This is a genomic window from Vreelandella lutescens, from assembly GCF_014640815.1.
GTDB lineage: Bacteria > Pseudomonadota > Gammaproteobacteria > Pseudomonadales > Halomonadaceae > Vreelandella > Vreelandella lutescens.
The window spans coordinates 403330-459499 of record NZ_BMHM01000002.1 but is presented as its reverse complement, the minus strand read 5'-3'; the positions used below and the strand labels follow the sequence as shown (position 1 = coordinate 459499).

61 protein-coding genes, 1 tRNA gene and 1 pseudogene (2 of these 63 running past the window's edge) are annotated in these 56170 nt (G+C 53.4%); 32 read left to right on the top strand and 31 right to left on the bottom strand.

Features of this window, described 5'->3' with window-relative positions; translation table 11 throughout:
* Positions 1-2131: the 3' portion of an aminomethyl-transferring glycine dehydrogenase gene (gene gcvP, locus IEW65_RS06445; protein WP_188638660.1), read on the top strand. Its footprint begins 764 nt before the window's first position; 2131 of the gene's 2895 nt are visible here — the last part of the coding sequence; the start codon falls outside the window, past its left edge; the stop codon is at positions 2129-2131.
* Between the two features lie 55 nt (positions 2132-2186).
* On the opposite strand, the gene IEW65_RS06440 is transcribed toward gcvP, so the two are convergent.
* Positions 2187-3089 carry a LysR family transcriptional regulator gene (locus IEW65_RS06440; protein ID WP_188638659.1) on the bottom strand — a complete coding sequence of 301 codons (903 nt, stop codon included), beginning with the start codon at positions 3087-3089 and terminating at the stop codon, positions 2187-2189.
* A gap of 189 nt (positions 3090-3278) precedes the next feature.
* Between IEW65_RS06440 and ppnN the strand changes: the two genes are divergently transcribed.
* From ppnN to IEW65_RS06425, 3 genes are all read left to right on the top strand, one after another.
* Complete coding sequence (ppnN, locus tag IEW65_RS06435) at positions 3279-4661, top strand: nucleotide 5'-monophosphate nucleosidase PpnN (protein WP_308421449.1); 1383 nt, start codon at positions 3279-3281, stop codon at positions 4659-4661.
* 60 nt (positions 4662-4721) lie between these two features.
* Positions 4722-5456: a sulfite exporter TauE/SafE family protein gene (locus IEW65_RS06430; protein ID WP_188638658.1), complete on the top strand. Its 735-nt coding sequence runs from the start codon at positions 4722-4724 to the stop codon at positions 5454-5456.
* A 108-nt stretch (positions 5457-5564) separates the two neighbouring features.
* Positions 5565-5765: a hypothetical protein gene (locus IEW65_RS06425; protein WP_188638657.1), complete on the top strand. Its 201-nt coding sequence runs from the start codon at positions 5565-5567 to the stop codon at positions 5763-5765.
* A gap of 72 nt (positions 5766-5837) precedes the next feature.
* Here the strand turns inward: IEW65_RS06425 and IEW65_RS06420 are convergent, their stop codons facing one another.
* Entirely contained in the window at positions 5838-8573 is a 2736-nt protein-coding gene (locus tag IEW65_RS06420; protein WP_188638656.1) for a cation-translocating P-type ATPase, read from the bottom strand.
* A gap of 218 nt (positions 8574-8791) precedes the next feature.
* Positions 8792-9511 carry a DUF6694 family lipoprotein gene (locus IEW65_RS06415; protein ID WP_188638655.1) on the bottom strand — a complete coding sequence of 240 codons (720 nt, stop codon included), beginning with the start codon at positions 9509-9511 and terminating at the stop codon, positions 8792-8794.
* A 470-nt stretch (positions 9512-9981) separates the two neighbouring features.
* Between IEW65_RS06415 and IEW65_RS06410 the strand changes: the two genes are divergently transcribed.
* A complete protein-coding gene (locus IEW65_RS06410) occupies positions 9982-10323 on the top strand; it encodes a hypothetical protein (RefSeq protein ID WP_188638654.1) in 342 nt (113 codons plus the stop codon).
* Between the two features lie 54 nt (positions 10324-10377).
* Here the strand turns inward: IEW65_RS06410 and IEW65_RS06405 are convergent, their stop codons facing one another.
* From IEW65_RS06405 to IEW65_RS06390, 4 genes are all read right to left on the bottom strand, one after another.
* Positions 10378-10770, bottom strand: coding sequence for a hypothetical protein (locus IEW65_RS06405; RefSeq protein WP_188638653.1), 393 nt, complete (start codon positions 10768-10770; stop codon positions 10378-10380).
* Between the two features lie 202 nt (positions 10771-10972).
* Entirely contained in the window at positions 10973-11377 is a 405-nt protein-coding gene (locus IEW65_RS06400; RefSeq protein ID WP_188638652.1) for a hypothetical protein, read from the bottom strand.
* Complete coding sequence (locus IEW65_RS06395) at positions 11374-11736, bottom strand: phage holin family protein (protein ID WP_083024915.1); 363 nt, start codon at positions 11734-11736, stop codon at positions 11374-11376. The genes IEW65_RS06400 and IEW65_RS06395 overlap by 4 nt, the downstream gene beginning before the upstream one ends.
* A gap of 28 nt (positions 11737-11764) precedes the next feature.
* Positions 11765-12295 carry a glycoside hydrolase family 24 protein gene (locus tag IEW65_RS06390; protein ID WP_188638651.1) on the bottom strand — a complete coding sequence of 177 codons (531 nt, stop codon included), beginning with the start codon at positions 12293-12295 and terminating at the stop codon, positions 11765-11767.
* A 409-nt stretch (positions 12296-12704) separates the two neighbouring features.
* Between IEW65_RS06390 and IEW65_RS06385 the strand changes: the two genes are divergently transcribed.
* Both IEW65_RS06385 and IEW65_RS06380 read left to right on the top strand, forming a co-directional pair.
* Complete coding sequence (locus IEW65_RS06385; RefSeq protein ID WP_188638650.1) at positions 12705-14159, top strand: hypothetical protein; 1455 nt, start codon at positions 12705-12707, stop codon at positions 14157-14159.
* 51 nt (positions 14160-14210) lie between these two features.
* Entirely contained in the window at positions 14211-15107 is an 897-nt protein-coding gene (locus IEW65_RS06380; RefSeq protein WP_188638649.1) for a HEPN domain-containing protein, read from the top strand.
* Between the two features lie 233 nt (positions 15108-15340).
* Here IEW65_RS06380 and IEW65_RS06375 read toward each other — a convergent pair whose 3' ends face one another.
* From IEW65_RS06375 to IEW65_RS06345, 8 genes are all read right to left on the bottom strand, one after another.
* Entirely contained in the window at positions 15341-15901 is a 561-nt protein-coding gene (locus IEW65_RS06375; protein WP_188638648.1) for a hypothetical protein, read from the bottom strand.
* Complete coding sequence (locus tag IEW65_RS06370) at positions 15901-16410, bottom strand: VRR-NUC domain-containing protein (protein WP_229755489.1); 510 nt, start codon at positions 16408-16410, stop codon at positions 15901-15903. Before IEW65_RS06370 ends, IEW65_RS06375 begins: the two co-directional genes overlap by 1 nt.
* Positions 16407-16718 carry a hypothetical protein gene (locus IEW65_RS06365; protein ID WP_188638647.1) on the bottom strand — a complete coding sequence of 104 codons (312 nt, stop codon included), beginning with the start codon at positions 16716-16718 and terminating at the stop codon, positions 16407-16409. The genes IEW65_RS06370 and IEW65_RS06365 overlap by 4 nt, the downstream gene beginning before the upstream one ends.
* Positions 16711-16842, bottom strand: coding sequence for a hypothetical protein (locus IEW65_RS17160; protein WP_268234708.1), 132 nt, complete (start codon positions 16840-16842; stop codon positions 16711-16713). Before IEW65_RS17160 ends, IEW65_RS06365 begins: the two co-directional genes overlap by 8 nt.
* Positions 16839-16985, bottom strand: a complete 147-nt coding sequence (locus tag IEW65_RS06360; protein WP_188638646.1) for a hypothetical protein — start codon at positions 16983-16985, stop codon at positions 16839-16841. The genes IEW65_RS17160 and IEW65_RS06360 overlap by 4 nt, the downstream gene beginning before the upstream one ends.
* A 2-nt stretch (positions 16986-16987) precedes the next feature.
* Positions 16988-17716 carry a hypothetical protein gene (locus tag IEW65_RS06355; protein WP_188638645.1) on the bottom strand — a complete coding sequence of 243 codons (729 nt, stop codon included), beginning with the start codon at positions 17714-17716 and terminating at the stop codon, positions 16988-16990.
* On the bottom strand, positions 17710-18186 hold the full coding sequence (locus IEW65_RS06350; RefSeq protein WP_188638644.1) for a hypothetical protein: 477 nt from the start codon (positions 18184-18186) through the stop codon (positions 17710-17712). Before IEW65_RS06350 ends, IEW65_RS06355 begins: the two co-directional genes overlap by 7 nt.
* Positions 18187-18257: 71 nt before the next feature.
* Complete coding sequence (locus IEW65_RS06345) at positions 18258-18725, bottom strand: helix-turn-helix domain-containing protein (protein ID WP_188638643.1); 468 nt, start codon at positions 18723-18725, stop codon at positions 18258-18260.
* Between the two features lie 227 nt (positions 18726-18952).
* Here IEW65_RS06345 and IEW65_RS06340 point away from each other — a divergent pair, with 227 nt between their 5' ends.
* Both IEW65_RS06340 and IEW65_RS06335 read left to right on the top strand, forming a co-directional pair.
* A complete protein-coding gene (locus IEW65_RS06340; RefSeq protein ID WP_188638642.1) occupies positions 18953-19450 on the top strand; it encodes a hypothetical protein in 498 nt (165 codons plus the stop codon).
* Positions 19451-19566: 116 nt separating this feature from the next.
* Positions 19567-19845, top strand: a complete 279-nt coding sequence (locus IEW65_RS06335; protein WP_188638641.1) for a hypothetical protein — start codon at positions 19567-19569, stop codon at positions 19843-19845.
* Here IEW65_RS06335 and IEW65_RS06330 read toward each other — a convergent pair.
* Entirely contained in the window at positions 19829-20509 is a 681-nt protein-coding gene (locus tag IEW65_RS06330) for a hypothetical protein (protein ID WP_188638640.1), read from the bottom strand. The genes IEW65_RS06335 and IEW65_RS06330 overlap by 17 nt on opposite strands.
* Before the next feature lie 82 nt (positions 20510-20591).
* Here IEW65_RS06330 and IEW65_RS06325 point away from each other — a divergent pair, with 82 nt between their 5' ends.
* Positions 20592-21029, top strand: coding sequence for a hypothetical protein (locus tag IEW65_RS06325; protein WP_188638639.1), 438 nt, complete (start codon positions 20592-20594; stop codon positions 21027-21029).
* On the opposite strand, the gene IEW65_RS06320 is transcribed toward IEW65_RS06325, so the two are convergent.
* Entirely contained in the window at positions 20993-21229 is a 237-nt protein-coding gene (locus IEW65_RS06320; RefSeq protein WP_188638638.1) for a hypothetical protein, read from the bottom strand. The genes IEW65_RS06325 and IEW65_RS06320 overlap by 37 nt on opposite strands.
* A gap of 449 nt (positions 21230-21678) precedes the next feature.
* Here IEW65_RS06320 and IEW65_RS06315 point away from each other — a divergent pair, with 449 nt between their 5' ends.
* Together IEW65_RS06315 and IEW65_RS17215 are read left to right on the top strand one after the other, a co-directional pair.
* The gene (locus IEW65_RS06315; RefSeq protein WP_188638637.1) at positions 21679-21975 is read left to right on the top strand and encodes a hypothetical protein; all 297 of its coding nucleotides are present in this window, start codon (positions 21679-21681) and stop codon (positions 21973-21975) included.
* Positions 21956-22162, top strand: coding sequence for a S24 family peptidase (locus IEW65_RS17215; RefSeq protein ID WP_422822607.1), 207 nt, complete (start codon positions 21956-21958; stop codon positions 22160-22162). Before IEW65_RS06315 ends, IEW65_RS17215 begins: the two co-directional genes overlap by 20 nt.
* Before the next feature lie 1058 nt (positions 22163-23220).
* On the opposite strand, the gene IEW65_RS06305 is transcribed toward IEW65_RS17215, so the two are convergent.
* The 5 genes from IEW65_RS06305 to IEW65_RS06285 form a co-directional block, all read right to left on the bottom strand.
* A tRNA-Pro gene (locus IEW65_RS06305) sits at positions 23221-23297 on the bottom strand.
* A 114-nt stretch (positions 23298-23411) separates the two neighbouring features.
* Positions 23412-24224 carry an inositol monophosphatase family protein gene (locus IEW65_RS06300; protein ID WP_188638635.1) on the bottom strand — a complete coding sequence of 271 codons (813 nt, stop codon included), beginning with the start codon at positions 24222-24224 and terminating at the stop codon, positions 23412-23414.
* A 65-nt stretch (positions 24225-24289) separates the two neighbouring features.
* Entirely contained in the window at positions 24290-24745 is a 456-nt protein-coding gene (locus IEW65_RS06295; RefSeq protein ID WP_188638634.1) for an anti-virulence regulator CigR family protein, read from the bottom strand.
* A 123-nt stretch (positions 24746-24868) separates the two neighbouring features.
* Entirely contained in the window at positions 24869-25261 is a 393-nt protein-coding gene (locus IEW65_RS06290) for a pilin (protein WP_188638633.1), read from the bottom strand.
* 71 nt (positions 25262-25332) lie between these two features.
* On the bottom strand, positions 25333-25773 hold the full coding sequence (locus IEW65_RS06285) for a pilin (protein WP_188638632.1): 441 nt from the start codon (positions 25771-25773) through the stop codon (positions 25333-25335).
* 231 nt (positions 25774-26004) lie between these two features.
* Between IEW65_RS06285 and pilB the strand changes: the two genes are divergently transcribed.
* The 6 genes from pilB to IEW65_RS06255 are packed head-to-tail and all read left to right on the top strand — an operon-like array spanning position 26005 to position 31644.
* Entirely contained in the window at positions 26005-27762 is a 1758-nt protein-coding gene (gene pilB / locus IEW65_RS06280) for a type IV-A pilus assembly ATPase PilB (protein ID WP_188638631.1), read from the top strand.
* A gap of 8 nt (positions 27763-27770) precedes the next feature.
* Complete coding sequence (locus IEW65_RS06275) at positions 27771-29000, top strand: type II secretion system F family protein (protein ID WP_188638630.1); 1230 nt, start codon at positions 27771-27773, stop codon at positions 28998-29000.
* A gap of 27 nt (positions 29001-29027) precedes the next feature.
* Positions 29028-29873, top strand: coding sequence for a prepilin peptidase (locus tag IEW65_RS06270; protein ID WP_188638629.1), 846 nt, complete (start codon positions 29028-29030; stop codon positions 29871-29873).
* 37 nt (positions 29874-29910) lie between these two features.
* Positions 29911-30513 carry a dephospho-CoA kinase gene (gene coaE, locus IEW65_RS06265; protein ID WP_188638628.1) on the top strand — a complete coding sequence of 201 codons (603 nt, stop codon included), beginning with the start codon at positions 29911-29913 and terminating at the stop codon, positions 30511-30513.
* Between the two features lie 12 nt (positions 30514-30525).
* Positions 30526-30759, top strand: a complete 234-nt coding sequence (gene yacG / locus IEW65_RS06260; RefSeq protein ID WP_188638627.1) for a DNA gyrase inhibitor YacG — start codon at positions 30526-30528, stop codon at positions 30757-30759.
* 15 nt (positions 30760-30774) lie between these two features.
* Positions 30775-31644, top strand: coding sequence for a DNA replication terminus site-binding protein (locus IEW65_RS06255; protein WP_188638626.1), 870 nt, complete (start codon positions 30775-30777; stop codon positions 31642-31644).
* Here IEW65_RS06255 and IEW65_RS06250 read toward each other — a convergent pair.
* Positions 31621-31983, bottom strand: coding sequence for a hypothetical protein (locus IEW65_RS06250; protein ID WP_188638625.1), 363 nt, complete (start codon positions 31981-31983; stop codon positions 31621-31623). The genes IEW65_RS06255 and IEW65_RS06250 overlap by 24 nt on opposite strands.
* Positions 31984-32332: 349 nt before the next feature.
* Between IEW65_RS06250 and IEW65_RS17105 the strand changes: the two are divergent.
* Together IEW65_RS17105 and IEW65_RS17100 are read left to right on the top strand one after the other, a co-directional pair.
* Positions 32333-32629, top strand: a pseudogene (locus tag IEW65_RS17105) (helix-turn-helix transcriptional regulator); the annotation flags it as partial.
* 24 nt (positions 32630-32653) lie between these two features.
* A complete protein-coding gene (locus tag IEW65_RS17100; protein WP_229755502.1) occupies positions 32654-33202 on the top strand; it encodes a hypothetical protein in 549 nt (182 codons plus the stop codon).
* Between the two features lie 114 nt (positions 33203-33316).
* Here the strand turns inward: IEW65_RS17100 and IEW65_RS06240 are convergent, their stop codons facing one another.
* The 8 genes from IEW65_RS06240 to IEW65_RS06205 form a co-directional block, all read right to left on the bottom strand.
* Positions 33317-33691 carry a histone-like nucleoid-structuring protein, MvaT/MvaU family gene (locus tag IEW65_RS06240; RefSeq protein WP_188638623.1) on the bottom strand — a complete coding sequence of 125 codons (375 nt, stop codon included), beginning with the start codon at positions 33689-33691 and terminating at the stop codon, positions 33317-33319.
* Between the two features lie 300 nt (positions 33692-33991).
* A complete protein-coding gene (gene rpsA, locus IEW65_RS06235) occupies positions 33992-35671 on the bottom strand; it encodes a 30S ribosomal protein S1 (RefSeq protein WP_188638622.1) in 1680 nt (559 codons plus the stop codon).
* 184 nt (positions 35672-35855) lie between these two features.
* The gene (gene cmk, locus IEW65_RS06230; protein ID WP_188638621.1) at positions 35856-36545 is read right to left on the bottom strand and encodes a (d)CMP kinase; all 690 of its coding nucleotides are present in this window, start codon (positions 36543-36545) and stop codon (positions 35856-35858) included.
* The gene (locus IEW65_RS06225; RefSeq protein ID WP_229755488.1) at positions 36535-38793 is read right to left on the bottom strand and encodes a bifunctional prephenate dehydrogenase/3-phosphoshikimate 1-carboxyvinyltransferase; all 2259 of its coding nucleotides are present in this window, start codon (positions 38791-38793) and stop codon (positions 36535-36537) included. The genes cmk and IEW65_RS06225 overlap by 11 nt, the downstream gene beginning before the upstream one ends.
* A 26-nt stretch (positions 38794-38819) precedes the next feature.
* Positions 38820-39911, bottom strand: a complete 1092-nt coding sequence (pheA, locus tag IEW65_RS06220; RefSeq protein ID WP_188638619.1) for a prephenate dehydratase — start codon at positions 39909-39911, stop codon at positions 38820-38822.
* A 5-nt stretch (positions 39912-39916) separates the two neighbouring features.
* On the bottom strand, positions 39917-41020 hold the full coding sequence (serC, locus tag IEW65_RS06215) for a 3-phosphoserine/phosphohydroxythreonine transaminase (RefSeq protein ID WP_188638618.1): 1104 nt from the start codon (positions 41018-41020) through the stop codon (positions 39917-39919).
* Positions 41004-43703, bottom strand: a complete 2700-nt coding sequence (gyrA, locus tag IEW65_RS06210) for a DNA gyrase subunit A (protein ID WP_188638617.1) — start codon at positions 43701-43703, stop codon at positions 41004-41006. Before gyrA ends, serC begins: the two co-directional genes overlap by 17 nt.
* 153 nt (positions 43704-43856) lie before the next feature.
* On the bottom strand, positions 43857-44291 hold the full coding sequence (locus IEW65_RS06205) for an acyl-CoA thioesterase (protein ID WP_188638616.1): 435 nt from the start codon (positions 44289-44291) through the stop codon (positions 43857-43859).
* 167 nt (positions 44292-44458) lie between these two features.
* Here IEW65_RS06205 and IEW65_RS06200 point away from each other — a divergent pair, with 167 nt between their 5' ends.
* From IEW65_RS06200 to nth, 12 genes are all read left to right on the top strand, one after another.
* On the top strand, positions 44459-45397 hold the full coding sequence (locus IEW65_RS06200) for a recombination-associated protein RdgC (protein WP_188638615.1): 939 nt from the start codon (positions 44459-44461) through the stop codon (positions 45395-45397).
* Between the two features lie 57 nt (positions 45398-45454).
* The gene (locus IEW65_RS06195; RefSeq protein ID WP_188638614.1) at positions 45455-46636 is read left to right on the top strand and encodes a 1-acyl-sn-glycerol-3-phosphate acyltransferase; all 1182 of its coding nucleotides are present in this window, start codon (positions 45455-45457) and stop codon (positions 46634-46636) included.
* Positions 46637-46772: 136 nt separating this feature from the next.
* Complete coding sequence (locus IEW65_RS06190) at positions 46773-47054, top strand: hypothetical protein (protein WP_188638613.1); 282 nt, start codon at positions 46773-46775, stop codon at positions 47052-47054.
* A gap of 119 nt (positions 47055-47173) precedes the next feature.
* Positions 47174-49210 carry a methionine--tRNA ligase gene (gene metG, locus IEW65_RS06185; protein WP_188638612.1) on the top strand — a complete coding sequence of 679 codons (2037 nt, stop codon included), beginning with the start codon at positions 47174-47176 and terminating at the stop codon, positions 49208-49210.
* A 115-nt stretch (positions 49211-49325) separates the two neighbouring features.
* On the top strand, positions 49326-50915 hold the full coding sequence (locus IEW65_RS06180; RefSeq protein WP_188638611.1) for a sensor domain-containing diguanylate cyclase: 1590 nt from the start codon (positions 49326-49328) through the stop codon (positions 50913-50915).
* The gene (gene rsxA, locus IEW65_RS06175; protein WP_188638610.1) at positions 50912-51493 is read left to right on the top strand and encodes an electron transport complex subunit RsxA; all 582 of its coding nucleotides are present in this window, start codon (positions 50912-50914) and stop codon (positions 51491-51493) included. Before IEW65_RS06180 ends, rsxA begins: the two co-directional genes overlap by 4 nt.
* 5 nt (positions 51494-51498) lie before the next feature.
* Positions 51499-52080 carry an electron transport complex subunit RsxB gene (gene rsxB / locus IEW65_RS06170; protein ID WP_188638609.1) on the top strand — a complete coding sequence of 194 codons (582 nt, stop codon included), beginning with the start codon at positions 51499-51501 and terminating at the stop codon, positions 52078-52080.
* The gene (rsxC, locus tag IEW65_RS06165; RefSeq protein WP_188638608.1) at positions 52067-53737 is read left to right on the top strand and encodes an electron transport complex subunit RsxC; all 1671 of its coding nucleotides are present in this window, start codon (positions 52067-52069) and stop codon (positions 53735-53737) included. Before rsxB ends, rsxC begins: the two co-directional genes overlap by 14 nt.
* Positions 53734-54765 carry an RnfABCDGE type electron transport complex subunit D gene (locus IEW65_RS06160; protein ID WP_188638607.1) on the top strand — a complete coding sequence of 344 codons (1032 nt, stop codon included), beginning with the start codon at positions 53734-53736 and terminating at the stop codon, positions 54763-54765. Before rsxC ends, IEW65_RS06160 begins: the two co-directional genes overlap by 4 nt.
* Positions 54762-55388: an electron transport complex subunit RsxG gene (gene rsxG / locus IEW65_RS06155; RefSeq protein WP_188638606.1), complete on the top strand. Its 627-nt coding sequence runs from the start codon at positions 54762-54764 to the stop codon at positions 55386-55388. The genes IEW65_RS06160 and rsxG overlap by 4 nt, the downstream gene beginning before the upstream one ends.
* On the top strand, positions 55385-56086 hold the full coding sequence (locus tag IEW65_RS06150) for an electron transport complex subunit E (protein WP_188638605.1): 702 nt from the start codon (positions 55385-55387) through the stop codon (positions 56084-56086). The genes rsxG and IEW65_RS06150 overlap by 4 nt, the downstream gene beginning before the upstream one ends.
* Before the next feature lie 29 nt (positions 56087-56115).
* Positions 56116-56170, top strand: partial view of an endonuclease III gene (nth, locus tag IEW65_RS06145; protein ID WP_083023859.1) — the start only. Its footprint extends 584 nt past the window's final position; 55 of the gene's 639 nt are visible here — the first part of the coding sequence; it begins with the start codon at positions 56116-56118; its stop codon lies beyond the right edge, outside the window.

The following is a 56170-nucleotide window of genomic DNA, read 5'->3' as shown; positions in this document are numbered from 1 at the left end:
GCTGCTGAAAGAGCCTGGCACGATGGGGGCGGATATTGTCGTGGGTAACTCCCAGCGCTTCGGCGTCCCCATGGGCTTTGGCGGCCCACATGCGGCGTTTTTTGCCACTTCCGATAAGCTTAAGCGCTCCATCCCAGGTCGCATTATTGGTGTTTCCAAAGACAGCCGTGGCAAAACCGCGCTGCGCATGGCCATGCAGACCCGCGAGCAGCATATTCGCCGTGAGAAAGCGACATCGAATATTTGTACCGCCCAGGCGCTGCTGGCCAACATTGCCGGTTTTTACGCGACCTATCATGGTGCCGAAGGCTTGCGCAAAATTGCTGGTCGCGTACATCGTCTGGCTACCGTGCTGGCCACTGGCCTTCAACAAGCAGGCATCCAGCTAGCGAACAACACATGGTTCGACACCTTACGCCTTACTCAGGTAGACGCGGGCAAGATTCATGGCCGCGCCATGACCCACGATATCAACCTGCACTACTTCGCCAACGGTGATGTGGGCATTAGCGTGGATGAAACGACTACCGCCCACGACGTAGCCGCCTTGTTTGACGTGCTGCTGGGCGATGAGCACGGCCTAGCAGTGGCCGTACTGGATGAGCAGGTCGTTAGCGATAAGCTGAGCGGTATTCCAGCGGCCTATCAGCGCGAAAGCGATTTCCTGACTCACCCGACGTTCAAGCGCTATCGCAGCGAAACTGAAATGCTGCGCTACTTAAAGCGTCTGGAAAATAAAGACCTTTCGCTGGCGCATGCCATGATCCCATTGGGCTCGTGCACGATGAAGCTCAACGCCACTAGCGAGATGATTCCTGTCTCATGGCCGGCTTTCTCCAACCTGCACCCGTTCGCACCGCGTGATCAGGTGGCGGGTTACCATCAAATGATTGATGAGCTGGCCGCGTTCTTAGTCGAAGTCACCGGCTATGACCATATCTCCATGCAGCCTAACTCAGGCGCGCAGGGTGAATACGCAGGCCTGTTAGCGATTCGCCGCTATCAGGCAGCGCAAGGCGAAGCCCACCGCGATGTGTGCTTGATTCCAAGCTCTGCCCACGGTACTAACCCGGCTTCCGCCGCCATGCTGAGCATGGAAGTGGTGGTGGTCGAGTGTGATGCCAACGGCAACATCGATCTGGAAGATTTAACACACAAAGCCGAGCAGCACAGCGAGCGCCTGTCCGCCGTGATGATTACCTACCCGTCGACCCACGGCGTGTTTGAATCACACGTGCGTAAGGTGTGTGAAGTGGTTCATCAATACGGTGGCCAAGTATACGTGGACGGTGCCAACATGAACGCCCAGGTAGGCCTAACACGCCCAGGCGACTTCGGCGGCGATGTCTCCCACCTAAACTTGCACAAAACGTTCTGTATCCCCCACGGCGGCGGCGGCCCGGGCATGGGCCCGATTGGTGTTAAAGCGCACCTTGCACCGTTTGTGTCTAACCACGTGGTAACACCTATCAACGGTGTGAACCCAGAGAGCGGCGCGGTATCGGCGGCCGCCTTCGGCAGCGCTTCTATTCTTCCGATCTCGTGGGCGTACATTAAGATGATGGGCGCGCGTGGGCTTCGTGAAGCCACCGAGCTTGCGATTCTCAACGCCAACTACATTGCCAAACGTTTAGAGTCGTCCTATCCGATTCTATATCGCGGCCAGAACGGCACCGTGGCACACGAGTGCATCATCGATATTCGCCCGTTAAAGAGTGCATCTGGCATTAGCGAAGAGGATATCGCCAAGCGTTTGATGGACTTTGGCTTCCATGCCCCGACCATGTCGTTCCCTGTTCCGGGCACGCTAATGATTGAGCCAACGGAATCCGAATCGCTTTATGAAATTGATCGCTTCTGCGATGCCATGATTGCGATTCGTGAAGAGATTGCCCGGGTAGAGAGCGGTGAATGGCCGCTGGATAACAATCCGTTAGTGAATGCTCCGCACACTCAAGCTGACCTGATGGATAGCGACTGGCAGCGCCCTTACGACCGCCAACTGGCCGCCTTCCCTACCGACGCTGTCACCGCATCAAAATACTGGCCTTCGGTGAATCGGGTTGATAACGTCTTTGGTGATCGACAGCTGATCTGCTCGTGCCCGAGCATTGATGAATATCGAAGCTAAACGCTCTGCCGCCGCCACCCCGGCGGCAGTTTGATGGATAGCGCCCCTGGCCCGCTTATTCGGGTATCAGGGGCGTTTTTTCTTGGAGCCGCTGCTCGTGAAAACCGTTTAATAGCTTTTCATAGCGCTTGGGAAGCACGGAGTCACGACGACGCAACAGATAGAGCACTTCATTAATCGCTTGCGGCAACGCCAGCGCCTTGACTTGCCGTTGCCACGGGGAGGTCTCCAACACTAAGCGAGAAACCACCGTAAAGCCTAGCCCCCTGGCCACCGCATCTAGCACCATGCTCACTTCATTTGTGAAGCCCTGGTGTCGAAAGTGCGTCATCGAACGAAACTCATCGGGGTAGTTGGCCCGTAGCAACGCATTGGCATGGTTGATGCCATCGTAATAGTTGATAAAGCCGATCCCCATCAACTCTGAGAGCGTACTTCCTGCAAAATCAGCGGGCACCACCAAACAGAGCGGCTCTTTATGCCACACCGTACACGTCAGTTCAGGATGGTTCGCCTGCTCGGTCACGATACCAATATCGTAGCGACCCTCCAGCAAGTCGTTAACGATCTCGTGATTAAATGCAAAACTATAGTTGACGGTCAGGTTGGGGTGCATCTGCTGCTGGCCGAGAATATAGGGATAAAACATTAACCCTACGCTGCCAGGAGAGGCAATGCGGCACTCGCCACTATCGAGCGAATCATCATCCAGCCCATGGCGAAATTGTTCATGTTCGGCAAACAGCTTTAACGCATAATCATAAGCGCGACGCCCAGACTCGGTCAGGGTAAAACTTCTGCCGCGGCGCTCTAGCAGCGTTTTATCAAGATAGCTCTCCAACTTACGAATATGCTGGCTAACCCCTGGCTGCGTCATCTCTAAACGGCGCGCCGTTCGTGTGAAACTGCCGGTTTCCACTAACGTTATAAACGTTCGAAAATATTGGGCATTAAACATAGGGTGTAAGCAACATCCTCATTATCCATCGTCATCAGGCGCCATTTCCACTCACCGCTGCGCGCTTACAGAGGCTCTAGCGTAGCACAAACGCTGATATGACGGGCGCTTAGCAGCGGTGCTGAACAGCGCTAAGTGCCGTGCTAGTATGCAGTTTCGTTATCAACACTTTCAGGGACAGCCCAACTAATGACGCAGACCCCAGCGCCCCGTGCCACGATTTCCAGCATTATTTCTCCTGAAGGGAGTCTTGAAGTCCTCTCACAACATGAGGTTAATCGACTCAAGAGCACGTCCAAAAGTGGTTTGCACGATTTACTACGCCGCTGCGCACTTGCCGTACTTAATTGCGGCAGCCCCACCGATGACAGCTTGGCCATTCTAGAAGCCTATAAAGATTTTGATATCGAAGTGCTGCAGCAAGATCGCGGCATTCGCTTAAAGCTGACTAACGCGCCCGCAGAAGCGTTTGTTGATGGACGCATGATTCGCGGTATTCGCGAGCACCTCTCCTCGATTATTCGCGACATTGTGTACGTTTATAATGAGATTCAGCACCACAAACGCTTTGATCTCAGCACGGGAGAAGGTACCACCAACGCGGTATTTCATATTCTACGTAAGGCGGGAACGCTGAAACCCGGCCGCGACCCCAGCTTAGTGGTGTGCTGGGGCGGGCACTCTATTTCCCGCGAAGAGTATGAGTACACCAAGGATGTCGGCTACCACCTGGGCCTACGAGATTTAGACATTTGCACCGGCTGCGGGCCAGGTGCCATGAAAGGCCCTATGAAAGGGGCCAACGTGGCGCATGCCAAGCAGCGCCGTAAAGACGGCCGTTACTTGGGCATCTCAGAGCCTGGCATTATTGCTGCCGAAGCGCCTAACCCCATCGTTAATGAACTGGTGGTGATGCCAGATATCGAAAAGCGCCTAGAAGCGTTTGTACGCCTAGGCCACGGTATTATCGTCTTCCCTGGTGGCGTGGGCACCGCTGAGGAGATTCTCTATCTGCTGGGTATTTTGCTGCACCCCAGTAACAAAGAGATCCCCTTCCCGCTCGTGTTTACCGGTCCCGCTAACTCCGCGGCGTACTTTCAGAAAATCGATGAATTCCTGGTGTACACCCTGGGTGAGGAGATTCGCCGCTACTACACCATCATTACCGGCGACCCAGTGGCTGTTGCTCGCAAGATGCGTGATGGCATTGATCAAATTGCCGAGTTCCGACGCCAGCATCAAGATGCTTTCTACTACAACTGGCGTTTAACCATCGCCCGTGAGTTCCAAGCACCGTTTGAGCCCACCCACGACGCCATGCGAGGCCTCGCCCTTCACCGCCAGCAGCCCACGCATGAGCTGGCCGCTAATCTACGGCGCGCTTTTTCCGGCATTGTGGCGGGCAACGTGAAAGAGCCAGGCATCCGCGCCATTGAAGCCCATGGCCCCTTCGAGCTCACCGCTGAGCCGGAACTGATGCAGCGTTTAGACGCACTGCTCAGCTCCTTTGTTGCCCAGGGGCGCATGAAGCTTGACGGCCAGCCCTACACGCCCTGCTACGTGCTTAAATAACAGGTTAATAACCGCCAACGGCAGGCACCCTGTAGCGGTGCCTGCTAAAGAGAGTTTGCTGTGATCATTGCACTGCTTACCTTGGTTGTTGCAGGCATCGTTAAGGGAGCAATAGGCTCTGGAGTGCCTGTGGTCGTTGTGCCTGTATTGACCATGCTCTACGACGTTAAACTGGCCATTGCCGTGCTGGTAGCTCCCAACCTGTTCAGCAATGCACTTCAAGTATGGCAGTACCGCCAACACCTTCTGCCCTTACGCTTTCTCTTTAGCTTTGCAATGGCCGGTGGCGCGGGCATTGTGCTTGGCACCTGGGGGTTGGTCGTCCTATCACCGACGCTGCTCTCGCTAGGGGTGGCAGGGGCCATTCTTCTGTATCTTGCCATTAAGCTGGTTAAGCGTAAGGCCACACTGCCGTTTACCATTGCAGAGCGCATCGTGCTGCCTGTTGGGTTAGTCGCTGGTGTGCTGCAGGGCGCGGCAGGCATGTCCGCACCGGCCTCCGTCACATTCTTAAATGCCATGCAGCTTGAACGCCGCGTGTTTATTGGCTCCATCTCGGTATTTTTTGTGGCGATTACGCTGGTGCAAATTCCTGCCCTGCTAAGCACTGGCATACTGACAGGAGAACGCACCCTGTACAGCCTCGGTGCCCTGCTGGTCATACTGGCAGCGATGCCCATTGGCGCAACGCTTGGCAAACGCTTACCCCATTGCTGGTTCGATAACCTCGTTATGTGTTTGCTGGCGAGTATTGCGCTTAAAATCATCGTGGATACGGTACTGGCATACCCCTAACAGATGCACCTTTCTGCAAAACCAAACGATAGCCGCTACACTAAAGGCTTCTATCTCCGCAATATTTAGCGTTGACGAGCTGATTTTCACCAAGGAAAGGAGCAACACATGGAAATAATCAACCAGTTACAGGACGGCCAAACCAAAGCTTTCGCGAAGCACTGTTTTGAGCGCTACTCTCCTGAAGAGCTCAACAGCGCAGCAGAAGGCTCCCCCGATCAAGCCGAAATGGAGCACTGGGGCATCACTGCCGGGCAGTGGGAAGAAGCGGTTGCTGCCGCCCTTGCTGATCATAAAGCGCAAGGTTGACCTTCTCTTACTAACCTCTTGTTTTTAAAAAGCCGCGTGCTGCATGCAGCACACGGCTTTATCAGCTATTCATTACTGGATAAGCGCGTCAGGTGAAAATCGACGCCATGCTGCCTTTTCCAGCTCAATAACAACGTATACCGACATGCTCATTATCAGTATTGCGCACCAGTGGAAAAAGGAGAGCCCCTCACTGGCGAAGATAAATTGCATGAACGGAAGGTAGGTGAAGCTAAACTGCAACACCATCACCACGGCAATCGCCAACCACACCGGCTTGCTGCCGAAGATACCCTGGAACGACAGCGTACTATTAAGCAAATAGCGGCTATTGATGAGATAGGCCGCGCTGCCCGCTACCAACATATTCACTGCCCCTGTACGCGCCAGCTCCACACTTCCGCCCTGCGCCACAAGCCCACTAAACATACCAAACACACAAACGAGCAGCAGGGTCGACACGAAGACAACGCGCCACAGTAAGAACATATCTAATAAGGGTGCCCTAGGGTCACGGGGTTTGCGCTGCATAAGATTTTTTTCTCCCGACTCAAAGGCAAGCGCCAGCCCTAGCGTAATCGCAACGACCATGTTCACCCATAGCGCCTGAAGCGGTGTAACGGGTAGCGTAGAGCCTGCCAACACGGCCAACATGATGGCTAACCCCTGAGCCCCGTTAGTGGGCAGAATAAAGGTGATCGTCTTACGGATGTTATCGTAGACTTTTCGGCCTTCCTCAATCGCTCGCACAATGGTGGCAAAGTTGTCGTCGGCCAATACCATCTCTGACGCATCTTTCGCCGCCTCAGTGCCCTGGATCCCCATCGCGACACCTACATCTGCACGCTTTAACGCCGGACCATCATTAACGCCATCGCCCGTCATTGAACAAACGCCGCCCCGAGCCTGCATGGCTTTTACCAAACGCAATTTATGTTCAGGGGACGCGCGGGCAAAGACATCAACCTCCAAAATAATCGCTTCCAGCTCGCTATCAGTCATGGCTTCCATTTCTCGCCCTGTTAGCGCTTTGTCCGTTTGCGAGAATCCCAGCTGCTTAGCAATTGCCAGCGCCGTCGCGGCGTGGTCTCCAGTAATCATCACTGGGCGAATACCTGCTAACTGGCAACGCCTCACCGCTTCAATCGCCTCTTGGCGCGGTGGGTCTAACAGGCCAATAATGCCCAGTAAGCGCAGGCCGGTTTGCACGTGCTGATGATCCAGCGGCTCTTGCCCTTCCATGGTTTTATCGGCAATCGCCAGTACCCGCAGGCCTTGTGATGAAAGCTCCTGAATGCGCGCCTCCCACACCGCTTGCTCTATCGGCTGCTCGCCCTCTTTAGTGGCCACCTGGGAACACATTTCAATAATACGATCCGGTGCTCCCTTCACGAAGACCCTACGCGTCTCTCCCATCGCATGAAGCGTGGCCATATACTTATATTCTGAGTCAAAGGGGATAGCATCGATGCGCGGATACTGTTGACGTATCGTTTGCGTCACAATACCCGCCTTTTCAGACGCGACCACCATCGCGCCTTCCGTGGGATCACCAAATACTTGATAGCGCTCCTCCACGCAATGTAGCTCGGCATCGTTGCATAGCGCACCGGCGTGTAAAAAATGCGTCAGTGCAGGTGTCTCCTTCAGTTCAATAGGCGTATTGAGCGCTCCTTGAGACAAAGAGACCCGGTGAAAGCCCCCTTCTGGCACAAAGCCAATGCCATCAATAGTAAACCGCTCATCGGCCAGCCATATCGCTTGCGCGGTCATTTCGTTACGGGTAAGCGTGCCGGTTTTGTCAGAAAAGATAGTGGAGATGGAGCCCAGAGTTTCTACCGCCGGCAAACGCCGAATAATGGCTTGGCGCTTCGCCATACGCTGTACGCCAAGGGCTAGGCCAATGGTCACAATAGCGGGCAAGCCTTCGGGGATGGCGGCCACCGCCAAGCCTACCGCGGCCATAAACATGTCACTGGCGGGCTGTTGATGTATCAACGTGCCCAATAACGCCGTTAAGCCTGCTGCTGCGAGTATAAACACCGCTAGCACACGACCGGCTCGGTCTAACTGCTGCAGCAAAGGTGTCTTGATTTTCTCAACGCTGCGCAGCAATTCTGAAATTTTACCAATTTCGGTGTGCGCCCCCGTCGCCACCACCAAACCTCGCGCATTGCCCTGCACCACAATGGTACTGGCAAACGCCATACTGTTGCGCTCCGCTAAATCGGTATTCTCACCTACCAACGCGGCCTGCTTATCCACCGGCACTGACTCTCCCGTCAGTGCCGCTTCCTCTGTTCGTAAGCGCCGCACCTCTACCAGCCGCACATCAGCGGGTACCCGATCACCACTCTCGATCAATACAATATCGCCGGGCACTAATGCCTCTGCAGGAACCGTGGTGCGCTTACCATCACGCAACACATTCGCCTGAGGCGATAACATATGGCGAATACTATCCAGCGCCTGCTCTGCTTTACCTTCTTGAAAGAAACCAATCAGGGCGATGATAACTACCACGCCCACAATCGCGGCAGCATCAATCAGGTGCCCAAGTAGAAAGCTCGCCACCGCAGCCACTAACAGAATTAACATTAAGATATTGGCAAACTGCGCGAGCAGCCGCCGGTACCATGGCCGCCCTTGTGCGCGCTGAAGACGATTTTCTCCGTAACGTGCTAAACGCTCCTGAGCCTCTTGACTCGACAAGCCAACATGGGAAGACGACTGCTGGTGTAACGCCTCCTCTTCAGAAAGCGCGTGCCATCTCACATGTTTATCGGCTGCTGGGGATGCAGAATTCATTGCGTGACTCCTTGTGACGCCAACTATCAGCATAGCCCACCATGCTGCAGCGCAGTAAACATCCTTGTAAAAGGATGATATACGTCAACTAGAATCACGATAATTGAGGTTTGAAGCGGGAGCCCGGGCTTGCTGCGGGGTGAGGATATTTGATTTCTTCGCCATCATGACGAGCATAAAAAAAAACCCGCCGACGCGGGTTTTTGCACTGACAACGCTCAGGGTCTTTCCCATAGGGTATTGCCAGAAGGATCATCTAACCGAAGCACTTCCATACTTAGCATCGCATCATCGGATATAGATGGATTCCCCCATGGCCCCGAACGATCCGGTGCTAGGCTCCATTCCAGCGTTTCGCCGGGCTCAATGTCCCCTGAAATGGTGTAATAGAACGTTTCATCGACCCAAGGAACCGAGCGCCCCGGGCTTTGCAAAACACCTCGGAAGTGCACCCGCGCCACCGGCTCACCGGTGTTGTTAGTGACACGTAGCTCGATGACCGGGGCACTGCCCGAGGAGCCCTCTTCACTCAGCCGATACTCCGCATTTTCCACGACAAATCGACTCAGCATTTCTTGCGCAATGGGCTCTTCAAGCGCATTACTGTCTTTCGTTTTGTCCGGCTGCTCCCCGGCAAGTGCTAATACCTCTTGACCGCTCAGCCCATGCAAACTCCGACGAGCCTCGGTAGCGAGATCTTCTAGCTCATCATCGCTTAGCTCACTCATCTCAATCACCGTGAGACCCTCTTGAGAGCGGCGCATCAGTAATGCTTCCAGTGCATCATCAAAGCGCTCGACCTCGCTTTCATCCAGAGAAGCACGAATCTCTTCAAGCGACCTATCGTAATATCGAGGGTTAGAGCCGTCTATGGTGGGGTCTGCATAAGCAACGCCCGCCATGGCTACTGCTATCGCTACTGCCAATACCCGTTTCATACACTCACCATCCTGTTGGTTGATATATCAACATAAGACATATGAGCGTGCTTTGGAATATCTCTCAAACCCAGAAGGCACCACTCTCACCTTCTTGTAGACGCCTTCTTACTGTGTGGCGACGAAGAAAAAACAACTGAGACAATCTTATGATATGCCCGTATAGGCCTATTCAAGGTGATTGATCTCTGCCACACATTTATCATCCAATCAGCAATATCACCCTATGAATTTCGGCAGCACCGGCATCCCGCATCAAGGAAACCATGAGGGCTCCATCCTCATGCTGCTGACGATCCTAAATTGTTAAAAATGTTTCGCATTCAGAAACTGCCTACCTCCGTGGACTAGACATGCGCTCCAGGAAAGACCCGCTTTTTTGCACCATTACGGTGCACTTAATCTGCTATTACGGATGTGAAAGCAAACCACTAAGATGGAAGCATCACTCTCCCATCAAGGATCAATCAATGGACAACCCAGATGCGGTTCAGCAAGAGCTTCAACTTATCAGCGATGAGATAAGCGATTTAATCGATATTGCGTCCGAAGAGGGATTTAAAGCCACCAATGAGCACAGAGAGCGCTTTAAAGCTCTAAAACGTTGTCTAGAAGAGGGGGCGAAATCAGGCAAACTGCCCGGCCGTACTGGCGCGCAAACCGAGAGCGAAGAATATATTTACCAGCCTACGCTTCAAAACGCTGTTAGAAATTTTAATGTTACTAGCACGGCTGCTCCTGACCGTTGGCTAGATACATTGCTCGATGTTCAATGCAGTATCAACACATCGCTAACCAAGAATCAGCCTTAGCGCGGTTAGCTTGACAATACAACGTTGCCCGACATTCGCAGCCGGGCAAGCCTCTTACGCAGTGCCAAATATGAGTTGCCCACGGTAAATGATGTACCAGGGCGGAAAGAATAACCGCTCTTTGCAATCAGCCAAGACTTCCTCAAGGCTTGCGTTGTCGAAGCGAGCACCCAGAGCAAAGAACATGAATTCACTACTCACTTCTTGGAAGCCTTGGATCAGCTCTTCCTCTGATTCAATCTGCCTAAGACTTCTGCCTTGAGGATCATCATCAGGGATATCAGCATAGTGATCGAACAGCACTTCTCTACAGAAGCTGAATGCTTGATCGGTTCTAACGCACTGATCATCGCTAGCTACCATCGAACCTTCTTTCCTATCGAAGACGACGATATATCCATTTTGAAACGCTCTCTGCGCTAGAGTCCTTGCCTCAATGATATCCATAGCATGCCCCCGATCTGTGGAAGCTTGTTATCGCCTAAGTATTCCTGTCAGTCAAATGCATTGGTTCTCACCGGCGTCCTTTGAGTAGATCTCTACCACCGCCGCCCGATCAGCATTAAACCAGCGGCGGAGCGCCCCATACTCTGCGAGGAGCAACAATAAGCCTTTATTGCCTTGCAGAATCAACGGCGGCGCGGGTAGCTCACTGGTTAGGTGCGCGGGTACCGTTGGCCCGTGGCACTGGATCTCCATCGGCTGAACTTTGGAGCTCGCGCACCCAGTCAGTGATAACGCTAGGCCTATCGCTACCGAGCCAATCACGCGCTTCAGCATCGGTCTCTCCCAATCGTTCGAGCGCCGCTGTGCTGGCGCGCATGTCGTCGGCAATCGTGGTTAGCGTGCGGTCGCGCTCGGCCATGGCGGCGCTGAGCGTTTCAATCTGCTGGCGCTGCCACTGCTGGTGCTCCCGCAGGATCTCGGCCCGCGCTTGCTGGCGCTCGGCTTCGGCTTGGTAGGCGTCCCGCTGGCTAGTGACGTGCAGCCAGTAGAGATAGGCGCTCACCAGGGCTAAGCCGACCAGCGCCCGGCTCTTGAGCGCGCCGATCATTTGAGAAGCTTCCGGAGAAAGCCGAGAAAGACCTCATAGAGGCCGTCGGCCTTTTCCCGCATCCAATCAGTACCCAGGAACGCCAGAAACACGCAGGGCGGGAACGCAATGATGGGTGGCCAGCCTTGCGACTCCGCGATCCACAGGAATACAGGAAATAGCGGCGTTGCTAAGAGCGTGCACATGACCGCCCCCAGTAGAGAGCGCTTGAAACTGCCGCCCTCATGCACACCACGCACAAACGCCATGGCAAACGTCACGATAGAGACCAGCGCGATCGGCATGTACTCAAGCAGCCACTGCCAGTTGTTCGGGTCGCGGTTTGGCATGGTGCGTTTCTCTTTTCGTCTTGAATTCATGGCGCACCTCTCAGGCGGGCCTCGTCAGTTAGTCGATGGATACACCGCCACTGGCTTCATACACCTGCAGCAGTTCATCGGTGGCTAGCTCACGCTGGCCATAGCCAGCACCTGGCAGGCTCGCCCAAATCTTCCGGCAAGCATGTATAGCTTCACGAATGCGGCCATCGTGAATGAGGGAAAGCGCCTTACATTGGCGAATGAGATGCACCGCGCCTAGATCTTGGTTGGCGGGCGTGAAGTCGGGCAGGTTAAAGCGCTTAGCGAGATCGTCCCAGGTGCGAGTGAGAAACTGGTAACGCCCTGCTGCGCTGGAGTGGATTTCATAAGCAGGAAGCCAGATAAGCTGGCGTGGGTGATCGTCGTAACTCTCGAACGTCTCGCCGCCAACTATCACATTGTAGCCATCCTCATAACCGAAACGCGGCGTGCCTTCGGCATAGGCCAGCATATCGAGGAAAGCAGCCACGCTGCCCGCTCGCGTGTCTTTGGGCGGTGCTGGCTCCACGCGCAGGAGTTCCGCCTCCTCAAGCCAATGAGTAGGAGAATGAGCCGACATAGCTGACCTCAATTACTGAAGCGACAGAAACGCAAAAGCCCCGCCGGGTGACCGGCAGGGCTTTATGATAATGGTATTAATTCGCGCAAGTGATGCATACTGACATCAACAGTATCTCAATCACGACACGTATGCAAGCGTTTCATTCAATCACCCTGAGATATGAGAGCAATAGTGGCTTGGGCTTCACAATTTATTGAACTTAGACTATATTAATTTAAATTAACAAGTTATCATTGGCACTAAAAAGAAATTAGCGAATAAAGCGTATAACTATAACATATTCGCTACAGAGTAAAGTATATAAAAACAATCAACTTCCATACACTTAAAAACTTCTTTAATACAAATACTTGATTTTAAATCAGCACCCTAACACTTTCCACAACCAAAGAGTAAGGAAATAAAAATGTTAGACCTGTTTACAGAGATAGTAGATAAGAAAAAACTGCACCCTAAATTCAAACTCGTAAAGGATCACTTATCCCTATCAGGCGAGCATGATATCTTAAAAGACTGGATTGAAGGCTTCATAGATAGAGACAATAAAATTATTCAAGATTTTCAGGAAAATTTTCACTCAGCTTTCTGGGAGTTTTATTTATTCGCTGTCTTCAAAGAAGCTGGATTCGAAATTGACTTCAAAAAAAATAGGCCCGACTTCAGAATAATAAAGCCGAAAAAAATTTACGTCGAGGCCACAGTAGCAAACATCAAAGATAAAGGCCCAAAAGAAGACACAAGAACTTTTGATGACATTATGTCTATGATAAAACCTGCGCATATGCAAAAAGACTTTGATGATAATTTAAGAGAATCAATAACAAGATACTCAGGATCGATTTTAGCAAAAAGCAACATGTATACTGGTTACACAAAAAAAACCAAAAAAATAAAGGATGGCATAGAAATAGAAGTGGAAAAAAAATACAACGGCTACAGTGAAGACGAAGACTTCGACTTAACTGCTCCATACATAATAGCTCTTAGCGGCTATGAACAAATCAATTATGGCAATAATTTTTTTTATGCTATGTTTGCGCTCCTATATGGGTCTTATTATAACAATTTGAATGATAATTTTAGTAAGAAAGAAAATATAGTCAAACCAGACAGTAGTTCTACTATCCCAATTGGATTGTTTTTAGACAACAACATGGAGCATGTATCAGCTATAATTTTTAGCTGCACTATGACTTTAGGAAAACTGACATCATTATCGATCTCTCAACAGAAATCACATTTCATAACTAATTCAGTATTATGTATAAGACATGATACTACCCCTCCTCACTTTAAACCTCAGATTGTATCGCCAGATAGCCCTGAATACTTGTCAGATGGGCTGTTCATATTCCATAACCCGTTTGCTAAAAACCCAGTGGATAGCGATGCATTCAATAAAACAAATATAGTTAACGTGCACTTTGACATTGAAAGAAACACTAAAACTTTTGAAGGAAATAATTTACCTATTGCCTCAAGGCTGAATCTATTCGGAGGCAAACAGCAATTTGAAAATTTAATTTATAAAATTATTAAACATTTTAATCCAGATTTAGTTTTTGTATCTGCGAAAGTAGTAGATATCATGAAATTGACAGATGACGAGAAAAGTTTTGAGGTAACATTTAAAGATATAGACAGTGAAACTGAATTCAATGTAAGCTTTACAGACAAAGCTATCAAAGAGCAAAGAGTTAAAGAGAATGAAAAATACTTAATCACATACTCACTTAGAACTAATGCTGAAATAAAAACAATCGATCAATTTAAATTAAATCAAAGATTTAAAAAAATCAGATGTCTAGAATTCGGAGAGGGCACCATGATTGACATCAAAAAGCTTACTCAAGACAATTAAAATTCATTTCAATATATATAGAATCAAACATTAGAGTTAATAGGAGATAGCATGCACAATGATGATAGAATTATTACTATCGCTGGTACAACTTATACGGTTGAGGATTTTCAACAGCTCTCCCAAGAAGAAAAAATTGAATTAATGAGAGAATGGTTTTTTGATAATTATGAAGATCCAGTTGAGAGAACCCCGTATGAATCGAGGGAGGGTGGTTATATCTATATATGGGGAGGCCCATACTATGCTCATGACGAATTAACTGTTTTTTGTGAATTCGTAGATGATGAGCTGATTGAATCATTAGCAGAAGAATTATCAGCTGATTGCCCAGAGTGGACAGGTAGAGAAAGCCCAGATGATTACGATGACTCTTATTTAGAAGCATATTTAACTGGCAATAAGTACTTTGAATCTTTCAAGACGTCTATTAATCATGTCAAGGTTATACATGAGAGCAAAATCAGCAGTGATGCTAAGCAACACTTGCTTGGGCTTTTATATGTAAACATCATCACAGCAATTGAAACTTATCTTTCTGACGCTTTCATTAGTACGGTTCTGGAGAACAAAGGCGTACTCCGTAAATTCGTAGAATCAAACCCAGAGTTCAAAAAGCAAAGTTTTTGCTTGTCCGAAGTATTCACAAAACATGACAGAATCGAAAGCGATGTCAAAGATTACTTGCTCGGCCTTATGTGGCACAATATAAAAAAAATAAAACCTATGTATAAATCAACTTTAGAAGTCAGCTTCCCAAGTGACCTATCGAATATATTCCAAGCAGTGATTAAAAGACATAATTTGGTTCATAGGGGAGGTAAAAATAAAGATGGTGAGATAATATTAGTCACGGATGATGAGCTAAATGAACTCATTTCAGAAGCAGAGATATTTATCAACCATGTTGATAAACAAATTAACAGATATGATGAGCAAGAATTTTAATAACTTAGCAAATACAAGATTCATCAATCAACGGCCTGCAAGCAGGCCGTCTTAAAAAAATAATCGTTCAAACACTGAATGGTACTGCTGACTTCGTATCTACAAACTTGAAAAACTCTCCACAAAGCATTGTCACAGACTTTCCCCCGCAATTATTTATAAATATTCACTTATCTAGAACGTTGACTTATTAGTTTTTTCTACCATGATTTTGTTCTCCAACAGAATACAATTTATGCCTGTAATACTTTTCCCACCGCCAACACCTGCCACAACCACTTACGCCCCCGCCTACCCGCCACCTGCAACGCTTCCACACTCTCAAAATGCCTTACCCCCTCATTAAGCCCCAGCGCCCTGAGCAACACCTCCTGCCGCTCCACCATCTGCCTGGCAGTCACCATCCAAATACTGTTGCCCATCTTTTCCGGACGTATGCGGGCTGCTTGCATCAACATGGCGGCGGCTTGGCGTCGCGGTAGCTGGTCCAGCATCTTGGCGCACGCCTTATGCCATTCGCTTTGCGGGTGATAGCGCATAGCCGCAAGCATTGCCTGGTCACTGCGGCCACCGCCTCCGGGCACCTGCCCCGCCAGTGCGGTCACGCTGAACGGTTGGAAACCTGGGTTATCGTGCCGGTAGTCCAGCTGCAGCTCCAGCATCGTGTCGATGATACGAGCCACGGCAGCATTACGGGCTGCCTCATTGGTCTTCGCAGCTTCTACCACTCGCCAGGGGTTCGATACCCGCTTCCACTCGTCAAATTGCATCACTTTCCCCTTAAGCTGCGTCATCACCCCTTCCTCCATTCACTACCACTCTCCAGCGCCAGCCGATCACCCACGATTTGTGTACGTGGCCAACTGGCGTATTCCCGCAACACCGCTTTCGCCTCATCGAGCCCTCGCGCCAGCACGGCGCAGTAACCTTCGTACTCGCTATCCTCCAGCCAATCGAACTGGCTAGCCGCCAAAGCAGCGTCACGCGGGGGCGTTGCTTTAAACTCCAGGTACAAGCCAAACCAACCGCCGCGGGCTTGGCGCACGGGCAGATCGGACACGCCAGCCTTCACGCCCTGCCGCTTAAGATCACTGGCGGTTTTCTTGCTGCGCTGGCCACCGTTGGGCACGTGGTAAATCGCGTCGAAGAGCTGCCCCACCTCGGTACCGCGCATCTTCTCGCCATACAGCCAGCGGATTAGCACGGTTTGCTCCTGCCCTTCCCAATCCACCGGCTTGGCCCGGGGCGCGCCGCTTTTGGTCAGTGCTCTAGGGCGGCGGGGTTTCTGGATTCGTAACGTCACGCCATCCCCTCCGCTATGCGATCGAGCATTCGCTGCTGACGCTCCCAATGTTGGTAATCGGCAACAATCCGCTCCAGCATGGCTCGCGCCGTATCGTTATGGTCCAGCTCGGCACGGCTCTGAATACCGCATGAGTGACGAAGGAAATCGGCGCAATCTTCAGGGCTGTGGGTACCATCAGGGAGTTGGTGGTAATCAAGCCCCTTCACCTGGCGGCGACGGCAATCCAGATAAAAACCAAAGCGCACGTTTTGGCACAGCAATGCAGCACGACGCGCCTGCTGCCCACCTTTCAATGCTTTATCCATCGTCTTGCTCTCCACGCTGATTGAGATCTTTTGCCCCCAGGCAAAACGCTGCGGTCCAGCAGGCAATCACCAGGAAGACGCCCACCAGTACGCCAAACAGAAAACAGGTCAGCCCATCGATCACTGAACACCCCCTCGCTGCTGGCGGCGCAGGCAATGCTTACAAGCGGGCAGTGGCGCGCCGGTGCCGGGGTCGCGGAAGTCGGCGGCGCTTTTGCGGTAGTGGCACTGTGGGCATTTCGGGCGGTGGTAAACACGGCTCAGCATGATCAACGCCCTCCCATGGCGGCCAACGGTGCACCTGCTTGCGCCAGCAGCTCACGGCGGCGGGCTTCTTCCTGCTCACGCGCTTCCCGGCTCGCTTGGGCGTGGGCATCCGCTGGCTTGTTGATGATCTCGCGCAGCTGGCTCACCATCCGCTTACGCTGGCGCTGGCCCTCTTGGGTCAAAGGCTTTTCCGGCGGTGGCAGCAAGTGGGCTACCTTCGGCGCGGGCAGCTTGCCCGCCGACACGGCCTCGTTGAGGACCATCGTGCGGCGCTGCTGGTCATGCCCCAGCGATACCTGCCACTGGGGCTGGCGCCCTTCCGCCTTCGCCGCTTCCAGCTCACGCTCGTAAGCCGCCAGGAACGCCATACGACCACCCACCTGATCACCTCCAGACAGCACTGGCTTTGCCACACCCAGCGCCCGGGCAATCTGCGGTGTCCACACCACGGTTTCCTGTTCATCCAGGCTGCGAAGCGCCAGCGCCCAGGCTTCGTTCGGCAACAGGTGCGCGTTGGCACTCGGCAGCCGGTCGATGATCGCGGCTAGGGTTAGCTTGCCGTGAAGCTCTGCCCGGCAGCGCGCCAGTGCACGGCGGATCTCCTCGAACGGGTAGCCAACCAGGTCATCGGCCATTAGCACGGCGGCCGCGGGGCGTAGCTCATGCCCCAGCACCTCGGCAGTGGCGTACACCAGCTCGACCACCTGTTCAGATTCATGGGCGGTTAGCATGACGAAGACTCCTGCTGTTGGCGGCGGGCGGCCATGATGCGCTTGGCCTCCTCCGCGTTGTTCAGGTTCGATTGGGTGCTATCCAGCTGGCGCGCTCGGGCATGGGTGACCTGCTGGCCAGTGGCTAGCTGGGTGGCGATGGTTTCGCAGTCCTGGAGCAGCAAACTCGCAGGGTGCATGCGGGCCGTGTAGAACTGGCTGTTCAGCTTCACGTAGTGCGCGGCCACCCCCGGGGGGCGCTCGGCACCTACCCGGTCGACCAGTTGGCTCAGGTGGGCGGCCACCTTCTGATTCCAGACCGGCCATGTGCCGTAACGCGCACGGTAGGCACAGGCATAGTTCGCCCAAGGCTTGAAGGTTTTGGCGGCCGGGTCTCGGGTACCGGGCATGTCGCTCGGGATTCGCGCCAGCAAGGCATCGGCGGACTCTTGCGCCCCAGCCGGTGCCGGTTGGGGTTCATCGGCGGGCACATAATCGCCCTCAATCGCGGCGGGGCTCGCCCCAGGCGCAACCCTCTTACTGGACCCCTCACACTGAACCCCTAACCCTGAACCCCTAACCCTGAAACCCTCTCTTCACGATTTTCCGAATACCCCTCTTCGGGATCTCGACTAGGGTTCTCCCCGTTTTCCGAATACCCCCCTTCGGTATCTCGAATAGGGTTCTCACGCTTTTCCGAATACCCCCCTTCGGTTTTCCGAGTACCCCTATTCGGTTTTTCGAGGGGGCGGCTCATGAAGATCCGGCGCTCGACAATCTGCTTGCCTTCACGGATCTGATCCACACGAATCCAGCCCTTTTTCTTGAGCGAGCTGATCACCTCAGACACACGGTTAGGCGACAGGCCAAAGAACTCGGCCAGCTTCTTATTACTCTTGAAACAGCCCTTCTCTGGATGCTGCAGGCTATCGATCTCCACCAGCATCACCTTCTCCTGCAGCGTGAGATCGCGGCTCAACCACACATCGGCAGGAATCCAAATGCCACGGAAGGCGCGTTCTTCGGTCATGGCGCACCTCCATATAGAAAGGGTGAGCGCTCATGCGAATCACGATGTAAGCTAAAAGTCGCCAAACCTTGTTTAACAACTATTAACGGAGAGCACCCATGAAAACGAATGTTTGCAACATGAATGGCGGACAGGCCCCGAGACCTCTTATCCCAAACAACAAGCCACCTTTTAGAACGCCGCCTCCACCATCTCCCACAACGCCAAAGCCATAGAGGTAAAGAAAAATGAGTGCACTGCTTTCCGAACTTGTAAGAGAAGATGAGCGAACCATGTATGAGGCCATGGGCGATGCGGATTACGCTATTCGTTACATGCTTTTACAGGAACGCTTGTTTGCCAGGCTGGGGATTGTATTCAAGTTCATCAGCTTGTTTGGAGGCAGTGCTGCCGTAGGGGGCGTAGCTATAAATAGCCCTCTTTTGACTTCAGTAAGCGGCATCTTGGTGGCTCTCAGCTCCATTTTAGATATCGTGATTAAGCCAGAGGAAAAAGCACTTCAATGCCGTGGAGTCAGCAAGCGATATTACAAGCTCATTCGAAAGGCGGATCGTCATACCCTTGAAGAACATGACCGTAAGGCCGCTAAAATAGCACTTCTGCCAACTCCGCAAATTGAAGGTCTTCGTGTGCCTGCATACAACGAATCGTCTATCGAGCGCGGTAGGCCGGATTACACACAACCCCTTAATAGTTGGCAGCGCCTTTTGCATTGGCTCGCGTGAACCTTTGCTTCCTAGAGCTCCTGGCTGTTTCATACCAGACCCCACAAATAGAAAGCCACGCCGCCGCCCGCTACAGTGGTAGTTGCGACACCGCCCACTAACAGAAGGAAAGCGACGTGGCTGAAAACGACACACAGAAAATGCTCAAAGCTGTACTGTTCATGCAGGTTGAGATTCTTGGCAGGCTGGAAGCCCTTGAGAACACACCAGAAACCACCGGAGATGCTGCACTCGATCACATGAGAAAGATTTCCGGTTTGACGCCTGAGCCCACCTACGAAGACCCGCGGCTGGAAGCACTGCACCAAATTCGCGAGGCAATAGAGTCGCGAGACAACAAAGGTCTAGAAGTTGCCATTGATGAAATCGTTGGCTTGATCAATCATCCTCGCTGACCTCCTCTGGCTGCCCCTCTTTCAGCGCCAGCCCCACCGCCATGATCAGCGCCAGCGCGCCATCGATGCGCTGGCCTGCATTGCGGCTGGGGTAATACTGAGTGTGTGGTGATGACGGCGGAGAGCCCTTATCCAGCACTTGCAGCACATGCTCGGTCAGCTCTGCGTCGCAGGAATGGAACAGCTGCCCTTCACAAACCCACTGGCGGGCGGCCTGCATGGCGGGAGAAATATTGGCAACGGTGCAGCGGAACGGAGGCACCGATAAGCCAACGCCTGACAGCGCTATGGCGGTCGTAGTATCCCGCCACGGGTCATAGGCAATGGGGCCCGCGCCTTTCAGAAACGCGGCTAGCTCGTCGGTACTCTCCGTTTGGTAGAACAGTACTTCATAGCGATCGCTGGCCGCTTTTGCCAGCTTCACTGCTGAAACAGGCGCTTGGCGGCCAGTGCAAATAGCCGCCCACTTTGAGACGGGGGGCGCCACATTCAGGATGCTCGCCGCATTCTTCCAGGCTTGAGCAGGCATCCAGAGCGGAAATCGCGCAGGCGCTTGTGAGAGTGGCGAGCGTTGCTGCAGGTCTGAAAACGCACGGTCTAACGCTTCACCCTGGCCTGCCCGTGTAGCACGCACAACAAAGCAGAGGCGACGTAGCAAGTTCATACGGCCTCCCACTTATAGAAGCCACACCGAAGCCCACTAAGGTGTTAGTTGCGACACCATCCACCAACTGAAGGAAAGCGGCGTGGCTGAAAATCAACAGATGCACTATTCGGCGGAATTCAATCGACTTATTGGTGAATACAAAACCAAACTTGAGAGCCAAAATCCTGGCGTATCGATTGATTTGCTTGCCAAAAAAGTAGTGGCCGCAGCATTTAAAGAGTATTTGCTGCTTTGTTACTCCGAGACGGTTCGCTCCGACAGAGTTGCACCATGGGAATCTCTCACCGATAGACAAGGCGCTGAACTTTCTGCCATAGAGAAGCACCACTGGCTGCCAGAACAGGTACGCTCCATGAGCAATGACGATCTGCTGTTGGCGCTGAACAGTGAGATTCAATCTTTCCAACTGCCCGGCCCAACGCTGGAAGCTTACTCTGGTTGGCTGAACAATCATGGGCTGAACGCTTACATCAGGCATTTTCAGGCTCCATCTAAAGCGGATGAGTTAGACGACTGATCAATCTCACTATCCGGCAAGCCAAGCCGCTGGCGCACTTTACTGATCTGCGCCAGCGCCTCCTCCTCCGCTTCTCGATGTTTCCGCGCACACTCTTCAGCTTCTGCCGCTGAATTGCGCGACGCGATGAGCCAGCCAATACACTGCGAAAGCTCCATCTCCAGCTCCCACTGCTGCATGTCATCGATATTTCTAAGCATCTCGGCACCTCATTAGACCTGTATACCCATTCACGACTTTGCAGCCGGTGCGCACGCACCAAAGGAACGGATATGCTGTTGAGTATTGGCGGCCAGCTCCGGCCAGATCGTGGACCAGTCTTTCGGGCGTAGGGCTTTGCGCGTACACCTAGCCGCCGTCGCACGCTCGATACGGGCAGCGATTTCGGGCGACGCCTGTTTATGGCCATACGCAATCTGGCGGAGGTAGGCACAGGTGGTGTCGATTTGAAGCACCTGATCATCCGAGGCATGTCGTAGCCAATCGAGAAGGGATTGTTGTCGCGTTTTCATCGGCAGCTCGTATTTTCTGCCACTGATAATTCCCCTAAAACCTATATCTATCAATATTTTAGGGAAATTTACCTATTGGTAACGCTGGTTGATTATGTGCACATGGAAAACACAGACATCAGGCGTCCACATCTAAAGTGCATCGCAAAAAAATCGGCGAAGATTTTGCTCGTCATATTGAAAGCATGCTGAAACTTCAGAAGCGATGGCTTGACAAAGAAGATCAACAAGAATTGCCTAATGAGGTAAGAGGAACATACGATACAGCTAATATTAGCTCTGCATCGAGCATGTCGGGCATTAGTCATGAGATTGCCTGGGCTCAAGCTGTAGCCTGGACAGAAGTTTGCGACATTGAGCCAAACCTCGGATGGTTATCATCTACGCCCATCAAACGCCAGCCCAAGCAAATTTGTGCTGAGGGTGGTCGCTGAGTCAATGCTCCCAGAGTACAATCCAGGAACATTGATTTTTGTGGATCCAGAAAAGGCCGTAGAGTACAGAAAAGAGGCCATTGATGTGCTGACGGACACAAAGGAGGCCACATTTAAAAGGTATGCTGAGGAGCCAGAGCATGGGGAAATGCTAAAAGCATTAAACCCTAACTGGAATGAGCCCTAGATAAAAATTAATGGCAATTGCCGAGTAATAGGGGTGGTTGTGGCTGATAAACAAATAAGGTAACGATGAAATAAATCGAATTAAAGACCGCTCAACGAGCGGTTTTTTTAAAGCTTCGAAAAGGGAGTGAAAATTAAACTTATCAAAGACAACCGATTAAGTTCAATTATGATCCATAATGATCAATTTGATCCTTCTTAAAAAGAATGCATCTCAATATTTATTAAGGCACGTCTTTTTCATACTACTGCTGGATATTGATCCACCTACGCACCTACTATATATTGATCTCGGTAGTTACCAACAAGTAACTCCCAAAAGCAAAGGCCCCAAGCTGGTCGAACAGCTCGAGGCCAAATCCACTATGAGGATAGCGGAGATGCTTACATAAAAATACACTTGCATATGACGCTCGAACGTCGCAAGTGCTTTTATACAATCATACGCAGAACAATAGAGGTTAGAGGATCCTGTGTAAATAAAAAAATGTACATTTGTACATTTTCAGCAGCAAACTCAAATTTCTGTTCGGCTATTTCGATGCTATGCCTCATGTTTATGAGGAGAAGGCCATGCCTTCGGCAAGAAAGACCTTTTTGGATCGGTATAGGGAAGCTCAGAAAGCAGGCAAAATTTTAAGAGAATGGCAGCAGAGTAAGCCTGTTCTCTTAAAGAGGATGCAGAGAGAGGATGCTGGACAAGGAAAGCTGGATCTTTAGAGCACAAACCCGCCTTTTGGGCGGGTTTGTGCCTTGCCCTATAAATTTACCCTCAGTTACTGATCAAGATAATTACGCATAGGCAATTATCTTGATATCAAAATTACCTGAGGAACATCATAACCAGATCACAGCCTCATGAATTCGAGCTTTAAGGCTTCCTATGCCGTTTTGGCACTCGCAGACGATCTGGTCTCAAAATCAAAACCCAAGCTCTTATAACCTCAGCTCACAAGAACTATGCAGACCTGAGCTAACGCTTGACGAAAATATTCAGAAAATTTTAAAACACAAAAAGCGCCGCTCGGTATGATCCGAAGCGGCGCTTTTTATGAATCTTGGTCGGAGTGACAGGATTCGAACCTGCGACCTTTGCAACCCCATTGCAACGCGCTACCAAGCTGCGCCACACTCCGATGTCTATTTGGCTTTTGCCTCAAGACGGTGCGTATACTATCGCTTTATTAGCCAAATGAAAAGCTCTTTTTGCGCTTTCTTTTCAAATGCTTGCCGTTAGGCACACTAAAGCGTTAGCGATCCGCCTGTTTTAGCATTGCGGCCATGGCGTCGTATACCTTTGGGGTGGTGACCAGTAGCTGCTCTGGGAAGAGATCCGCTGGCACATCCTCGGGCACATCAATGAGATGCCCTACCCGTGCGCCGGCTTCGCGTGCAATCACCCAACCCGCTACAAAATCCCACGGGGAGACGGTTTCGTAATAGGCGTCCAACCGACCGCAGGCGACATCGCAAATATCCAGCGCCGCTGAGCCATTGCGGCGTACATCTTGGCAATAGGTTAACGCTGCTTCAAGACGGGGTAGTAACTGTTTACGGGCCGCTTTGGCGTAGGGAAAGCCGGTGCCTACTAGCGTGCTTTCCAGCGAATCGGCATCACTTGGCGTGATGGGTTGCTGGTTACAAAATGCGCCCAACCCTTGAGCGGCACTAAAGGTGTCGTTTAGGAAGGGAGCATGCACCACACCCACTTTACCGACTCCCTGCTCGATCCAACCGATGGAGACCGCCACGTGGCGAAGGCCTTGCGCAAAATTCACCGTGCCATCAATGGGGTCTACGACCCACAGCTGCTCAGCGGGGTTATGCAACGCTTCTTCAGGGCTTAGCTCTTCGCTCAGGCGCGCCTCACCAGGGAAATGCTCTTCTAAACGCTGGCTAATCAGTTGATCGACGGCCACATCCACATCGGTAACTAGCTCGATACCTGCCTTCAACCGCTGGCTGAAAGTTTGCTGCTCGCGGGCATCACGAATCATCTGCCCCGCCTCTTCTGCAATACGCACTGCTAGCGCTAAGCGCTGCTCCAGAGTGACATTCGCCATAGGTGCTCCGTTTTATTGGGTCAACGTCATCGTTCACCCAGCATAAACGCTGCCCTTTTAAGGCGCTAGCGCAGTGCGTCTACCAGCACATCAACGACGACGCGGGTGGCAGCTTCGATCAATACCACGTCAGCCCCCACGCGCTCCCATTCGTAGCCGGGATAACGGGGCAATTGGTTGGCAAGGGGGCCATCAAAGCGCTTGGCGATGCCAGGAGGCAGCGGTTTACCGCGCTCTAATTGGCGCTGAATACCCGGCGGCAACGGCTCGGCCCGGGGCGCATCGTACTGGCGCAGTAGGCTAAGCAGTTCACGCTCGTTAATCCGAGGTAAATCAATATAACGCTGTTCGCGCTCTTGATGGCGTCGCGGCTCTTCATGGCGGTGCTGGCGTTCAGGCTGCACATGATGATATTGATGGTTATTGCGAGCACCGTGGGCAGGCGCATGAGCTGGTTGCGCCATTGCTGATGTTTGCCAGAGCAGCGCGGCGATAACAATGCCTAGGGTGATGGGTTTCATAGCGAGCTCCGTTGGGGCATTTAGTCTAGCTAGGAGCTTTGAGTGTAAACGGCAAATACGCAGGGAGTGTGGAAGAAGGGAGTTTTAAGATGCGGGAATCAGCAGTGCCGCTAAAATGTGGTTTCACGGGGTAACAACACGCTCAATAGTGCCATTCGCCATAATTTGTGCTTGAACACCGTCTCGCTGGGTATCAAGTATCAGCGAAGTTGCATCACTGTCAAAAACACCGCGAAAGGCAGCGGCTACAGCAGCCTGATTAGGCTGACCATCGCCATTTACATCACATGCCAGGAAACTGAAAGGCTCAAGTGGATCATTTAGATTATCGGTGGCCAGCACGCGAGTTTTATAGACGCCTAGTTCTTGCTGGCAGGCACCGAAGGCAGAACGATCAAGGTAGTCCAGATAAGAGGGTAGGCTAAGAAAAGAAAGAATCGCGAGAATGCTAGTGACGATAAGAAGCTCTATCAGACTGAAACCTTCTTGACTTTTAACGTAAAAATCGAAATACATCTACCTTACCTATAAAAAGCCGCTCCTAGGAGCGGCATTTAACTTATTATTTTTAACTATATAAAAATTATTTACTCTTCAGGCGCAGCATCACCACTCGCCAACTGAATAGCTCCATTAGTAACATTAATGGTACCAGCGCTATCGCCACGCTGTGACTCTATACCAGTTACATCATCATCAGCTTCACCAGTTATAAACGCAGCTGCTAATAAAGCAGGTGTGGTACCGCTTTCAGTCAAGTTACATGCCTGGAAATTAAAATTCACACTATTTGCCACAGTTGCAGCATCAGCATTTTGAGATAAGGATGACTCAGCAACAACAGCGCTTCTGAATGCAGATAGCTCGCCCTGACAAGCGTTTACAGAAGAGCGGTCCAAGTAATTTCCATACTGCGGCACACCCACAGCGGCAAGCACACCGATAATCGCCACAACGATCAGCAGTTCGATCAGGGTAAAGCCCTGCTGCTTGAAGCGGCGGGGTTGGTTGGGTTGGGTTGTTTGCATTGCGAGGTTCCCTTGCGGTGTTAGAGTCATAAGTAAGCCAAAGGTAAGTGAACCAAGGCCTAACATACGGCTTACAGTAGCTTACCGTCCTAGCGATGGCAACTAGGTTTCTCAACCGTTCATCGACGGTTTTTCAGCCTATTTCGGTGATTTGAAAGCACGGCATCAGTACCTCGCGTCAGGCAAATATGGTACAACTCTCAGCATTATTACCCAGTTGCCGAGTCTGCCATGAGCCAAACCGCCCCCGAGTCTACGCTTAGCCATGCGGCCCTGAACGGGGGGCTGCGTGGTATCGCCAAACGGCTGGTCAAGCATGGCCTACTCACAGACGCTCAAGCTACCGTGGCTGAAAGCACAGCGGCCGAGCTTGAAATCTCTCTGCTTCAGCATGTGGTCGATAGTGGTTTAGTGGACCCGGATGCCGCCGCTGTGGCAGCGGCTTGGGAGTATGGCCTGCCGGTGGTCAACTTAGAGGCCATCCGCGTTAGCGCGCTGCCACCCGCGAATGACTACCCCGTCAAGATATTAGAGCGGCTCGATATTTTACCCCTCGCCCGCCACGGGCACCGCTTGACGGTGGCAGTGCCCTACCCAGCCACCTTAACCCAGTTGGATGAACTGCAGTTTGCCACCGGCTTAAGTGTGGACGGCGTGCTGGCACCGGCAGACCAACTGCGCAACACGCTGGTCCAGTACCTGGCGCAAAATGAACGCAGCATGCTCGATGAGCTGGATAATATTGATGACGCGGTCAGCGCATTAAATATCGTCCAGCATGCGGATGGTGACGAAGTCGCGCTCGATAAAGCAGAGCAAAATAGCGACGATGCGCCGGTAGTGAAGTTCGTCAATAAAATACTGCTTGATGCGATTAGCCGTGGGGCATCGGATATTCACTTCGAGCCTTACGAAACCCAATACCGGGTGCGCTTTCGTATTGATGGCATGCTGGTCGAAATCGCCCGCCCTCCTTTCGCGCTGCGCCATCGTATTGCGGCGCGTTTGAAAATTATGTCACGGTTAGATATTTCCGAGCGGCGGTTGCCACAAGATGGCGCGCTGAAACTACAGCTTTCGCGCACCCGCTCGATTGATTTCCGGGTGAACTCACTGCCCACAGTGTGGGGCGAAAAGGTAGTACTGCGGATACTCGATCCCACCTCTGCGCAGCTAGGCATTGAGCAGCTGGGGTTCAATCCAGATCAACAGGCCGCCTATGAAAACGCGCTGCAAAAGCCCCAAGGCATGATTTTGGTAACAGGGCCGACGGGTAGCGGTAAAACCGTGACGCTCTATACCGGCATTAATATGCTGAACCAAATTCAGCGCAATATCTGTACCGCTGAAGACCCGGTGGAAATAAAGGTCTCGGGCATTAATCAGGTGAACGTGCTGCCCAAAATTGGCCTGAACTTCGCCAGCGCCCTACGCGCCTTTTTACGCCAAGACCCGGACGTGGTGATGGTGGGGGAAATTCGCGATTTGGAGACCGCTGAAATTGCCGTTAAAGCAGCGCAAACTGGCCACTTGGTGCTTTCTACGGTGCATACCAACTCAGCGGCGGAAACCTTAACGCGCCTAGCCAACATGGGAGTGGCGACCTACAACATCGCCAGCTCCGTGAGCCTGATTATCGCCCAGCGGCTGGCGCGCAAGCTGTGCAATCAATGTAAGACCCCCGCGGATATTCCAGCAGAAGCACTGCGCAAAGCGGGCTTTAATCAGCAGGATATTCGCAACGCCTCCATTTATAAGGCCGTTGGTTGCAAGCAGTGCACGCAGGGCTATAAAGGTCGCCTGGGTGTTTACGAAGTGGTGCCCATTACCGACGAGATGCGCCAACTCATTATGCGAGATGGCAATGCCATCGAGATTGATCAACAGGCCCGCCGGGAGGGCTATCCGAGCCTTTACCAGAGCTGTTTAAGCCGGGTCTTGGATGGCAGCACTAGCCTGGAAGAAGTTAACCGAATTAGTAAGGAGTAACCCAGCGAATGGCTAAAGCCAAGGCGCGCCGCGCTAAACCAGCACCGCTGCACCGCTGGAAGTGGTCGGGCAAAGGCCCGCAAGATCGCCCCATGCGCGGCGAGCTGATTGGCCGCACGAAAGACGATGTGGTCGAACAGTTAGCTAAACAGCGCATTGTGGCCAGCAAAATACAAAAGCGCAGCAGCTTCAGCGGCCGGGGCAAGGTCACGAACGTCGACATCATGGTGTTTGCCCGTCAAATGGCGACGATGGTGCGTGCGGGCATCCCTATCTTGCAGGCGCTGCAAGCGGTGTCAGAAAGCCTTAAAAAACCGGCGATGGTGGCGCTGACTCAGCAGATTATGGAGGACGTTTCCTCTGGCGACAGCCTTTCAAGTGCCATGGCCAAGCATCCAAAGCAGTTTGATCGCTTATTCGTCAACTTAGTGGATGCAGGCGAACAGGCGGGTGCACTTGACCAAATGCTGGAGCGTATTGCCAGCTATAAAGAGAAAGTGGAGTCACTTAAAAACCGGGTTAAAAAAGCGCTTTGGTACCCCACTTCGGTCATGGCCATTGGTGTGGGTGTTACCCTGCTACTGCTCATTAAAGTAGTGCCTGAATTTGAAAGTATGTTCCAAGGTTTCGGTGCTGAATTGCCAGCCCTTACCCAGTTCACCGTCAACCTCTCTGAGATGGCGCAGCAATACTGGTTGCACGCCCTTGGCCTACTGGTGGGTAGCGTGATGCTGTTGAAAGCGGCGGCCCGGCGCTCACCCAAAGTGGCCTACCGGCTGGATGGTTTAATGCTCAAACTACCGGTCATTGGCGACATCATGCATAAATCTGCCGTATCGCGGTTTACACGCACCCTTGCGACGACCTTTTCCTCTGGCGTACCGCTCATTGAGGGTTTGGAGACGGCCGCTGGCGCGGCGGATAATCGTGTGTACATTAAAGCGATTAACGAAGTACGCCAGGATGTCACCACCGGCCAGCAGCTTCACTTTGCCATGCGCATGACCAACCGCTTTCCTGCTCTTGCCGTACAAATGGTCAGCATTGGTGAAGAAGCAGGGTCCCTGGATGCTATGCTAAACCGGGTAGCGGACTACTACGAGGAAGAGGTCGACAATAAGGTAGATGCACTGACCTCTCTGATGGAGCCGATTATTATTGTGGTTCTGGGCGCGCTTGTTGGCGGCGTTGTTGTGTCCATGTATCTGCCTATTTTCGAAATTGGTACTGCGCTTTAACTCACTTTTAAATTTATTAGGAGCACCATGGGCTTACCGCCACTGCTGTTAACACTATTTGTACTGGTGATGGGCCTGTGTTTGGGCAGTTTTTTAAACGTGGTGATTACCCGTTTACCAGTAATGCTGATGCGCCAATGGCGCAACGAGGCCCTGGCATCTCTGGAACAACCCACAGAACCTGTACCCCGCTTTAATCTCGCCTACCCAGCCTCCATGTGCCCACGCTGCGAACATCCTATCGCCTGGCACGATAACCTGCCTTTGGCAGGCTGGTTAAAACGACGCGGCCGCTGTGCTCACTGCCAAACTCGCATCAGCGCACAATATCCATTAGTCGAGCTGATGGGCGGCTTATTGGCGGTTGCTGTGTTAGCGCTGCATGGCTGGAGTATGGCTAGCCTGTTTATTTATGCTGCCTGCATGACCTTATTAGTGCTGGCCGTTATTGATCTACGCACGTATCTATTGCCGGATATTCTGACTCTGCCACTGTTATGGGCGGGCTTACTTTACCAGCTAATATTTCAGCCACTCCTACTGCCCAGCGCAGTGATGGGGGCCATGGCAGGTTATTTAGTGCTATGGAGTTTTTATTGGCTTTTCAAACTCATCACTGGCAAAGAGGGTATGGGCTTTGGCGATTTCAAACTGCTGGCTGCCTTGGGTGCCTGGCTGGGCTGGAGCATGCTGCCGCTACTGCTCATTGTGTCTGCAGGCATAGGGGCCATCATAGGCATCGCTGCTCAGGCAATGTTTCCGCGCCTGCGTGGGCAGCCCATGCCGTTTGGTCCGTTCTTGGCACTGGCCGGCTGGGTGGGTTTACTGGTGGGTGACGACCTGATGGCGCTCTACCTTTCGCTTACTTATTGACTCGCCCTCTACTGAGCATGATTGTGTAAGGAATCGGATGATTATTGGAGTGACTGGCGGTATCGGCTCGGGAAAATCCACTGTCGCCCGCGCGTTTGGTGAGCTGGGCATTGGCTGGGTGGATGCCGACGATGTGGCACGCGAGGTGGTTGCCCCTGGCGAGCCCGCTCTGGCGGCCATCGCCGAACGGTTTGGAAGTCAAGTGATTGACAGCGACGGCTGCTTAAACCGGGCAGCCTTGCGCCAGATTATATTTGAAGACCCTAGCCAACGCGTATGGCTTGAATCAGTCACCCACCCACGAATACGCGAGCGCCTGCTTGCCCACTTGGCACAGCTAAGCGCCCTATCCCCCTATGTGCTGCTGGTCTCTCCGCTGCTCTTTGAATCCGGTCAAGACCGTCTTGTTCAGCGCACCTTGGTCGTGGACATTCCCGAAGATGAGCAGCTAGCACGCACGCTAGCACGCGATCATGTGAGTGAAACACAAGTGCGTGCTATCCTCGCCGCCCAGCTATCTCGAGACGAACGCCTCGCGCGCGCAGATGATGTCATTGATAATAGTCATGGCATTGACGACACCCGGCAACAAGTCAGCGCGCTAGATCAGCGTTACCGAACCAGCATCACCCGAACGTAAAGGAAACACGCCATGCCTATTCCCGCTAACGACGCCCCGCTTGAAGTGGATTGCCCTCAGTGCGGCAAACGGGTGCCCTGGGGCCCCGAAAGCGCTTATCGGCCATTTTGCAGCAAGCGCTGCCAATTGCTCGACTTAGGCGCATGGGCGGAAGAGTCACATCGTATTTCCGGCGAATCTGCCATGGACGAAGCAGATATTGAAACGCTGCTGGCCCAAGCAGACAAAGACGCCCCGCTCTCTTAAGATGACCCATCGCTAATGCCTGACACTTCACGCCCGCTATACCGGCTACTCCATGAGCTGGATGAACGCTTTGACCAACTGATGGCCAGCATTGAGCAGGCGGCAACGCTTTATGAAGCCACCCTGCCGAGCACATGGCGCTTTGATGGCGTTAACGAACCAACGTGGCTGCGAGCAGCGCTGTTGGATATGTGGCATCAACAGCATCAGGATGGCCGCGAGACGCGTAACTACATCGCGTTAATTGCTGCTGACGAGCCGCTGATGACCGCTTTCAAGGAAGTGAATACCGCGAAGCATGCAATAAGTGAGTTGCTCCAACGCATTAAACAGAGTGACCCACAGGCACTGAGCGACGCTAAACAGCGCCTTCCGCATCGTCACCCCGAAGTAGAACATGTACTGCGCCAAAGCGGCCTTGCTAGGCTGCACTTGAAACAGTGCTGGCGGCAGCTACCGATAGCAGAAGCACCGGTGGCTAGAGTGCGCTTTGCGTGGTACAGCAGTGGCCGCTCTATCAAACGGATTACCGTTAAAGAGGCCGAGCATAAACTCATGCAGCTGGATACGGATGCGCCGCATATTCGCATACAACTAAGCAAGCTTGCCGGAATTCCGAGCAGCGAACCGTTGGCCCAAGTTCAGAATCAAGCGCCGCTCATGCGTGCCAACCTGTTTTTTACTGAACCACTTGACGACGGACACACACGGCGTGCACTAAATATTGCCATGCCACTGATTGTGCCCGCACATGAAGAGCGTTTACCGCACATTAAAGCGCCGCCACTGATACCTCCAGCGCAGCGCACACGCGCTAAACGGCGAGATGAAAAACTGGAGAGCGAGGCGTTTTTACCCAGCTTACGAGTGTATCGCTACCGCTAGTGCATCGACGTGTGGTGCCGGGATCTGCTCATGCTCCCACAATCCATATGCCAAAAGCGTGCTGATCAGTTCGCTAACGTCTCGCTCTGACTGATCGTACTCATTCAGCAGCGCTTTTAAACGCTCTGCAAAGCGTTGCGCCTGGACCTTCTCCGCAGCCACTTGGTCATCGGCTTCTAAATCGGCCAAAGAGCGCACGGGAGGCCCCGTTGGAATATCAAAGTCGCTATTAGGGTCTTCCAACTGACGCAATGCTTGCGCAAAGGCGTCATCCAGCTCACGAAACTTACGCAGCTTTTCACGCTCATCCAGTTGTTTTTGAACCTTTTGATATTTCATTGATGTTTCATTTACACCTTACAAGATATGGTCGATACGCCTGCAAAACAGGCCTTTTTCTTAGAAAACTGTGCACAAACGCGTAAACACTCGTAGCAAACTTGCCTTTGCCTCCGCTTAGCAGCATAAAGACAACACCACGATGGCATCACCAATCGGTAACATTGATTTACCGATAAATGATGAAAGTAGACAGACGTCTCCATCACGTACCAAGGCTAACAGCGAAACGACACCTCGCACTGGTAACGGTGCATAGTGCTGTTAGCTACCAGCACCATCAAGCACCGGGAGGGTGCCCTACAGGCAAGCCATTGACCTGTATGACTCACGCATAGGAGGCCAGATAATGTTCAATGCAATGTCGCGAGCTGAGATCTGGCTACAGGACACGCTAGATCAAGCACTGAGTATTGAGGATCTAGCGAATCACTTGGGGTATTCAGCGTCACAGGTGCGGCGTCAGTTTCGCCAATGCTTTAATACATCCCCTAGCGGCTACCGAGAACAGCGCCGACTGGAGCGAGCCGCTGTCCTTCTATCGCTCACTTCACAGAATATAGCGCAAATTGCTATTCGCTGCGGATATCTCAATCACTCATCTTTTTCGCGTGCCTTTCAGCGACGCTATCAGTTAACACCACGGCACTATCGCCAGGCCATCAGCGGCATGCGCCACTTAACCGCACCAGAGCAACAGTTTACCATTACTATTGAGAAGAGCCGCCCACGTCAGGCCGTTTTTATGCGGGTTTACGAGGCACCGGAGGCCATTTCAGGACTAGGCAGCAAAAAGCATCACGCTAATCATCTCAGCTGCTTTGAGGCCCAACTTGGACAAGCCACCCCAACGATAGCCTTGCCTGACTTGCTGGCTGATAAAGTGGAGGCATTGGATACCAGCGCTTTGCAAAATAAGTTAAGAACTGACATTGGGCTTTATTTAGAACCAAGCACAACATTAGAGAACTTAGCATTACCTGTTGCCTACCGACGCGTAGACTCCCCCTCCCAACATTTTGCCAAAACCTGCTTTGAGCATTTTGATCAGCTATCAGATGCACTCACTTCCACACTACTGACCGTCATTCCCCAAGAACACTCATTTCACATTAGTGGCGAATCACCGCGTGTATTATGGCATTCAGATCACTTAGAGCTACGCGTTCCACTGCTGAGACAAACACGCACTGAAAAGGTTTTGTCTGACGCGTACTGATTCTACCTACGATAATGATGGCTGAGACGCCCACTACAACGCTGCTACTTGGCTTCACCACCAAGCCTTAAAACAAAACCGGCATTTCTTTGGAGAAATGCCGGTTCAAATTTCTTAGTCTTCCATGCGTACGAGCCAGGACTCGACGGCTTCATCACCGTGCTCATCTTTCCAGCTGCGCAGGCCTTTGTGGTTGCCACCACGGGTTTCAATGACTTCGCCTGTGTGCGGGTTCTTATAAATCTTTAAACGGCGCTTACGGCGTGTAGAAGCGGCGGGAGCTTTAGCGTTGCTGCGCTGGTCTGCTGTCGGGTCCAGTAGCGCAATAACATCTGCAGGACGCTTGCCAAACTCATTCATCAACGCTTCTAGCTTAGCCTTAAATTCCAGCTCACTCTTTAGACGCTGGTCGCCTTCTAAACGCTGAAGCTCTTCTTGCAGCTGCTTAAGCTGCTGTTCTTTCTGAATGTAATCATTTAATAGAGACATAGGAGGTCCTTTTTTTAGCTTAGATGTAACTTCAATGGCATTCAGCTGGGCAACTCAACACCGACTAGTTCAGGATGCGGTGACATTATTGCCTTTATTATGCTAATTGACAACAGTCTAGTTGATTTTGATCCATTTACTAAACAATTTCCCAAAACCCACAACTGTTAAAGCAACTCTTCGGATAACCTTTCAAGGGCTTTACTTCTGATTAAGAAACTAAAAAGAGGAGTTGTAAATTTTTGCAAAAAAAAACGCCGCCCTATTGGGCGGCGTTTTTGTAGGCGAGAGACTAATAACTTAGTCTTGGCCCATCTGCTGCTTGATCAAGTCACCGATAGTGGTCGGACCACCTGCTGCTTCCGGCTCTTGCTCACGCAGTTTCTTCAGGTTTTGACGAGTATCGTCTTGCTCTTTCGCTTTCACCGACAGACTGATCTGACGGCTCTTACGATCGACGCTAACAATACGCGCTTCAACGCTGTCGCCTTCGTTCAGTACATTGCGCGCGTCTTCAACGCGGTCAGCACTGATTTCAGAGGCTTTCAGGATAGCAATAACGTCGGTGGCCAGCTCAATGTGAGCTTCTTTAGCGTCAACTTCTACAACGCGACCAGTAACGATGCTGCCTTTGTCATTCACTGACAGGTATTCAGCAACCGGATCGGAATCCATTTGCTTGATACCTAGAGAGATACGCTCGCGCTCTGGGTCGATAGACAGGATAACTGCTTCTGCCTCGTCGCCTTTCTTGAAGTTGCGAACGGCTTCTTCGCCAGTCTCTGTCCAAGAGATGTCGGACAGGTGAACCAAACCGTCGATACCGCCTTCAAGGCCGATGAAGATACCGAAGTCAGTGATTGACTTGATGGTACCGGAAACGCGGTCGCCCTTGTTGTACTCAGCGTTGAAGGTTTCCCACGGGTTAGCAGTACACTGCTTGATACCCAGAGAAATACGACGACGCTCTTCGTCGATATCAAGAACCATCACGTCAACATCGTCGCCCACTTGAACAACTTTAGACGGATGAATGTTCTTGTTAGTCCAGTCCATTTCAGAAACGTGAACCAGACCTTCAACGCCTTCTTCCAGCTCAGCAAAGCAGCCGTAATCGGTCAGGTTAGTGACCACAGCGTGCACTTTCATGCCTTCCGGGTAACGCTCTTTGATGTTGACCCACGGATCTTCGCCCAGCTGCTTCAGACCCAGAGATACGCGATTGCGCTCACGGTCAAACTTCAGCACTTTGACGTTGATCTCGTCGCCAACAGCAACGATTTCAGACGGATGCTTGATGCGCTTCCACGCCATATCGGTGATGTGCAGCAGGCCATCAACGCCGCCCAGATCAACGAAAGCACCGTAATCAGTCAGGTTCTTAACGATACCCTTGATTTGCTGACCTTCTTGCAGAGTCGCCAGCAGCGCTTCGCGCTCGGCACTGTTTTCTGCTTCAAGGACGGCACGACGCGAAACAACAACGTTGTTACGCTTCGGATCAAGCTTGATAACTTTAAAGTCTAGCTCTTTGTTTTCCAGGTGCGCAGTATCGCGAACCGGGCGAACGTCAACCAGAGAGCCCGGCAAGAAGGCACGGATAGAGTCGACGTCGACAGTGAAGCCGCCTTTGACTTTACCGTTGATCACGCCCTTGACGATTTCGTCTTTCTCGAAGGCTGCTTCCAGAATCTTCCAAGCTTCTGCGCGCTTGGCTTTTTCACGGGACAGACGAGTCTCACCGAAGCCATCTTCAACAGCTTCAAGTGCAACGTGAACGTCGTCACCGATTGCGATGGTCAGCTGACCATTTTCATCGCGGAATTGTGACGCCGGGATCTGACCTTCAGATTTCAGACCAGCGTTAACGGTAACCCAGTCACCGTCAATGTCGACAACCTGAGCCGCGACAATAGCGCCTGGCTCCATGTTGATGTCGTTAAGAGACTGTTCAAACAGTTCAGCAAAGCTTTCGCTCATGGTTTTCCTACGTGATCAACGTTGTTGAGGCATAAATGCCTTCTCCGCACCACCAGCAAGTACGGGCCTAATGTCATTCTGCTTTTGGAGGCGTTAGCGCTGGTTAGACCTGACCGGGCTCACTGAGATGGTGCTGTCGCCCTGCCACGTCGTGACACCTTTCCAAAAACGCCGCAAGGGAGAATCAAATGCCGTTAGACAAGCCTCGTTGGGCAAGCAGTTCGGTCAGTTGATCAACCACTTCCGGTATGCTCAGGCGCGTGGTATCAAGCGTAATGGCATCATCTGCCGGCTTGAGAGGAGCCACACTGCGCTGCGTATCGCGTGCATCGCGTGCCTGAATCTCCTTTAAAAGACTCGACAGACTAGCACCCACCCCTGCTTCCTGCAACTGTAGATGCCGTCTACGAGCCCGTTCTTCAGCACTGGCAGTCAGAAAAATCTTCAACGGTGCATCGGGAAAGACCACGGTGCCCATATCACGACCATCTGCCACCAGCCCTGGAGTTTGACAAAAATCTCGCTGACGCTGCAGTAATGCAGCGCGCACCAGAGGAAGCGCAGCCACCTGAGAGGCGCGCTCCCCTGCCTGTTCTGTACGGATAGTCTGCCCGACCTCTTCACCTTCTAGCAGGGTGCGCGGCTGCCCCTCTTCCACCGGGAAAGCAACGTCCAGCTCAGCCGCAATCGTGGCCAGCGCGGGCTCATCATCTAGCGCCACACCATGTTTAACAGCGGCCTGCGCCGTTAGCCGGTACAGCGCCCCACTATCTAACAAGTGCCAACCTAAACGCTCGGCCACAAGGCTGCTAATCGTGCCTTTACCCGCACCACCGGGGCCATCGATTGTCAGCACAGGTACCTTAGCGGTCATTAGCACCCTCCACGCTCACACTCATTCCGATGCGCTGCGCCAGCGCCACGAAATCCGGGAACGATGTCGCCACGTTAGCGCAGTCATCAATGACGATTTCTGCACCTGCGCGTAGCGATGCAATAGCAAAGGCCATCGCAATGCGATGGTCACCCAAGCTGTCAATACGGCCACCGCCATAGCTCGCTGCGCTATCATCGCCGTTACCGACGATATCAATACCGTCTTCTACCACTGTGTGCTCAACGCCCAAAATGGCCAAGCCATCGGCCATTGCTTGAATACGATCAGACTCTTTTACACGTAGCTCTTCCGCACCGCGAAGGCGTGTAGTGCCTTGGGCGTTAGCGGCAGCGATAAACAGCGCAGGGAACTCATCAATCGCTAAAGGAACTTGATCGACCGGGATATCGATCCCTTTTAACGGCGCATAACGAATACGAATATCCGCCACCGGCTCGCCGCCCACTTGACGTTCGTTCTCAAGCGTTAAATCAGCGCCCATCAACGTCAAAATATTGATAACGCCAATACGGGTGGGATTAATGCCTACATGTTCTAACGTGATATCTGAACCGGGTGTAATGGCAGCCGCCACTAAAAAGAACGTGGCTGAAGAGATATCGGAAGGCACATCAATCGGGCCAGCGGTTAACTGACCGCCCCCTTGTAGCCAACAAGTATCGCCATCCCGGGAGACAGCGTAGCCAAAGCCATTGAGCATGCGTTCGGTATGATCGCGAGTCGGCGCAGGCTCGCGCACACGAGTTTCACCTTCGGCGTAAAGTCCAGCAAGCAGCAGGCATGATTTTACCTGTGCGCTAGCCATCGGCATGTCGTAGTGAATACCCTTTAGCGACGCACCGCCGTGAATCTTGAGCGGAGGCCGACCGCCTTCAGCGGTATCAATCGTTGCCCCCATCAGGCGCAGCGGGTCCGCCACACGACCCATCGGCCGTTTGGTCAGAGACTCATCGCCTGTCAGCTCGCTATCAAACGATTGCCCTGCCAGAAGCCCTGCAAACAGTCGCATGGCTGTACCCGAGTTACCCACGTACAGCGGCCCAGCCGGTGCTTTTAGGCCATGCATGCCCACACCATGGATAGTGACCCGCCCTTGATGGGGCCCCTCAATCGCTACGCCCATTTCGCGGAAGGCCTGTAGGGTTGCTAGGCTATCTTCACCTTCCAAGAAGCCTTTTACCTCGGTGACACCTTCTGCCAGGGCACCCAACATAATAGAGCGGTGAGACATGGATTTATCGCCCGGCACGCGAAGGCGGCCTTGCGCTTGGCCGCCCGGCTGCACGCGATAAGTCACTTTACCGTGTGGTTGCATATGATATTCCGCCTGATAACTGGTTTTATTCAATAACGTATCAAAATAGTGCCGCGCATGGCTGGCACGATCAAACGTTGCGATCAGTGCATCGCTATCGCCACTTTCAACGGCGTGACGAAGACGCTTTAATCCGGCTTCAAAGTCGTCCAGCGACGATAGAACTGCGTCTCGGTTGGCGATAAAAATATCCCGCCACATGACCGGGTCGCTGCCTGCAATGCGGGTAAAATCTCGAAATCCGCCTGCGGCGTAGCGAAAAATATCCAACCGCTCATCCTGACGCGCCAGCGTGTCAACGAGAGAGAACGCCAATAGATGCGGCAAATGACTGGTACGCGCCAGCACCTGATCGTGGCGCTCAACGCTCATTTGCAAGACTTCCGCACCACAGGCTTGCCAAAGCTTTTCTACACGTGACAGCGCGTCCACATCGACGTTAGGCTCTGGCGTCAGAATCACTTTGTGATTGACATAAAGCGCAGGGTTGGCCGCTGCAACGCCGCTTTTCTCTGACCCCGCAATGGGATGCCCTAAGACGATATTAGGCAACACGCGACCAAAGACTCGCTCAGCACAATCACGAATGGTGGCCTTTGTACTGCCCACATCGGTGATCACCACATCATCCGTCGCGCTAGGAAGCGCCTGGGAAAGCGTGGTCATCACGCTTTCCATTGCCAGTACGGGCACTGCCAGGACCACCATTGACACGCCGTCAAGCAGCGCCTCTAACTGCGTGCCGCCAGCGTTAACCAGCCCCAGCTCAACACCCAGAGCAATCTCGTCTTTATTAGGGTCGCAGGCAATAATTTCCCCGGAGAAACCAGAGGCACGCAGCGCCGCTGCTAGCGAGCCTCCAATTAAGCCTAGCCCGACGATTAAAATTCGCGGTTCTTGACACGCCACACGCTGAACCGTTGGCACCAACACCGTCACAGCACGCCCTGAGGGTAAGAGCCCAACACGCGCAACTCAGAAGCGCGCAGACGCACTTCTTCAAGCACTGCCGCAACGCCAGGCTCATCACGATGGCCCTTGAAATCAATAAAGAAGACGTAATTCCATACGCCTGTACGCGAAGGTCGCGTCTCAATGCGCGTTAAGTCGATCTTGTGGCGATGGAATGGCTCCAACAGGTCGTGCAGCGCACCTGGCTGGTTACGCATAGCCACCACAATAGAGGTCTTATCCTCGCCCGACATCGGCACATCTTGATTGCCAATAATTAAAAAGCGCGTCGAGTTATCGGGGCGGTCTTCAATTTTGTCGGCAATACGCTCTAAACCGTAGAGTTTGGCGGCCATGTCGCCTGCAATCGCCGCGCTGTGCCATTCGGTTTTCACCAATTTAGCCGCTTCAGCATTGGAAGAGACCGGCACACGTTCGGCGTGCGGATAATGCGCATCCAGCCATTTACGGCACTGACCAAACGACTGAGGATGCGAATAAATACGTGAGACTTTGTCTTTACGCGTTGTTTCACTAATCAAGAGGTGGTGATGAATGCGTAGCACTACTTCGCCACAAATCTTGATGGAAGAGTCCATGAAGGTATCAAGAGTGTGGTTCACCACCCCTTCTGTAGAGTTCTCTACAGGGACGACGCCATAGTTGACCGCGCCCGCTTCTACCTCGCGGAAGACTTCATCAATGGCCGCCATCGGCAAGCTCACGGCGCTTTCACCAAAGTGCTTCAGCGCTGCTTGCTGAGTAAACGTGCCTTCGGGGCCTAGATAAGCCACCTTTACCGGCTGCTCCAGCGCAAGGCAAGCCGACATGATTTCGCGAAATAGCCGAGCCATCTCTTCGGAATCCAGCGGCCCTTTGTTCAGCGCCATAATGCGGCGCAGCACCTGCGCTTCCCGCTCGGGGCGGTAAAACACGGCGTCTTTGTCTTGGGCGAGTTTCACATGTGCCACCTGCTGAGCGCAGCTGGCACGTTCGCTAATCATGCGCAGAATATCGCCATCCAACTGGTCGATACGTTGACGCAAGTCGTCTAAATTGATTGGCGTATCGGACATGATGGTTAGCCTCTTCGTTGTTCAAAATCCGCCATAAAGGCGATTAAGGCATCTACCGCCTCTTCGGGCACGGCGTTGTACAAACTCGCGCGCATGCCACCCACACTGCGATGACCCTTAAGGTTCAGCAGGCCCGCTTCATCGGCTTCTTGTAAAAATGCGTTATCCAGTCGGTCATCCGCCAGCACAAACGGTACGTTCATACGCGAGCGGTTGGGAATCGCAATCGGATTGCTGTAGAAGCTGCTGGCATCAATGGCAGCGTAAAGCTTTTGCGCTTTCCGCTGATTCATGGCATCCATGGCTTCTAGACCACCAATGTCATTTTTAAGCCACTGGAACACTAAACCTGATAGGTACCAAGCGTATGTCGGCGGGGTGTTCACCATAGAGCCCGCTTCCGCCAACATCTGATAATCAAACAGTGATGGAATCGTGCTGGGTGCTTTACCGAGAAGGTCATCACGCACCAGCACGATGGTGAGTCCCGCCGGGCCAATATTTTTCTGCGCACCCGCATAGATAATGCCAAACTCGCTGACATCCACTGGGCCAGAGAGAATGTTCGATGACATATCGCACACCAGCGGGACCGCCGCGCCATCAGAACGAGTCACTTGGGGGGTGTAATTAAACTCTAGCCCACCAATTGTCTCATTCGATGTGTAGTGCAGGTAAGCGGCATCATCACTGATCGACAGTGTCACCTCATCGGGTACGGCCGTGTGGCCGTTCGATTCGCTGTTGGCAGCCAAGTGGCAGGAAAAGCCCAACCGCTTCGCTTCGCTCAGTGCTTTTTTGCCCCAGATACCGGTCTGGATGAAGTTAGCGCTACCGCCCTGGCCCAACAAATTCATCGGCAGCATCGAGAACTGCATGCTGGCCCCGCCCTGCAAGAAGAGCGCTTTATAGTTGTCTGGAATCGCCAGCAGCTCACGCAGATCCGCCTCAGCGCGCTCTGCAATTGCGACAAACTCATCGCTGCGGTGACTCATCTCCATCACGGATAAACCGTGACCTTGATAATCAAGCAGCTCACTACGAGCACGCTCAAGCACTGCACTTGGCAGGGCCGCTGGCCCTGCGCAAAAATTATAATGACGTGTCATCGGTTCCCGGTTCCTGTGCGCCATTGTCTGCATCGCCTGGCTCGCCCGCCTCTACAACATCCGACTCTTCAGGCTCATCCACGCGAACGGTTTTCACCAGTTTCTCTTCTTTACCTAAGCGGATCAGCATCACCCCCTGCGTATTACGCGAGGTGGTTGACACTTCTTCAACACGCGTACGCACCAACGTACCGCGGTCAGTGATCAGCATCATTTCATCACTGTCATAAACCTGCATAGCCGCCACGAGCGAACCGTTACGCTCACTGGTCTGCATGGCAATAACGCCCTGACCACCGCGTCCGCGCAGCGGGAATTCTTCTAACCGGGTACGCTTGCCGTAACCATTCTCGCTGGCCGTCAGGATGTAAATCTGTCCGTCACCCTGGGCCTGTGTTACCGCCTCTGCCTGGGCATCTACCTCAGCGTCGGTATCGGCTTCGGCATCAATCTGTTGGCTCTTCGGAATAATCAAACTGATCACTTCCGCATCGCCTGCCAAGCGCATACCGCGTACACCGCGAGCAGTACGACCCATCGCACGCACATTACCCTCTTCAAAGCGGATGGCTTTGCCGTTAGAGGAAAGCAGCATAGCGTGGTCGGAGCCAGACGTAATGGCAGCACCCACCAAGCGGTCACCCTCTTCCAAGTCAATCGCGATGAGGCCAACGCTACGCGGACGAGAGAACTGCTCAAGGCTGGTACGCTTGACCGTACCATTGGCGGTGGCGAAGAAAATGTAGTGCTCGGGGTCATAATCCCGCACTGGGAGAATGGCATTCACCGATTCACCCTCTTCCAACGGCAGCATGTTCACCAGCGGCTTGCCACGGGAACCACGGCTGGCATTGGGCATTTCGTACACTTTCAGCCAGTACACCTTGCCGCGGTTAGAGAACAGCAGCACGGTGTCATGGGTAGATGCCACGAGCAGGTGCTCAATCACATCCTCATCTTTCATCGCGGTGGCAGACTTACCACGGCCGCCACGACGCTGGGCCTGATAATCGGACAGCGGCTGGGTCTTTGCATACCCAGTACGGGAGACGGTCACCACCATATCCTCTTCCGCGATCAGATCTTCAATAGACAGATCCAGGTGGCTTGCTTGAATTTCCGTGCGGCGATCATTGCCGAACTGGTCACGCACCGCGTGCAGCTCTTCACGGATGACTTCCATCAAGCGGTCAGCGGAGGCCAGAATTTCAGTAAACTCAGCGATTTTCTCAAGAATCGAGAGGTACTCATCGAGCAGCTTCTCGGTCTCAAGCCCGGTAAGGCGATGCAGGCGTAATTCTAGAATCGCCTGAGCCTGGGCGGGAGAAAGCCGATACTCGGTCGCTGACGGGTTAAGGCCAAAGCCTTCATCCAAGTCTTCCGGTTTGCAGGAAGTCGCGCCAGCACGCTCCAACATCGCCGTCACTTGGCCAGGCTGCCATACTTTCGCTAGCAGTTTCTCACGCGCTTCCGCAGCGTTGGGAGAGGCCTTAATCAGCTCGATGACTTCATCGATGTTAGAAATCGCGACCGCCAGACCTTCAAGCAGGTGGCCACGTTCACGGGCTTTCTTAAGCTCATACAGCGTGCGACGCGTAACCACCTCACGGCGGTGACGAATAAACGCTTCTAGCATCTCTTTAAGGTTCAACGTGCGGGGCTGACCGTTTTCCAGCGCCACCATGTTGATGCCGAACACGTTTTGTAGCTGCGTCTGAGCAAAGAGGTTATTCACCACTACTTCGCCCGACTCGCCGCGCTTAATCTCAATCACCACGCGCAAGCCGTCTTTATCGGACTCATCGCGCAGCTCCGCAATGCCTTCGATTTTCTTCTCTTTCACCAGCTCGGCGATCTTTTCAATCAGCCGCGCTTTGTTCACCTGATACGGAAGTTCAGTGATGATGATGTGGTCGCGACCGGTTTTATCATGGTGCTCAATGGTGTGGCAGGCGCGTACATAGATGCGCCCACGGCCGGTGCGGTATGCTGACAAAATACCCGCACGGCCATTAATAATAGCGCCGGTGGGGAAGTCAGGGCCGGGGATGTACTCCATCAAGTCATCCACCGACAACGTGTAGTCATCAATCAACGCCAAACAGCCGTCGATGACTTCACGCATGTTATGCGGCGGAATGTTGGTCGCCATACCGACAGCAATACCCGATGACCCGTTAATTAACAGGTTTGGTACCTTTGTCGGCAATACCTCGGGAATACGCTCGGTGCCGTCGTAGTTATCGACCCAATCGACCGTATCTTTTTCTAGGTCAGCCAACAGCTCGTGGGCCAGGCGCGACATGCGCACCTCGGTATAACGCATGGCGGCAGCGTTATCGCCATCGATGGAACCAAAGTTACCCTGGCCATCCACCAGCACATGACGCATGGAAAAGTGCTGGGCCATGCGTACGATGGTGTCATACACCGCACTGTCACCATGCGGGTGGTACTTACCGATGACATCGCCGACGACACGCGCCGACTTCTTGTACGGTTTATTCCAGTCATTACCCAATTCATGCATGGCAAACAGCACACGCCGGTGAACAGGTTTAAGGCCGTCACGCACATCAGGAAGCGCACGACCGATAATGACACTCATCGCATAGTCGAGGTACGACTGCTTAAGCTCGTCTTCAATATTGACGGGCAAGATTTCTCTGGCGATGTCACCCATGAAAGTCAGATCCTTTGCACTGCATTGGCACTGCGAGAGTTGAAAGCGCTTGAAAATGCCGCCTTTAGTAGTAAACGAAGGCGACGCGCAGATACCGTGACATCATACCACCGCATACGCATCAAGGGCAGTCGGTGACATCGCCATTGCTGTTTAGGCAGTAAACGTCTCTTTTGGAGCGATCAGCCCCTGCAGTACGTCGCGCACTTCGCCCTCAATAGCGGCTGCTTTGTTGGCCTTTATATCAAGCAGCACAAAGGTAAGGTCCGCCTGAGCTACCAATGTGCCGTCTTTGCGTACAATGCGATGGTGGCAAATAGCGCTGCGATCACCCACCTCTACGATACCCGTCAAGACGGTTAAATCGTCGCCCTGTACGGCAGCCGCCCGGTAATCGATATTTAAGTTAACCACCACAAACGCGCGACCAGCGCTATGCAGTTGCTTAATTAATCGGGGGTGCTCATCAAAAAACGCCCAACGCCCCTCCTCCATGAACTCTAGGTAGCGCGCATTGTTAACGTGCCCATAGCCATCCAGGTGATAGCCGCGAACTCGCATACTGACGTGGGAAATCGATTCAGACATAGCAACCTCTTATTCAACACTTATAAAACATGGGCAAGGAATCGTTAATACCCCGCAAATCAAACACAAGTTTTAAACCAGTGCAACACTATAACGCTGTACCAAGGTGCTGGTAGGAAAGGCTTGGTTTCGACATAATGTGCCACCTTTTTCATAGGAACGGTGACATGTGGTTTAAGCACCTGCATTTATATCGCCTGCACGGCGCTCCCGAGCTAGATAGCCAAACCCTGGCCAATGCACTGGACGAGCACGCGGCCAAGCCGCTAGGCAATGCGGATGCACGCCGCTTAGGCTGGACAGCACCTGCTGGGCGACTTAGCGGTGACCAGCGCTTGCATGAAATTCAAGGGCACCGATTGCTCTCTGCCCTACGCCAAGAGCGCTTGCTGCCCGCCTCCGTGGTAAAAGAAGAGGTCGACGAAAAAGTCGCCGATATCGAGGCCAGCGAAGGGCGCAAAGTCACTCGTAAAGAGAAGACAGCACTCAAAGAGCAGGTCACTGAAGCGTTAATGCCCCGCGCTTTTGTGCGCAGCCAAAAAATTGACTTATGGTGGGACACCAAGCGCCATTTGATTGGCGTTAATGCTAGCTCTCGCACCCGTGCCGAAGATGTATTAGACCTACTGCGCGAAACGTTAGGCAGCCTGAAAGCCACGCCACTGAGCAGCCAAACGCTGCCGATACGCGCCATGACCACTTGGCTGGGAGACCCCGCAAGCCGCCCTAGCGACCTTCAACTAGGCGACCAAGTAGAGCTGAAGGCAAAAGGCGATGATGGCGTACTACGCGCACGGCAAGTAGACCTAGACAGCGATGAAATTCAGCAGCTACTAGAGAGTGGTCGACAAGCCAGCAAGTTGGCGATTAGCCTGGAAGGCCGTCTAAGCTTTGTGCTACATGACGATTTAGCGCTGAAATCCTTGCGCTTTGGCGATGCTCTCATTGAAGAAGCGGACCATGCAGATGACGGCGATGATGCGCTGGCACGTTTGGAAACCGACTTTATTTTGATGGCCCAGGCGCTTTCTGACGATGTTACCCGCCTACTGGAGTGGCTTGGCGGCGAAACTCAGCGGGAACCGACGGCTCAGCAAGACACCTAACGCTGGGTAGTTAAGCCGCAGCAACCCGATTATTTTTGCTTATATCCAACGGATCGCATGACTCATCACAACAACGCACCTAACGCTGACACCACGAATGACCCCTGGGCCGATATTCGCCCCTATATGGATCATGAGGTGGCCGATGTTCTTGAACGGCTCTCCCGCGATAGCGAGCTGCTTGATGCGCTTACTCGTTTCAGGCTGCCGCGCATGGCCAAGTGGGCACCGCCCGTGGCTCGCGCTCTGGCAGGCCACGCCGTTCGCCGCGAAGTAAAGGGTGTTACCAGCGTTCGTGAATTCCAAATGCGCATTGCCAGCTACATGGTGCGCATGATCCGCACGACCACTGATGCGTTTGAGGTCTCGGGTCTCGATAAGCTAGACGACACCAGCGCCTACTTATTTATCGGCAACCACCGCGATATATCGCTGGATCCCGCTTTTGTGAATTACGCACTGTATGAAGCGGATAGAGACACAGTGCGTATCGCGATTGGTGACAACTTGCTTAAAAAGCCCTATGTCACCGACCTGATGCGCCTTAATAAGAGCTTTATTGTACCCCGTAGTGCGCGTGGCAAGCGCGCCATGCTAGCCGCTTATCAGCAGCTGTCAGCCTATATTCGTCACTCCATCACAGAAGATAACCACTCTATTTGGATGGCCCAACGTGAAGGCCGCGCCAAAAACGGGATTGATCGTACTGATCCTGCCATTATCAAAATGCTCACCATGGCTAAACGTCATGCCGAGCGGGACATGGTGTTTGGCGAAGCCATTGCGGAGCTTAAACTGGTGCCGGTCTCTATTAGCTACGAGTACGACCCCTGCGACCTTCAAAAAGCCCAGGAGCTGCACGATATCGCGACCCAGGGCAGCTACGCTAAGAGTGAGTTTGAAGATATTCGCTCGATTGTGGCGGGCATTACCGGCTCAAAAGGCCGCGTACAGCTTAAATTTGGTACGCCTGTGGGTGCTGACATGGCGACACCCGACGAAGTGGCCGCTGAAATTGACCGCCAAGTCATCGGTGGCTATCGACTCTTTCCAAGCCACTATCTGGCGCTTGAAGCGCTTGGCGAATCGCCAGAGCTGGTGGCTCGTAAGTCGATTACTCGTCAGGATAGGGAGCGGTTCAAAGCGCGGCTAGCAAGCGTGCCAGACGAACTACAACCTTACTGGTTAGAGCAGTATGCCAACCCGGTGAAACACAAAGCGGGTCGGCTCAGCGTATAACGACAAACCACCAACCTGTTTTCCTGAACGTGAGCAGCGATCAGCGCATGCTCACTGGTCGGAAAAGTGCTATGGTCAAGGCATTCATTGGTCTCGCTTGGCAGTGTCGCCAAGCGCGGTCTTAAGGAGACTCCCTATGTCTGCAACAGAAATTCAAAAAACCCGAATTATCAACGAGCTACGCGGCTTTATTCGCAAGCTGCTGCAAGATCCTAAGATTTTAGAGCAGTCACTGACCATTGCGCGTACCCAGTTGACTGAAGGCAACAGCCCCGCCGTAATGGCACGCATTGCCAACGAGATTTCAGATACTACCAGCGTGCATATCCCCGAAGACCCCGCAGAACATTCAGAAGCAGATAAACTGTTTTTAGAGCTGCTGCGTGAGGTGGTTCAGGAAGAGCAGGCGCTTTACTAACCTGGAAAGCACAGCCTCTGCCTCTGTGCATCACGTGTATGCATCACATGACATGACCGGCGAAGCCCTTCCCCTTCGCCGTCTTTATTTGCACTGCCTAAACGGAATTTTCATTCGCCATGTCCAATACTGCCCCGCGCAACATTCTGGTGACGAGCGCACTCCCCTATGCCAACGGTGCGATTCATCTAGGCCACCTGCTTGAATACATTCAAACGGATATCTGGGTACGTTTCCAAAAGAGCCGTGGCCAGCAGTGTTACTACGTATGTGCCGATGACGCCCACGGTACTGCGATTATGCTGCGTGCCGAGCAGGAAGGTATTTCTCCGGAAGCACTGATTGAGCGAGTTTCACAAGACCATCAGGAAGACTTCGCTCGCTTTGGCGTGGGGTTTGATAATTATCACTCCACACATTCAGATGAAAACCGCTATTTCAGCGAACTGATTTACACCCGTCTGCGGGATAAAGGGCATATTGCCACGCGCGATATCGAGCAGATGTTCGACCCGCAGAAAGGACTTTTCCTAGCGGATCGCTTTATCAAAGGCACCTGCCCGAAATGCGGCGCCGATGATCAGTACGGCGATAATTGCGAAAAGTGCGGCGCAACCTATACGCCTGCCGACCTGATCAATCCGGTCTCTGCTATTTCCGGCGCGACACCTGAAGTGCGCAGCTCTACCCACTACTTCTTTAAGCTGCCAGACTTTGCCGAATTCCTGCAGCAGTGGATCAACGATGGCCACGTACAGCCACAGATCCGCAACAAGCTGATGGAGTGGTTCGAGTCCGGCTTTAACGAGTGGGATATTTCCCGCGATGCGCCCTACTTCGGGTTTGAAATCCCCGATGCCCCCGGCAAATACTTCTATGTATGGCTAGATGCCCCCATTGGCTACCTTGCGAGCTTTAAAAACCTCTGCGAGCGCGATGGCATCGATTTCGATAGCTTCTGGCAAAAAGGCTCCAACGCCGAGATCTACCATTTTATTGGCAAAGACATAGTCTATTTCCACGCCCTGTTCTGGCCCGCCATGCTGCACGGTGCTGATATGCGCACTCCCACGGCGGTGAACTGCCACGGTTTCTTAACCGTGGATGGCGCTAAGATGTCAAAATCTCGCGGCACCTTTATTAAAGCAGCCACCTACGCCGAGCATCTGAATCCTGAGTATCTGCGTTACTACTTTGCCGCCAAGCTCACCTCCAAGGTAGATGACTTGGATCTCAACCTTGAGGATTTCGCGGCCCGCGTCAATTCCGACCTTGTCGGCAAGGTTGTCAACATTGCTAGCCGCTGTGCGGGCTTTGTCAAAAAACTCGGCGGCGGCACGCTCTCTGAGCACTGCGCCGAGCCGCAGATGGTTGCCCGCTTTATCGCTGCCGGTGACGACATTGCCGCCGACTTTGAAGCTCGTGAATTTAGCCGCGCCATGCGTAAAATTATGGAATTGGCAGATGAAGCCAATACCTATATCGCGGAAAAAGAGCCCTGGGCGCTAGCAAAGCAAGACGGCCGTGACCAAGAGGTGCTGGAAATCTGCTCGGTGGGTATCAACCTGTTCCGCCAGCTCATGGTGTATTTAGCGCCGGTGGTCCCCGCTATGGCAGAGCAAGCGAGAGAGTTTATAAATGTTGACACTCTTGATTGGGAAAGCCGTGGTAATGTGCTGGTCAATCATTCGATCAACAAATTTAAGCCGCTGATGACACGTGTTGAACGCGATAAAATTGACGCCATGATTGAATCCTCTAAAGAGGACCTTGTGGAAGAGCAAAAGCTGAAAAACACGCCGAAAGGCCCGCTTGCGGATGAGCCTATCGCTGCAGAAATTAGCTTTGAAGAGTTTGCCAAAGTAGATCTGCGCATTGCCCGTATTGCTAAAGCGCAATATGTCGAAGGCGCTGACAAACTGCTGCAGCTCACGCTAGATCTAGGCGGCGAGACGCGCAACGTCTTCTCTGGCATTCGCTCGGCGTACTCACCGGAGGCGCTGGAAGGTCGTTTAACGGTCATGGTCGCCAACTTAGCACCGCGTAAGATGCGCTTTGGTGTTTCAGAAGGGATGGTGCTGGCTTCGGCCAATAATGAAGGCATTTACCTTCTCTCCCCTGACTCAGGTGCTGAACCAGGCCAGCGGGTCACGTAACGTCGCCGTTCACGGATGAGAGGGGCAAGGCGAACAGCCTGCCCCTTTTGTGTTTTAAGCTACTTCTATTTAGACCCGTTAATGTTAAGCATTAACGTCAACATGGGTTTGCTTTATGGGCCAGCGCTTCTCTTTATCATTGCGTTTTCGCTTCTTTGCCGTATTGGGCGGATTACTGATCGTCGCAATGATAGCGCTCGGTGTGATCAGCAAATGGCTGATTTTCCCAGCACTGCAAGCAGAAGAGCGTACTGCCGTGCAACGCGAGCTGGACCGAGCTGAACGCAGCCTGATACTCAATCAAGAAAACCTGCTTGCCCAAGCCAGAGACTGGGCTCATTGGGATGATACCTATCGATTTATTGAGGGCAGCAACCCCCGCTACACGGAGGTCAACTTTAGCCAGCAGATGTTTGAAGATATGAACTACCATCTGATGGCGTTTTTTACCCTGGAAGGCAATATTCACTTTTTAGCTGGCTTGGATCCTGCCACTGGCCGCTATCAAACGTGTGTGACCGCGGCTGACCACTGCGCTTGGATGACCCCATGGGTTGAAACCATGCAATCGGCCATCGCCAATCAGGTCGATCCTACCACTCTCTATATCGAACAATGGCCCGCTATGGTGGCGGCCAGCCAGGTTTTGCACACGGATGAAAGCGGCCCCCCCAATGGCTGGCTATTCAAAGTACGCGCTCTAAATAATGCCTGGCTAGAACGAATGGCTGACTACACGGGGCTGCCAATATCGCTCCAAGTAACGCAAAACATCGCAGAAACCCCGACAAGGCTTACGTTTCTGGGCAACCATGTGCATGCGTCTCGGCAGTTTCCTGCCTTTGGCACGGAACAGGCGGTGACAGTGGAAATTGAGCTTAATCGAGCCCAGTACCTTGCCAACTTAACCACCTTTCGCTACATCTTGCTCTGGACAGCGGGCTTAATGCTGCTGGTGATTGGCATGGTGTTGTTACTGCTTGAACGCATGGTGTTAAAACCGCTGCGTCAGCTAACCGCTTTTACCCAGTCAGCGAGCCTGCAGAAGGACAATGGCGAGCTTACCCAGCGTCAGGACGAAATCGGTATTCTCTCCAGAGCCTTCATGGAGCAGCTCACCTGCCAACATCAGCTCAATGCAGAACTGCTCAAAATGTCGACCCACGACTCGCTGACGGAGCTTCCCAACCGGCGCCTGTTCGATCAGCGCTTAACCTGTGCCGTGAGCCAAGCCACTGAGGAAGATGAACCGTTGGCCGTCATGATGCTAGATATCGATCACTTCAAGCTCTACAACGACTACTACGGCCACCAAAAAGGCGATGAGTGCTTACAGCAGGTGGCGACGGCCCTGCATAACGTAGCCAACCAGCATGACTTTCTTATTGCCCGTACCGGTGGAGAAGAGTTTAGCGCGCTGCTGCCAGGCGTCACCCCAAAAGCGGCTACTGAGTTTGCCAACGCACTGATTGCAGCGGTCGACCGGCTTCAGCTATCCCATGCAACATCGCCTGTCAGAGCCTTCGTCACCATTAGCGTGGGCATTGGTATGCTGAAAGATAGCGAAACATCGTTGCCAAGCGCGGTCATGGGCACCGCTGACCAAGCGCTTTATTTAGCCAAAGCCAGCGGACGCCACTGCGTGGTGCTCTTCAAACCCCCTCTAGCCAGCCCTTCTATTTCTAAGCAAAATACGCCGCTATGAATGAACTCTTCGTCATTTTGATCAGCACTGCGCTGGTCAACAACTTTGTGCTGGTCCAATTTCTTGGGCTATGCCCGTTTATGGGTGTCTCGAACAAGCTTGAATCCGCGCTGGGCATGTCGTTGGCCACCACGTTTGTGCTGACTCTCGCCTCAGCAGCAAGTTATGTGGTCTATCACGGCCTGTTAGTCCCCTTTGATATTACCTATCTGCGCACCATTAGTTTTATCGTCGTGATCGCCGCCGTTGTGCAGTTCACTGAAATCATGGTGCGCCAGCTCAGTCCATTACTGCATCAGGTGCTGGGTATTTTTCTTCCGCTCATTACCACCAACTGCGCCGTGCTGGGCGTGGCACTGCTATCGCTCAACCGCGAGCTAAGCTTTTTCCACACCACGCTGTATGGCCTGGGCGCTGCGTTAGGGTTCTCGCTGGTGCTCGTCCTATTTGCCGCCATGCGCGAACGTTTGGTCAGCGCAGATGTACCCAAGCCCTTTCGCGGTGCCGCTATCGCCATGATTACCGCGAGCTTGATGTCGCTGGCATTTCTCGGTTTTTCCGGACTGGTACAGGGGTAACGACCATGGGCGAACCATTTTCATGGGGGAGCGTGTTAAGCGCCGTCGGCGTCCTCACCGGTCTAGGCATCACCTTTGGCGCGCTATTGGGGATGGCGAGTGCGCGCTTTAAAGGCGAAGAGAACCCGTTGGTTGAAAAAATCGATGCGCTGCTGCCACAAACTCAATGCGGCCAGTGCGGCTATCCCGGCTGCCGCCCCTACGCCGAAGCGATCAATCAGGGCGATGCCATCAATAAATGCCCTCCAGGCGGTGAGGCCACTATTCACGCCCTGGCAGACCTGCTCGGCCGCGACCCTGCCCCGCTAGATGGGGAAGCAGCCAGCGAAGAGACCGTGGCGTATATCCGTGAAGCCGAATGTATCGGCTGCACCAAGTGCATTCAGGCGTGCCCGGTAGACGCCATTATTGGCGCGGCCAAACAGATGCATACCGTGATTGAAGACGAGTGCACCGGCTGCGATCTGTGCGTAGCCCCTTGCCCAGTGGACTGCATTGATATGCTGCCCAGGCGCAAACCGCTGACACAGTGGGAACCGATTGTAAGCGACCGCCAGCCGTTAAGGAGCGCGAATGCCAGCCTATGAGTTTCCCGGCGGCATCTACCCGCCCGAACGTAAAGAGCGTTCCAATCAAGCGCCGCTGCGCACCGCGCCACTGCCCGATGTGGTTACGCTAATGCTGTCTCAACATACCGGTAAGGCAGCGCTGCCCTGCGTCAACGTGGGTGATGCGGTCAATACGGGCACGCTGGTCGCCCACCGAGATGGCATGGTCTCAGCTAATGTGCACGCCAGTATCAGCGGCACCGTGATCGAGATAACCGACAGTGCGATCGTGGTTCAAGGCGATGGCGAAGATCGCTGGGCCACGCTGCCGCCGCTAGATTGGCAAACTGCAGAGCGCGACGCGCTGCTGGAACGGTTGGATGAAAGCGGGCTTATTGGGCTAGGGGGTGCGGGCTTTCCGACTTATATCAAAGCCCAGGTCAACGAACACCATGCCATTGACACGCTGGTGGTTAATGCCGCCGAGTGTGAGCCTTACATTACCGCCGATGACCTCACGCTTCGCCACTACGCGGCGGATGTGCTTGAAGGTGCGCAATTACTTGCCCGCCTATGCGGAGCAGCGCACATCATCGTCGGCATTGAAGATAACAAGCCTGAAGCTATTCAGGCGCTGCAAGCTCTCCTTACGGTCAGTGCTGACAGCGAACTGCTCGCGAGCGTGACGCTGAAGATGATCGAAACCCGCTACCCCAGCGGCGGAGAGCGACAGCTCATTAAAAAGCTGCTGAACCGCGAAGTGCCTAGCGGTGGGCTACCGGCGGATATCGGGGTGCTATGCCACAACCCCGGTACGCTGCTGGCGGCATTGCAAGCGGTACGCGATGGACAACAGCTGGTCGCCAGAGTCGTTACGTTAACCGGAGACGCCATTACCCAGCCCGGCAACTACTGGGTTCGTGTAGGCACCTCGGTAGACACACTGCTGGAGCACGTTGGCGTGGCGCGCGAGCAACTTCACCAAGTCGTGGTCGGCGGGCCGATGATGGGCGCGCCGCTTACGTCATTAGAGGCTCCCGTCACCAAAACAACCAATTGCCTGATTGCCGCGACAAAAGAAGAGCTGCCGCCAGCGCCAGCGGAAGCCCCCTGCATTCGCTGCGGCGCTTGTGAAAGTGTGTGCCCTGCTCAACTGCTTCCCCAGCAGCTGCACTGGTACGCCCGTGCCGAAAACGATGCCGCCCTTGAAGCTCATCATCTGTTCGACTGCATTGAGTGCGGTGCCTGCAGCTTCGTTTGCCCCAGCGCGATTCCTTTGGTGCAGGACTACCGCTCCTCTAAACAGCGCATCCGGCATAAACGCATCGAGACCGCCAAAGCGGAACACGCCAAACACCGCTTTGAGTTCCGCCAGGCGCGACTGGCCAGGGAAGAAGCAGAGAAGAAGGCGCGCCGTCAGGCACGGCTCGCCCAGCAGCAGTCCGCTTCCAGCGATGCTACGGGCATTCAAACCGCTCCCGCGGCAGACCTCCGCAGCCTGCGTATTGCCCAAACGGCGGCCAAAGCCGCCGTGCGAAAAGCGGAGAAAGTGCTGGCACGGGCCGCCGCTCAAGACCCGCAGCAGCACCATGACGATTTGGAGACCCAGCTCGCCACTGCCCAAGAGAATCTCAAAGCGGCAGAGGCACGATTGGCTGAAGCTCGCGCCGCCAGTGAACAGAAGGAAGCGCCATGAGCATGATGCACGCCCCACAGCTGGGAAAAGCACCATCAACAGCCCATGTGATGCGCTGGGTCATCGCCGCCACGCTACCGGGCCTTGCGGTGATGACGCTCTATTTTGGGCTAGGTGTACTCAGCAACGTGCTGATCGCGGCGCTTTGGGCCGTCGCCGCTGAAGCGCTCGTTCTGCGCCTGCGCCACCGCCCCGTATGGCCGACGCTCAACGACTCCAGCGCCCTGCTCACTGGCGTGTTGCTAGGCGCCTCGTTGCCACCCGCGTGCCCCTGGTGGCTGATTGGCGTTGGGGTGATCGCCGCCGTCGTCGTCGCGAAGCAACTGTATGGCGGCTTGGGCCACAATCCGTTCAACCCGGCGATGGTGGGCTATGCACTGCTGCTGGTGTCGTTTCCCACCCATATGACGCTCTGGGCACCGCCCCAACCGCTATGGCCCGACTCCCTCTGGCCACAAATAATGGGAGCACTACCCACGTCAGCGCTCGATGGCCTGAGCGGAGCCACTCCTTTAGATGCTTTCAAACACAAAGGTGAAGCGGTCATGGCCAGTGAGTTCTGGGCATCGTCGCCACTTCCTGAAGGTACGTTGGCGGCTTGGCGTAATATCGCACTGGCGTGGCTGGCAGGGGGCGTGGTGTTGATCGCCAAGCGGCTGATAAGTTGGCATATTCCAGTCGCTATGCTGGGCAGTATGATGCTGCTCTCCGCGCTGTTTTACGCCAGCGACACTAGCCACTTTGCCTCGCCGCTGTTTCATCTACTCACCGGGGCGACGCTGTTTGGTGCCTTCTTCATTGCCACCGACCCGGTCTCAGCGGCCACCAGCCGCCGGGGGAAGCTGTTATACGGTGCGGGCATTGGCGTGCTGGTCATCCTCATTCGCAATTTAGGCGGCTACCCGGATGCCGTTGCCTTTGCCGTGCTGCTGATGAATCTCTGCGTGCCGCTGCTGGATATGGTCAGCGTGCCACGCCCGGTCGGTCAAGCTACCGCTCGGCCTGATGAGAGGAAGAGCGCGCCATGACCACTCAACACGCCATGCTGCGTGGCGCGCTGGCCCTTGGCCTGTTTGCTCTGGTCACTGCCGGTAGCGTCGCCCTCACCCGCGCCGTGACCGAGGAGCGCATTGCCGCGCACCAGCTTGCCTATCAGCATCGTCAGCTGCAGGAAGTGTTGCCCGCCTCACTGGCCTCGGTGCCGGTTCAGGCCGTATTAGAAAGCGCATTTTCGCTACCCGACCCAACGCCGCTGGGCCATCGCACTCCTCAAGAGGGTTGGCGGGTACAGCAAGGTAGCGAAGCCGCCACCATTCTGCCGGTGGTGACACGCCAAGGGTATAACGGTGAAATTCGCTTGCTAGTGGCCATCGACCAGAGTGGGAAGCTAACCGGGGTGCGGGTGACTCACCATCAAGAAACGCCAGGGCTTGGCGATGATATCGAGAGGTCACGCAGCGACTGGATCACGTCATTCAACGGCCTAAGCCTGGAGAATCTGCCCCCAAGCGGCTGGGCAGTGAGCAAAGAGGGCGGTGAGTTCGATAGCTTTACCGGCGCAACAATTACCCCACGGGCCGTCATCAACGCCGTTTATGAGGCGCTGCACTACTATCAGCGCGAACTCGCTCAGCAGGAGCCTAAACCATGAGCCAGTGGAAACAGCTTGCCCGAGAAGGGCTTTGGTCGAATAACCCGGCGCTGGTGCAGCTACTGGGGCTTTGCCCGCTGCTGGCCGTCAGCGCCACGGTGGTGAATGCGCTAGGCTTGGCGCTGGCCACGCTACTGGTCTTGGTGGGGGCTAGCACAACGATCTCACTGATTCGCCATCAGGTGCCTAGCGCCGTGCGGCTCCCCGCGTTCGTGATGGTGATTGCCGCCTTTGTGACCTGCGCTGAGCTGTTAATGGCCGCGTTCGCTTACTCGCTCTATCAAATTTTGGGGATTTTCATCCCGCTTATCGTAACCAACTGCGCCATTTTGGGCCGTGCGGATGCGTTTGCCTCCCGCCAGCCCGTGCTGCCCGCGGCAATCGATGGGCTGATGATGGGACTGGGCTTTGGTGCGGTATTAGTGCTGATGGGCGCGATCCGCGAGCTGGTGGGCCAAGGGACGCTGTTTAGCGACATGGCGCTGCTGTTTGGGCCGGTCGCTACTCACTGGCAGATCACCCTGGTGGCGGATTACCAGTTTCTCTTTTTTATTCTGCCACCCGGCGCGTTCTTCGTTGCAGGGCTTTTGATCGCGCTGAAAAACGTGCTGGATCAACGTCGCGCCGCCCGCGCTCAGCCCGTCGACGTCGCACCGCGAGCTGAGCGCCGTGTGCGGGTCACCGGCACCATTAAATAAGCACCATTCAATAACCAAGAGAACACGCCATGAATGCTCAAAAGCGTCATGAGATATTTGCGCGCCTCCAGGCGGAAAACCCAC

What these genes read in the sequence shown, in the direction of transcription:
- IEW65_RS06440 (WP_188638659.1), bottom strand. Translation starts at nt 3,089, where the DNA reads ATGTTTAATGCCCAATATTTTCGAACGTTTATAACGTTAGTGGAAACC.
- ppnN (WP_308421449.1), top strand. Translation starts at nt 3,279, where the DNA reads ATGACGCAGACCCCAGCGCCCCGTGCCACGATTTCCAGCATTATTTCT.
- IEW65_RS06425 (WP_188638657.1), top strand. Translation starts at nt 5,565, where the DNA reads ATGGAAATAATCAACCAGTTACAGGACGGCCAAACCAAAGCTTTCGCG.
- IEW65_RS06420 (WP_188638656.1), bottom strand. Translation starts at nt 8,573, where the DNA reads ATGAATTCTGCATCCCCAGCAGCCGATAAACATGTGAGATGGCACGCG.
- IEW65_RS06415 (WP_188638655.1), bottom strand. Translation starts at nt 9,511, where the DNA reads ATGAAACGGGTATTGGCAGTAGCGATAGCAGTAGCCATGGCGGGCGTT.
- IEW65_RS06410 (WP_188638654.1), top strand. Translation starts at nt 9,982, where the DNA reads ATGGACAACCCAGATGCGGTTCAGCAAGAGCTTCAACTTATCAGCGAT.
- IEW65_RS06405 (WP_188638653.1), bottom strand. Translation starts at nt 10,770, where the DNA reads ATGGATATCATTGAGGCAAGGACTCTAGCGCAGAGAGCGTTTCAAAAT.
- IEW65_RS06400 (WP_188638652.1), bottom strand. Translation starts at nt 11,377, where the DNA reads ATGATCGGCGCGCTCAAGAGCCGGGCGCTGGTCGGCTTAGCCCTGGTG.
- IEW65_RS06395 (WP_083024915.1), bottom strand. Translation starts at nt 11,736, where the DNA reads ATGAATTCAAGACGAAAAGAGAAACGCACCATGCCAAACCGCGACCCG.
- IEW65_RS06390 (WP_188638651.1), bottom strand. Translation starts at nt 12,295, where the DNA reads ATGTCGGCTCATTCTCCTACTCATTGGCTTGAGGAGGCGGAACTCCTG.
- IEW65_RS06385 (WP_188638650.1), top strand. Translation starts at nt 12,705, where the DNA reads ATGTTAGACCTGTTTACAGAGATAGTAGATAAGAAAAAACTGCACCCT.
- IEW65_RS06380 (WP_188638649.1), top strand. Translation starts at nt 14,211, where the DNA reads ATGCACAATGATGATAGAATTATTACTATCGCTGGTACAACTTATACG.
- IEW65_RS06375 (WP_188638648.1), bottom strand. Translation starts at nt 15,901, where the DNA reads ATGACGCAGCTTAAGGGGAAAGTGATGCAATTTGACGAGTGGAAGCGG.
- IEW65_RS06365 (WP_188638647.1), bottom strand. Translation starts at nt 16,718, where the DNA reads ATGGATAAAGCATTGAAAGGTGGGCAGCAGGCGCGTCGTGCTGCATTG.
- IEW65_RS06360 (WP_188638646.1), bottom strand. Translation starts at nt 16,985, where the DNA reads ATGCTGAGCCGTGTTTACCACCGCCCGAAATGCCCACAGTGCCACTAC.
- IEW65_RS06355 (WP_188638645.1), bottom strand. Translation starts at nt 17,716, where the DNA reads ATGCTAACCGCCCATGAATCTGAACAGGTGGTCGAGCTGGTGTACGCC.
- IEW65_RS06345 (WP_188638643.1), bottom strand. Translation starts at nt 18,725, where the DNA reads ATGACCGAAGAACGCGCCTTCCGTGGCATTTGGATTCCTGCCGATGTG.
- IEW65_RS06340 (WP_188638642.1), top strand. Translation starts at nt 18,953, where the DNA reads ATGAGTGCACTGCTTTCCGAACTTGTAAGAGAAGATGAGCGAACCATG.
- IEW65_RS06330 (WP_188638640.1), bottom strand. Translation starts at nt 20,509, where the DNA reads ATGAACTTGCTACGTCGCCTCTGCTTTGTTGTGCGTGCTACACGGGCA.
- IEW65_RS06320 (WP_188638638.1), bottom strand. Translation starts at nt 21,229, where the DNA reads ATGCTTAGAAATATCGATGACATGCAGCAGTGGGAGCTGGAGATGGAG.
- IEW65_RS06300 (WP_188638635.1), bottom strand. Translation starts at nt 24,224, where the DNA reads ATGGCGAATGTCACTCTGGAGCAGCGCTTAGCGCTAGCAGTGCGTATT.
- IEW65_RS06295 (WP_188638634.1), bottom strand. Translation starts at nt 24,745, where the DNA reads ATGAAACCCATCACCCTAGGCATTGTTATCGCCGCGCTGCTCTGGCAA.
- IEW65_RS06290 (WP_188638633.1), bottom strand. Translation starts at nt 25,261, where the DNA reads ATGTATTTCGATTTTTACGTTAAAAGTCAAGAAGGTTTCAGTCTGATA.
- IEW65_RS06285 (WP_188638632.1), bottom strand. Translation starts at nt 25,773, where the DNA reads ATGCAAACAACCCAACCCAACCAACCCCGCCGCTTCAAGCAGCAGGGC.
- pilB (WP_188638631.1), top strand. Translation starts at nt 26,005, where the DNA reads ATGAGCCAAACCGCCCCCGAGTCTACGCTTAGCCATGCGGCCCTGAAC.
- IEW65_RS06275 (WP_188638630.1), top strand. Translation starts at nt 27,771, where the DNA reads ATGGCTAAAGCCAAGGCGCGCCGCGCTAAACCAGCACCGCTGCACCGC.
- IEW65_RS06270 (WP_188638629.1), top strand. Translation starts at nt 29,028, where the DNA reads ATGGGCTTACCGCCACTGCTGTTAACACTATTTGTACTGGTGATGGGC.
- coaE (WP_188638628.1), top strand. Translation starts at nt 29,911, where the DNA reads ATGATTATTGGAGTGACTGGCGGTATCGGCTCGGGAAAATCCACTGTC.
- yacG (WP_188638627.1), top strand. Translation starts at nt 30,526, where the DNA reads ATGCCTATTCCCGCTAACGACGCCCCGCTTGAAGTGGATTGCCCTCAG.
- IEW65_RS06255 (WP_188638626.1), top strand. Translation starts at nt 30,775, where the DNA reads ATGCCTGACACTTCACGCCCGCTATACCGGCTACTCCATGAGCTGGAT.
- IEW65_RS06250 (WP_188638625.1), bottom strand. Translation starts at nt 31,983, where the DNA reads ATGAAATATCAAAAGGTTCAAAAACAACTGGATGAGCGTGAAAAGCTG.
- IEW65_RS17100 (WP_229755502.1), top strand. Translation starts at nt 32,654, where the DNA reads ATGCGCCACTTAACCGCACCAGAGCAACAGTTTACCATTACTATTGAG.
- IEW65_RS06240 (WP_188638623.1), bottom strand. Translation starts at nt 33,691, where the DNA reads ATGTCTCTATTAAATGATTACATTCAGAAAGAACAGCAGCTTAAGCAG.
- rpsA (WP_188638622.1), bottom strand. Translation starts at nt 35,671, where the DNA reads ATGAGCGAAAGCTTTGCTGAACTGTTTGAACAGTCTCTTAACGACATC.
- cmk (WP_188638621.1), bottom strand. Translation starts at nt 36,545, where the DNA reads ATGACCGCTAAGGTACCTGTGCTGACAATCGATGGCCCCGGTGGTGCG.
- pheA (WP_188638619.1), bottom strand. Translation starts at nt 39,911, where the DNA reads ATGTCCGATACGCCAATCAATTTAGACGACTTGCGTCAACGTATCGAC.
- serC (WP_188638618.1), bottom strand. Translation starts at nt 41,020, where the DNA reads ATGACACGTCATTATAATTTTTGCGCAGGGCCAGCGGCCCTGCCAAGT.
- gyrA (WP_188638617.1), bottom strand. Translation starts at nt 43,703, where the DNA reads ATGGGTGACATCGCCAGAGAAATCTTGCCCGTCAATATTGAAGACGAG.
- IEW65_RS06205 (WP_188638616.1), bottom strand. Translation starts at nt 44,291, where the DNA reads ATGTCTGAATCGATTTCCCACGTCAGTATGCGAGTTCGCGGCTATCAC.
- IEW65_RS06200 (WP_188638615.1), top strand. Translation starts at nt 44,459, where the DNA reads ATGTGGTTTAAGCACCTGCATTTATATCGCCTGCACGGCGCTCCCGAG.
- IEW65_RS06195 (WP_188638614.1), top strand. Translation starts at nt 45,455, where the DNA reads ATGACTCATCACAACAACGCACCTAACGCTGACACCACGAATGACCCC.
- IEW65_RS06190 (WP_188638613.1), top strand. Translation starts at nt 46,773, where the DNA reads ATGTCTGCAACAGAAATTCAAAAAACCCGAATTATCAACGAGCTACGC.
- metG (WP_188638612.1), top strand. Translation starts at nt 47,174, where the DNA reads ATGTCCAATACTGCCCCGCGCAACATTCTGGTGACGAGCGCACTCCCC.
- IEW65_RS06180 (WP_188638611.1), top strand. Translation starts at nt 49,326, where the DNA reads ATGGGCCAGCGCTTCTCTTTATCATTGCGTTTTCGCTTCTTTGCCGTA.
- rsxA (WP_188638610.1), top strand. Translation starts at nt 50,912, where the DNA reads ATGAATGAACTCTTCGTCATTTTGATCAGCACTGCGCTGGTCAACAAC.
- rsxB (WP_188638609.1), top strand. Translation starts at nt 51,499, where the DNA reads ATGGGCGAACCATTTTCATGGGGGAGCGTGTTAAGCGCCGTCGGCGTC.
- rsxC (WP_188638608.1), top strand. Translation starts at nt 52,067, where the DNA reads ATGCCAGCCTATGAGTTTCCCGGCGGCATCTACCCGCCCGAACGTAAA.
- IEW65_RS06160 (WP_188638607.1), top strand. Translation starts at nt 53,734, where the DNA reads ATGAGCATGATGCACGCCCCACAGCTGGGAAAAGCACCATCAACAGCC.
- rsxG (WP_188638606.1), top strand. Translation starts at nt 54,762, where the DNA reads ATGACCACTCAACACGCCATGCTGCGTGGCGCGCTGGCCCTTGGCCTG.
- IEW65_RS06150 (WP_188638605.1), top strand. Translation starts at nt 55,385, where the DNA reads ATGAGCCAGTGGAAACAGCTTGCCCGAGAAGGGCTTTGGTCGAATAAC.